General features: G+C 72.4%; 59 protein-coding genes (2 of these 59 running past the window's edge). 39 read left to right on the top strand and 20 right to left on the bottom strand.

Translation table 11 applies throughout. The features are described 5' to 3' along the window. The 8 genes from OG373_RS14940 to OG373_RS14905 form a co-directional block, all read left to right on the top strand. On the top strand, positions 1-601 hold the 3' portion of the coding sequence (locus OG373_RS14940) for an ABC transporter permease (RefSeq protein WP_397729241.1). Its footprint begins 323 nt before the window's first position; only the last 601 of its 924 coding nucleotides appear in the window; the start codon falls outside the window, past its left edge; the stop codon is at positions 599-601. Further along, positions 594-1,607, top strand: a complete 1,014-nt coding sequence (locus tag OG373_RS14935; protein WP_405438761.1) for an ABC transporter permease — start codon at positions 594-596, stop codon at positions 1,605-1,607. The genes OG373_RS14940 and OG373_RS14935 overlap by 8 nt, the downstream gene beginning before the upstream one ends. Before the next feature lie 12 nt (positions 1,608-1,619). Continuing rightward, a complete protein-coding gene (locus OG373_RS14930; RefSeq protein ID WP_405438759.1) occupies positions 1,620-2,603 on the top strand; it encodes an ABC transporter ATP-binding protein in 984 nt (327 codons plus the stop codon). After that, positions 2,596-3,681, top strand: a complete 1,086-nt coding sequence (locus OG373_RS14925) for an ABC transporter ATP-binding protein (protein ID WP_405438757.1) — start codon at positions 2,596-2,598, stop codon at positions 3,679-3,681. Before OG373_RS14930 ends, OG373_RS14925 begins: the two co-directional genes overlap by 8 nt. A 351-nt stretch (positions 3,682-4,032) precedes the next feature. Further along, the gene (locus OG373_RS14920; RefSeq protein WP_030012369.1) at positions 4,033-4,227 is read left to right on the top strand and encodes a hypothetical protein; all 195 of its coding nucleotides are present in this window, start codon (positions 4,033-4,035) and stop codon (positions 4,225-4,227) included. Positions 4,228-4,251: 24 nt separating this feature from the next. Then, on the top strand, positions 4,252-5,145 hold the full coding sequence (mshB, locus tag OG373_RS14915; RefSeq protein WP_405438756.1) for an N-acetyl-1-D-myo-inositol-2-amino-2-deoxy-alpha-D-glucopyranoside deacetylase: 894 nt from the start codon (positions 4,252-4,254) through the stop codon (positions 5,143-5,145). Continuing rightward, positions 5,142-5,525, top strand: coding sequence for a DUF6113 family protein (locus tag OG373_RS14910; protein ID WP_405438755.1), 384 nt, complete (start codon positions 5,142-5,144; stop codon positions 5,523-5,525). Before mshB ends, OG373_RS14910 begins: the two co-directional genes overlap by 4 nt. A 343-nt stretch (positions 5,526-5,868) precedes the next feature. After that, a complete protein-coding gene (locus tag OG373_RS14905; protein ID WP_405438753.1) occupies positions 5,869-7,725 on the top strand; it encodes a peptidoglycan binding domain-containing protein in 1,857 nt (618 codons plus the stop codon). Between the two features lie 291 nt (positions 7,726-8,016). Here the strand turns inward: OG373_RS14905 and OG373_RS14900 are convergent, their stop codons facing one another. Next, the gene (locus OG373_RS14900) at positions 8,017-8,811 is read right to left on the bottom strand and encodes a tetratricopeptide repeat protein (protein ID WP_405438752.1); all 795 of its coding nucleotides are present in this window, start codon (positions 8,809-8,811) and stop codon (positions 8,017-8,019) included. Then, a complete protein-coding gene (locus tag OG373_RS14895) occupies positions 8,808-9,794 on the bottom strand; it encodes a GNAT family N-acetyltransferase (protein WP_405438750.1) in 987 nt (328 codons plus the stop codon). The genes OG373_RS14900 and OG373_RS14895 overlap by 4 nt, the downstream gene beginning before the upstream one ends. A 117-nt stretch (positions 9,795-9,911) precedes the next feature. Between OG373_RS14895 and fdxA the strand changes: the two genes are divergently transcribed. After that, a complete protein-coding gene (fdxA, locus tag OG373_RS14890) occupies positions 9,912-10,241 on the top strand; it encodes a ferredoxin (protein WP_030011906.1) in 330 nt (109 codons plus the stop codon). A gap of 109 nt (positions 10,242-10,350) precedes the next feature. Further along, complete coding sequence (dapC, locus tag OG373_RS14885; RefSeq protein ID WP_405438748.1) at positions 10,351-11,445, top strand: succinyldiaminopimelate transaminase; 1,095 nt, start codon at positions 10,351-10,353, stop codon at positions 11,443-11,445. A gap of 78 nt (positions 11,446-11,523) precedes the next feature. Here dapC and OG373_RS14880 read toward each other — a convergent pair whose 3' ends face one another. Both OG373_RS14880 and OG373_RS14875 read right to left on the bottom strand, forming a co-directional pair. After that, positions 11,524-11,868, bottom strand: coding sequence for an ATP-binding protein (locus tag OG373_RS14880; protein ID WP_397729229.1), 345 nt, complete (start codon positions 11,866-11,868; stop codon positions 11,524-11,526). 252 nt (positions 11,869-12,120) lie between these two features. Continuing rightward, the gene (locus OG373_RS14875; RefSeq protein ID WP_405438746.1) at positions 12,121-13,101 is read right to left on the bottom strand and encodes a hypothetical protein; all 981 of its coding nucleotides are present in this window, start codon (positions 13,099-13,101) and stop codon (positions 12,121-12,123) included. An 87-nt stretch (positions 13,102-13,188) separates the two neighbouring features. Between OG373_RS14875 and dapE the strand changes: the two genes are divergently transcribed. Continuing rightward, positions 13,189-14,268 carry a succinyl-diaminopimelate desuccinylase gene (dapE, locus tag OG373_RS14870; protein WP_397729227.1) on the top strand — a complete coding sequence of 360 codons (1,080 nt, stop codon included), beginning with the start codon at positions 13,189-13,191 and terminating at the stop codon, positions 14,266-14,268. 64 nt (positions 14,269-14,332) lie between these two features. After that, positions 14,333-15,100 carry a TIGR00730 family Rossman fold protein gene (locus OG373_RS14865; protein WP_397729225.1) on the top strand — a complete coding sequence of 256 codons (768 nt, stop codon included), beginning with the start codon at positions 14,333-14,335 and terminating at the stop codon, positions 15,098-15,100. 370 nt (positions 15,101-15,470) lie between these two features. On the opposite strand, the gene folP is transcribed toward OG373_RS14865, so the two are convergent. Next, positions 15,471-16,331 carry a dihydropteroate synthase gene (gene folP / locus OG373_RS14860; RefSeq protein ID WP_405438744.1) on the bottom strand — a complete coding sequence of 287 codons (861 nt, stop codon included), beginning with the start codon at positions 16,329-16,331 and terminating at the stop codon, positions 15,471-15,473. A gap of 76 nt (positions 16,332-16,407) precedes the next feature. Between folP and OG373_RS14855 the strand changes: the two genes are divergently transcribed. Then, the gene (locus OG373_RS14855) at positions 16,408-16,764 is read left to right on the top strand and encodes a DivIVA domain-containing protein (protein ID WP_397729223.1); all 357 of its coding nucleotides are present in this window, start codon (positions 16,408-16,410) and stop codon (positions 16,762-16,764) included. Continuing rightward, complete coding sequence (locus OG373_RS14850) at positions 16,761-17,345, top strand: DNA-3-methyladenine glycosylase I (protein WP_405438742.1); 585 nt, start codon at positions 16,761-16,763, stop codon at positions 17,343-17,345. Before OG373_RS14855 ends, OG373_RS14850 begins: the two co-directional genes overlap by 4 nt. Before the next feature lie 24 nt (positions 17,346-17,369). On the opposite strand, the gene OG373_RS14845 is transcribed toward OG373_RS14850, so the two are convergent. Next, positions 17,370-18,173: an enoyl-CoA hydratase/isomerase family protein gene (locus tag OG373_RS14845; protein ID WP_405438741.1), complete on the bottom strand. Its 804-nt coding sequence runs from the start codon at positions 18,171-18,173 to the stop codon at positions 17,370-17,372. Between the two features lie 333 nt (positions 18,174-18,506). On the opposite strand from OG373_RS14845, the gene OG373_RS14840 reads away from it, so the two are divergent. Further along, entirely contained in the window at positions 18,507-18,674 is a 168-nt protein-coding gene (locus OG373_RS14840) for a DUF3117 domain-containing protein (RefSeq protein ID WP_003966491.1), read from the top strand. Between the two features lie 129 nt (positions 18,675-18,803). Further along, on the top strand, positions 18,804-19,421 hold the full coding sequence (locus OG373_RS14835) for a hypothetical protein (RefSeq protein WP_405438739.1): 618 nt from the start codon (positions 18,804-18,806) through the stop codon (positions 19,419-19,421). A gap of 48 nt (positions 19,422-19,469) precedes the next feature. Here OG373_RS14835 and OG373_RS14830 read toward each other — a convergent pair whose 3' ends face one another. After that, on the bottom strand, positions 19,470-20,132 hold the full coding sequence (locus tag OG373_RS14830) for an O-methyltransferase (RefSeq protein ID WP_030385883.1): 663 nt from the start codon (positions 20,130-20,132) through the stop codon (positions 19,470-19,472). Positions 20,133-20,310: 178 nt separating this feature from the next. Here OG373_RS14830 and sigE point away from each other — a divergent pair, with 178 nt between their 5' ends. From sigE to OG373_RS14805, 5 genes are all read left to right on the top strand, one after another. Then, positions 20,311-21,090, top strand: a complete 780-nt coding sequence (gene sigE / locus OG373_RS14825; protein WP_398670029.1) for an RNA polymerase sigma factor SigE — start codon at positions 20,311-20,313, stop codon at positions 21,088-21,090. Then, entirely contained in the window at positions 21,087-21,743 is a 657-nt protein-coding gene (locus tag OG373_RS14820; RefSeq protein ID WP_405438736.1) for a zf-HC2 domain-containing protein, read from the top strand. Before sigE ends, OG373_RS14820 begins: the two co-directional genes overlap by 4 nt. Positions 21,744-21,797: 54 nt before the next feature. Further along, the gene (locus tag OG373_RS14815; RefSeq protein WP_405438734.1) at positions 21,798-23,159 is read left to right on the top strand and encodes a S1C family serine protease; all 1,362 of its coding nucleotides are present in this window, start codon (positions 21,798-21,800) and stop codon (positions 23,157-23,159) included. 117 nt (positions 23,160-23,276) lie between these two features. Then, positions 23,277-23,735 carry a sec-independent translocase gene (locus OG373_RS14810; protein ID WP_405438733.1) on the top strand — a complete coding sequence of 153 codons (459 nt, stop codon included), beginning with the start codon at positions 23,277-23,279 and terminating at the stop codon, positions 23,733-23,735. A gap of 139 nt (positions 23,736-23,874) precedes the next feature. After that, positions 23,875-24,603 carry a hypothetical protein gene (locus tag OG373_RS14805; RefSeq protein WP_397729214.1) on the top strand — a complete coding sequence of 243 codons (729 nt, stop codon included), beginning with the start codon at positions 23,875-23,877 and terminating at the stop codon, positions 24,601-24,603. A 102-nt stretch (positions 24,604-24,705) separates the two neighbouring features. Here OG373_RS14805 and OG373_RS14800 read toward each other — a convergent pair whose 3' ends face one another. The 3 genes from OG373_RS14800 to OG373_RS14790 all read right to left on the bottom strand — a co-directional run bounded on the left by OG373_RS14800 (position 24,706) and on the right by OG373_RS14790 (position 27,863). After that, positions 24,706-25,866, bottom strand: a complete 1,161-nt coding sequence (locus tag OG373_RS14800; RefSeq protein ID WP_397729213.1) for an Mrp/NBP35 family ATP-binding protein — start codon at positions 25,864-25,866, stop codon at positions 24,706-24,708. Between the two features lie 43 nt (positions 25,867-25,909). Next, positions 25,910-26,485 (bottom strand): DUF1003 domain-containing protein, encoded by a 576-nt coding sequence (locus OG373_RS14795; protein WP_397729398.1) that lies wholly within the window; start codon positions 26,483-26,485, stop codon positions 25,910-25,912. Positions 26,486-26,591: 106 nt separating this feature from the next. Next, on the bottom strand, positions 26,592-27,863 hold the full coding sequence (locus tag OG373_RS14790) for a magnesium transporter MgtE N-terminal domain-containing protein (protein WP_405438732.1): 1,272 nt from the start codon (positions 27,861-27,863) through the stop codon (positions 26,592-26,594). A gap of 187 nt (positions 27,864-28,050) precedes the next feature. Here OG373_RS14790 and OG373_RS14785 point away from each other — a divergent pair, with 187 nt between their 5' ends. After that, positions 28,051-28,842, top strand: coding sequence for a hypothetical protein (locus OG373_RS14785; RefSeq protein WP_397729211.1), 792 nt, complete (start codon positions 28,051-28,053; stop codon positions 28,840-28,842). A gap of 12 nt (positions 28,843-28,854) precedes the next feature. Here the strand turns inward: OG373_RS14785 and OG373_RS14780 are convergent, their stop codons facing one another. After that, complete coding sequence (locus OG373_RS14780; protein WP_405438730.1) at positions 28,855-29,370, bottom strand: hypothetical protein; 516 nt, start codon at positions 29,368-29,370, stop codon at positions 28,855-28,857. A gap of 58 nt (positions 29,371-29,428) precedes the next feature. Beyond that, entirely contained in the window at positions 29,429-30,544 is a 1,116-nt protein-coding gene (locus OG373_RS14775; RefSeq protein WP_397729209.1) for a magnesium and cobalt transport protein CorA, read from the bottom strand. 390 nt (positions 30,545-30,934) lie between these two features. Between OG373_RS14775 and OG373_RS14770 the strand changes: the two genes are divergently transcribed. The 4 genes from OG373_RS14770 (at position 30,935) to OG373_RS14755 (ending at position 33,831) form a co-directional block, all read left to right on the top strand. After that, positions 30,935-31,519 (top strand): suppressor of fused domain protein, encoded by a 585-nt coding sequence (locus tag OG373_RS14770; RefSeq protein ID WP_405438728.1) that lies wholly within the window; start codon positions 30,935-30,937, stop codon positions 31,517-31,519. A 60-nt stretch (positions 31,520-31,579) separates the two neighbouring features. Then, the gene (locus OG373_RS14765) at positions 31,580-32,224 is read left to right on the top strand and encodes a DUF6758 family protein (protein ID WP_397729207.1); all 645 of its coding nucleotides are present in this window, start codon (positions 31,580-31,582) and stop codon (positions 32,222-32,224) included. 62 nt (positions 32,225-32,286) lie between these two features. Next, positions 32,287-33,150 carry a PHP domain-containing protein gene (locus OG373_RS14760; RefSeq protein ID WP_405438726.1) on the top strand — a complete coding sequence of 288 codons (864 nt, stop codon included), beginning with the start codon at positions 32,287-32,289 and terminating at the stop codon, positions 33,148-33,150. 75 nt (positions 33,151-33,225) lie between these two features. Beyond that, positions 33,226-33,831, top strand: coding sequence for a MarC family protein (locus OG373_RS14755; protein WP_397729205.1), 606 nt, complete (start codon positions 33,226-33,228; stop codon positions 33,829-33,831). Between the two features lie 73 nt (positions 33,832-33,904). On the opposite strand, the gene OG373_RS14750 is transcribed toward OG373_RS14755, so the two are convergent. From OG373_RS14750 to OG373_RS14740, 3 genes are all read right to left on the bottom strand, one after another. Then, entirely contained in the window at positions 33,905-34,057 is a 153-nt protein-coding gene (locus OG373_RS14750) for a hypothetical protein (RefSeq protein WP_167745535.1), read from the bottom strand. A 97-nt stretch (positions 34,058-34,154) separates the two neighbouring features. Then, on the bottom strand, positions 34,155-35,012 hold the full coding sequence (locus OG373_RS14745) for an alpha/beta fold hydrolase (RefSeq protein ID WP_405438724.1): 858 nt from the start codon (positions 35,010-35,012) through the stop codon (positions 34,155-34,157). A 107-nt stretch (positions 35,013-35,119) separates the two neighbouring features. Then, positions 35,120-37,066, bottom strand: coding sequence for a DEAD/DEAH box helicase (locus tag OG373_RS14740; protein WP_405438722.1), 1,947 nt, complete (start codon positions 37,064-37,066; stop codon positions 35,120-35,122). 471 nt (positions 37,067-37,537) lie between these two features. Here OG373_RS14740 and OG373_RS14735 point away from each other — a divergent pair, with 471 nt between their 5' ends. After that, a complete protein-coding gene (locus tag OG373_RS14735; protein ID WP_397729202.1) occupies positions 37,538-38,296 on the top strand; it encodes a ferritin-like fold-containing protein in 759 nt (252 codons plus the stop codon). Between the two features lie 119 nt (positions 38,297-38,415). On the opposite strand, the gene OG373_RS14730 is transcribed toward OG373_RS14735, so the two are convergent. The 4 genes from OG373_RS14730 to OG373_RS14715 all read right to left on the bottom strand — a co-directional run bounded on the left by OG373_RS14730 (position 38,416) and on the right by OG373_RS14715 (position 40,264). Further along, positions 38,416-38,718, bottom strand: coding sequence for a hypothetical protein (locus OG373_RS14730; protein ID WP_397729201.1), 303 nt, complete (start codon positions 38,716-38,718; stop codon positions 38,416-38,418). Positions 38,719-38,826: 108 nt separating this feature from the next. Next, positions 38,827-39,054, bottom strand: coding sequence for a DUF3107 domain-containing protein (locus OG373_RS14725; protein ID WP_030011334.1), 228 nt, complete (start codon positions 39,052-39,054; stop codon positions 38,827-38,829). A 161-nt stretch (positions 39,055-39,215) separates the two neighbouring features. Beyond that, positions 39,216-39,854, bottom strand: coding sequence for a TetR/AcrR family transcriptional regulator (locus OG373_RS14720; protein ID WP_030011335.1), 639 nt, complete (start codon positions 39,852-39,854; stop codon positions 39,216-39,218). A gap of 194 nt (positions 39,855-40,048) precedes the next feature. Then, positions 40,049-40,264, bottom strand: a complete 216-nt coding sequence (locus OG373_RS14715; RefSeq protein ID WP_052873867.1) for a hypothetical protein — start codon at positions 40,262-40,264, stop codon at positions 40,049-40,051. 148 nt (positions 40,265-40,412) lie between these two features. Here OG373_RS14715 and OG373_RS14710 point away from each other — a divergent pair, with 148 nt between their 5' ends. The 12 genes from OG373_RS14710 (at position 40,413) to moeZ (ending at position 54,905) form a co-directional block, all read left to right on the top strand. After that, a complete protein-coding gene (locus OG373_RS14710; protein ID WP_405438719.1) occupies positions 40,413-41,408 on the top strand; it encodes an alpha/beta fold hydrolase in 996 nt (331 codons plus the stop codon). 5 nt (positions 41,409-41,413) lie between these two features. Further along, the gene (locus OG373_RS14705) at positions 41,414-42,796 is read left to right on the top strand and encodes a DUF3152 domain-containing protein (protein ID WP_405438717.1); all 1,383 of its coding nucleotides are present in this window, start codon (positions 41,414-41,416) and stop codon (positions 42,794-42,796) included. An 81-nt stretch (positions 42,797-42,877) separates the two neighbouring features. Further along, positions 42,878-42,973 carry an Ms4533A family Cys-rich leader peptide gene (locus tag OG373_RS14700; protein ID WP_351301183.1) on the top strand — a complete coding sequence of 32 codons (96 nt, stop codon included), beginning with the start codon at positions 42,878-42,880 and terminating at the stop codon, positions 42,971-42,973. Positions 42,974-43,145: 172 nt separating this feature from the next. Next, complete coding sequence (locus OG373_RS14695; protein ID WP_405438715.1) at positions 43,146-44,906, top strand: ABC transporter substrate-binding protein; 1,761 nt, start codon at positions 43,146-43,148, stop codon at positions 44,904-44,906. A gap of 8 nt (positions 44,907-44,914) precedes the next feature. Further along, positions 44,915-45,901, top strand: a complete 987-nt coding sequence (locus tag OG373_RS14690) for an ABC transporter permease (RefSeq protein WP_405444058.1) — start codon at positions 44,915-44,917, stop codon at positions 45,899-45,901. Beyond that, positions 45,898-46,890, top strand: coding sequence for an ABC transporter permease (locus tag OG373_RS14685; protein WP_397729196.1), 993 nt, complete (start codon positions 45,898-45,900; stop codon positions 46,888-46,890). Before OG373_RS14690 ends, OG373_RS14685 begins: the two co-directional genes overlap by 4 nt. After that, complete coding sequence (locus OG373_RS14680) at positions 46,887-48,548, top strand: dipeptide ABC transporter ATP-binding protein (protein WP_405438713.1); 1,662 nt, start codon at positions 46,887-46,889, stop codon at positions 48,546-48,548. Before OG373_RS14685 ends, OG373_RS14680 begins: the two co-directional genes overlap by 4 nt. A 466-nt stretch (positions 48,549-49,014) precedes the next feature. Continuing rightward, positions 49,015-50,625, top strand: a complete 1,611-nt coding sequence (locus OG373_RS14675; protein ID WP_405438711.1) for a DUF3492 domain-containing protein — start codon at positions 49,015-49,017, stop codon at positions 50,623-50,625. Continuing rightward, a complete protein-coding gene (locus OG373_RS14670; RefSeq protein WP_405438709.1) occupies positions 50,622-51,752 on the top strand; it encodes a hypothetical protein in 1,131 nt (376 codons plus the stop codon). The genes OG373_RS14675 and OG373_RS14670 overlap by 4 nt, the downstream gene beginning before the upstream one ends. Positions 51,753-51,887: 135 nt before the next feature. Beyond that, positions 51,888-52,898: an NAD-dependent epimerase/dehydratase gene (locus OG373_RS14665; protein ID WP_397729192.1), complete on the top strand. Its 1,011-nt coding sequence runs from the start codon at positions 51,888-51,890 to the stop codon at positions 52,896-52,898. Beyond that, entirely contained in the window at positions 52,886-53,641 is a 756-nt protein-coding gene (locus tag OG373_RS14660) for a spherulation-specific family 4 protein (protein ID WP_405438707.1), read from the top strand. The genes OG373_RS14665 and OG373_RS14660 overlap by 13 nt, the downstream gene beginning before the upstream one ends. Before the next feature lie 85 nt (positions 53,642-53,726). Then, positions 53,727-54,905 (top strand): adenylyltransferase/sulfurtransferase MoeZ, encoded by a 1,179-nt coding sequence (gene moeZ, locus OG373_RS14655; protein ID WP_030011110.1) that lies wholly within the window; start codon positions 53,727-53,729, stop codon positions 54,903-54,905. Between the two features lie 85 nt (positions 54,906-54,990). On the opposite strand, the gene OG373_RS14650 is transcribed toward moeZ, so the two are convergent. After that, positions 54,991-56,044 carry the 3' portion of an alpha/beta hydrolase gene (locus OG373_RS14650; protein ID WP_405438705.1) on the bottom strand. It continues 542 nt past the right edge of the window, so 1,054 of the gene's 1,596 nt are visible here — the last part of the coding sequence; its start codon lies off the right edge, out of view; its stop codon occupies positions 54,991-54,993.

The following is a 56,044-nucleotide window of genomic DNA, read 5'->3' as shown; positions in this document are numbered from 1 at the left end:
GATCGTCATCGGCATCACCCTCGGCGTGATCAGCGGCCTGCGCCGCGGCAGGTCCGTCGACACCAGCGTGCTGGTGCTCACCCTCGTCGTCATCTCCGTGCCGACCTTCGTGACGGGCTATCTGCTCCAGTACCTCTTCGGCGTCAAATGGGGCTGGGTCCGGCCCACCGTCTCCCCGGACGCCCCTTTCGGCGAGCTGATCCTGCCCGGCATCGTGCTCGCGCTGGTCTCCCTCGCCTACGTCACCCGGCTCTCCCGCACGTCCATCGCCGAGAACGTCAAGGCGGACTACGTGCGCACCGCCGTCGCCAAGGGGCTGCCGCGCCGCCGGGTCGTCACCCGCCACCTGCTGCGCAACTCGCTCATCCCCGTCGTCACCTTCATCGGCACCGACATCGGCGCCCTGATGGGCGGCGCCATCGTCACCGAGCGGATCTTCAACATCCACGGCGTCGGCTACCAGCTCTACCAGGGCATCCTGCGCAACAACTCGCCCACCGTCGTCGGCTTCGTGACCATCCTCGTCATCGTCTTCCTGCTGGCGAACCTGCTCGTCGACCTGCTCTACGCGGTCCTGGACCCGAGGATCCGTTATGCCTGAGCACAACGAGCCCGCCTACGATCCGCTGCAACCAGGAGAGGGGGAGGCCATCGCCCCCACCGGCCAGGGCGGCCCCATGGATCTGGCGCTGGACGAGGCCGAGAGTCTGGAGAAGACCCTCGGCGACGACTCCACCGGGCCGGGCCCCGGGCCGCAGCACAAGCCCCGCTCCCTGTGGTCCGACGCCTGGCACCAGCTGCGCCGCAACCCCGTCTTCGTCATCTCCTCGCTGATGATCCTCTTCCTCGTGATCATCTCCATCTGGCCGCAGCTCATCGCGAGCGGCGACCCGCTCCAGTGCGACCTGTCCAAATCGCAGCAGGGCTCCTCGCCGGGCCACCCCTTCGGCTACGACACCCAGGGCTGCGACGTGTACACCCGTACCGTCTACGGGGCCCGCGCCTCCATCACCGTCGGCGTGTGCGCCACCCTCGGCGCCGCCTTCCTCGGCTCGCTGCTCGGCGGTCTCGCCGGGTTCTTCGGCGGCTGGGGCGACGCGCTGCTCTCCCGGGTCGCGGACATCTTCTTCGGCATCCCCGTCGTCCTCGGCGGCCTGGTCTTCCTGTCCGTGGTCACCAGCACCACCGTCTGGCCGGTGGTCGGCTTCATCGTGCTCCTCGGCTGGCCGCAGATCGCCCGCATCGGCCGCGGCTCCGTCATCACCGCCAAACAGAACGACTACGTCCAGGCCGCCCGGGCCCTCGGCGCCGGAAACAGCCGCATGATGCTCCGGCACGTGGCGCCCAACGCCATCGCCCCGGTCATCGTCGTCGCCACCATCGCGCTGGGCACGTACATCGCCCTGGAGGCCACCCTGTCCTTCCTCGGCGTCGGCCTGCGCCCGCCCACCGTCTCCTGGGGCATCGACATCTCCAACGCGGCCCCGCAGATCCGCAACGCCCCCCACATGCTGCTCTGGCCGGCGGGCGCGCTGAGCCTGACCGTGCTCGCGTTCATCATGCTCGGCGACGCGGTGCGCGACGCCCTCGATCCCAAGCTGCGCTGAGGAGCCCCGCACATGCTGCTCGAAGTCCGCGATCTGCACGTGGAATTCAAGACGCGCGACGGAGTCGCCAGGGCCGTCAACGGCGTCAACTACTCGGTGGCCGAGGGCGAGACGCTCGCGGTGCTCGGCGAGTCCGGCTCCGGCAAGTCGGTGACCGCCCAGGCCGTGATGGGCATCCTCGACATGCCGCCGGGCCGGATCGCGGGCGGCGAGATCCTGTTCAAGGGCAAGGACCTCCTGAAGATGAAGGAGGAGGAGCGGCGCAGGATCCGCGGCGCCGAGATGGCGATGATCTTCCAGGACGCGCTGTCCTCCCTCAACCCGGTGCTGAGCGTGGGCGCGCAGCTCGGGGAGATGTACGAGGTCCACCGCGGGATGTCCCGCAAGGAGGCCAGGGGCAAGGCCGTCGAGCTGATGGACCGGGTGAAGATCCCGGCGGCCAAGGAGCGGGTGGGGGACTACCCGCACCAGTTCTCGGGCGGTATGCGCCAGCGCATCATGATCGCGATGGCGCTGGCCCTGGAACCCTCGCTGATCATCGCGGACGAGCCGACGACCGCCCTGGACGTCACCGTGCAGGCCCAGGTGATGGACCTGCTGGCCGAGCTCCAGCGCGAACTCAACATGGGCCTCATCCTGATCACCCACGACCTGGGCGTGGTCGCGGACGTGGCGGACAAGATCGCGGTCATGTACGCGGGCCGGATCGTCGAGGCGGCCCCCGTCCACGAGATCTACAAGGCGCCCGCGCACCCGTACACGCGCGGCCTGCTCGACTCGATCCCGCGCCTGGACCAGAAGGGCCAGGAGCTGTACGCCATCAAGGGCCTGCCGCCGAACCTGCTGGTCATCCCGCCCGGCTGCGCCTTCAATCCGCGCTGTCCGATGGCCCAGGCGGTCTGCCGCACCGACGTCCCGCCGCTGTACCGGGTGACCGAGTCCCCGGTGGAGCGGACCAGCGCCTGCCACTTCTGGAAGGAGTGCCTCCATGGCTGAGTCCCTTCTGGAAGTGAAGGACCTGGTCAAGCACTACCCGCTGACCCGGGGCATCGTCTTCCGCAAGCAGGTCGGCGCCGTCAAGGCCGTCGACGGGGTCTCCTTCGACCTGCGCGCCGGCGAGACGCTGGGCATCGTCGGCGAGTCCGGGTGCGGCAAGTCGACCGTGGCCAAGATGCTCGTCAACCTGGAGCGGCCCACGGCCGGTGCGATCTCCTACAAGGGCGAGGACATCACCAAGCTGTCGGGTCGCGCGCTGAAGGCCGTGCGCCGCAACATCCAGATGGTCTTCCAGGACCCGTACACGTCGCTGAACCCGCGTATGACGGTCGGCGACATCATCGGGGAGCCCTACGAGATCCACCCCGAGGTGGCTCCCAAGGGCTCGCGCCGGCGACGCGTCCAGGAGCTGCTGGACGTCGTCGGCCTCAATCCGGAGTACATCAACCGGTACCCGCACCAGTTCTCCGGCGGTCAGCGCCAGCGCATCGGCATCGCCCGGGGCCTCGCCCTGCAGCCCGAGATCATCGTCGCCGACGAGCCCGTCTCGGCGCTCGACGTCTCCGTCCAGGCGCAGGTCATCAATCTGCTGGACCGGCTCCAGAGCGAATTCGACCTGTCCTACGTCTTCATCGCGCACGACCTCTCGATCGTCCGTCACATCTCCGACCGCGTCGGCGTCATGTACCTGGGCCGGATCGTCGAGATCGGCACCGACAGCCAGATCTACGACCACCCGACCCACCCGTACACCCAGGCGCTGCTCTCGGCCGTCCCGGTTCCGGACCCGGAGGCCCGCGCCCACCGGGAACGGATCATCCTCACCGGCGACGTGCCCTCCCCGGCCAATCCGCCGTCGGGCTGCCCCTTCCGCACCCGCTGCTGGAAGGCCGAGCCCCGCTGCACGGCGGAGGTCCCGCTGCTCGCGGTCCCGCAGGTCTTCCCCTCGGGCCCGGCGGCGCACCCGTCCGCCTGCCACTTCGCGGCGGAGAAGCAGGTGGTCCCGCCGTCGGAGCCGCCGCCCGCGCCGCCACCCCTGCCCACCTCGCCGCCCGCGGATCCGCTGACGAAGGAATAGCCTCCGGGGGATCATTTCCGGCCACCGCTGTGCGTCCGGCGGGGGAGCGCCCGCCGTGCCCACAACTCGGTTAACGCGGGGGCAACTTGACCGTTTCTGCCCCGAGATCTGGGGCGTGCAACCTGAATGCCGTGCGGCCGTGCGGGTGCCGACAGCCGGCCGGGGAGGCGTACAGCCTCGCCGGCCGGCCTCCCCGTGACCCCACTCATGCGCGGCATGCGCCCCTCGTGCTGCCGGATTTCGATCGATGCGCTGGCACGGATAGTTATGATCCGTAGCGCACGGTGGGTATGACTCCTGCCGAGCACGAATACGCGTACCGATGTCCGCTCGACGTGGAGGTGAAACGCCGTGGCACTCTCGATCTCCGCCGTGGTGCTGCTGGCGATCATCGTCTTCCTGCTGGTCCGAAGGGCGGGCCTGAAGGCGGGACATGCGGTGGTCTGCGTACTGCTCGGCTTCTACCTGGCGAGTTCCACCATCGCCCCGACCCTCAGCCAGCTCACCTCGAACGTGGCGAGCATGATCAGTGGCCTCAAGTTCTAGGCCTCGCCTCGTAGGCTGGGCCCCATGAACGGTCTTCCTGCCCGTCGTCTGCTCCTCGTGCACGCGCACCCCGACGACGAGTCGATCAACAACGGCGTCACCATGGCCAAGTACGCGGCCGAGGGTGCCCACGTCGCGCTGGTGACCTGCACCCTCGGCGAGGAGGGTGAGGTCATCCCGCCCGGCCTCGCCCATCTGGCGGCCGACCGCGACGACACCCTCGGCGCCCACCGCGTCGGCGAGCTCGCCGCGGCCATGGCCGAACTGGGGGTCCACGACCACCGGTTCCTCGGCGGCCCCGGCCGCTTCCGCGACTCCGGGATGATGGGCGCCCCGCAGAACCACCGCCCCGAGGCCTTCTGGTCCGCAGACGTGGACGAGGCCGCCGCGTACCTCGTGGAGGTGATCCGGGAGCTGCGCCCGCAGGTGCTCGTCACCTACGACCCGGACGGCGGATACGGGCACCCCGACCACATCCAGGCCCACCGGGTCGCCATGCGCGCCGCCGAACTGGCCGCGGAGGCCGCCTTCCGGCGCGACCTCGGGGCGCCCCACGCGGTCGGGAAGATCTATTGGAACCGCGTCCCGCGCTCGGTGGTCGAGGAGGGCTTCGCCCGGCTGCGCTCCGTCGGCGAGGTGCCCTTCCCCGGGGTGGGCTCGCCCGAGGACGTGCCGGGGGTCGTCGCCGACGAGCGGATCACCACCGAGATCGACGCCAAGGACACCTTCGTGGCGGCGAAGGCGGCCGCCATGCGGGCCCACGCCACCCAGATCGCCGTGGACGGGCCCTTCTTCGCCCTCTCCAACGACCTGGCGCAGCCGCTCTTCACCCGCGAGTACTACGAACTGGTCGAGGGCATGGCGGGCGTCCCGGCGGGCGAGCGCGAGCACGACCTCTTCGCGGGGGTGCAGGCATGAGCGGCGCGGTGACGGCCGGACGCATCGCCGGCTGCCTGGCCCTGCTCGTCCTGGGCACGCTGACCGGCGCGGCCGGCTGGCTGGTGGTGGACCTGTGGTTCCCCGGCGGTCTGCTGCTCGCCCTGCTGGCGGTCCTCGGGCTGTTCCTCGGGGGGCGGATCGCCCTCGGGACCGGCTTCGGCGTGGGCGGCGCCGCGGCCGGCTGGTTCCTCTCGTACGTGATGCTCAGCATTCCGCGCCCCGAGGGAGACTTCCTCCTCAGTTCGTCCGGAATCGGCATGTACGTCTACCTTTTGGGTGGAACCGTTCTCGCTGTGATGTGTGCCACGATGCGCGGCCCGCTGGATCGGCCGGTTTCGGCCGCGCGGCCTGCCAAGTGACGTGGTGTCGGACCTCGTAGGGGCATCCGCCGGGGGAAGCGTGCAGGGGCTCGCCGGGCGGTTCAGAGGGGTTTGGCGGGGGCTATGAGGAACCCCTGATTCCCGGCAGTCAGTTGCGTGCGGGCGACGGCCAGTATGGTGGACGGGCCGCCGAGCTGCCCGCGCACGGTATGACGGGCGGCGGAGCCAACCGGGAGAACCTGCCTTGAGTCGTGAAACCGACAGTTCGTCCTCCGGGCCCAAGGGGCACGGTGGAGCCGCCTACCCCTCGGGGACACCGCCGTATGGAACCGGCCAGTACCCGTCCACGGACGCTGCGGCGACCGCTCCGGAGGAGAACTCTGTGACCTCGAAGCCGTCCACGCCCGATTCCGACGGGCCCAAGACCGAGACCACCCTGACGACCCGGATCCGGATCAACATCCCCGGTTCGCGGCCGATCCCGCCGGTGGTCGTGCGCAAGGCGATGGGCACCAACTCGGGCCCGGCCGGTGACGGGACGCAGGCCGCCCCCGAGTCGAAGGCCGCTCCGGCGGCCGGGCCGCCGCTCGCGCAGCGGCGGGGGCCGCAGCCGACCCGCATCGAGGCCGCGCCGGAGCCGGAGCGTGCCCAGCCGTCGGCGCCCGCCCCGGCCGGGGCCGAGGAGCCGGCCAGCAACTGGTTCGCCCCGCGCAAGCCGGCCGCCCAGACACCGGCCCCCGCCGCGGCCCCGATGCCTGCCGCCCAGCGGCCGTTGCCCACCCGGACGCCGTCCCCGACGCCGACCCCGACGCCCACCCCGCCGCCGGCCGGGCCCGGCGCGGGCTACGCCGCGCCGCCGCGCACCCAGGCCCCGCCGGTGCCCGCGCCGGACGCCGCCTTCGCGCCGCCGCGCAACTCGCCGCCGCCGGTGACGGACTACGGCCAGGGCTTCGCCCAGGCCCCCGCGCCCGCCCCCACGGCCCCGCGGCCCGGCGGCCCGGGCGTCGGCGCGACCCAGGGCTTCCCCGCGTACGGGAACGACATGGTCGACTCCGGCCCCGTCACCGAGGCCTTCCCGGCCTACGGCGGCGGCCCCGCCGGACCCACCGGCGGCCCCGGCTTCGGGACCGGCCCCGGCGGCGGCCCGGCCGGCGCGCCCGGTTTCGACGAGGCTCCGCAGTGGCCCGGCCCCGACCTGGACGGCCCGCTGCCCACCCCGGTACCGGCGCCCGCGCCGGCCTCCTCTCGCTCCGGGTCCGCGCAGCGGAAGGCCACTGCCAAGGCCGCCAAGCCCGCAAAGAAGGGCCGCTCCAAGCTGGTCCTGCTCGGCGGCGCCCTCTTCGGCCTCGTCGGCGTGGCCTACGGCGCCGGGCTGCTCCTGAACCACTCCGACGTCCCCAAGGGCACCACCGTGCTCGGCGTCGACATCAGCGGCAGCCGTGACGAGGCCGTCTCCAAGCTCCAGACGGCCTTCGGCACCCGCGCCGGCGCCCCGATCCGGCTCAGCGTGGGCGGCAAGCCGGTCGAGCTGAAGCCCGACAAGGCCGGCCTGACCCTGGACGCCCAGACCACCGTCCGCAACGCGGCCGGCAGCGACTACAACCCGATCACGGTCATCGGCTCGCTCCTCGGCAACGAGCGCGTCGCCGAACCCGTGATGCCGACCGACGAGGAGAAGCTCCAGGTCGCGCTCCAGGAGCTCGCGGGCACGGCCGGATCGGTCACCGAGGCCACGATCAAGTTCGACACCGGGAAGGCCGTCGCCGTCCCCGGCGCCCCCGGCACCACGCTGGACGTGGACGCCTCCGTCCAGCTGGTGGTCAAGGCCTTCAAGGACCAGGTCGCCACCGGCAAGGCGGCCGTGGCCGAACTGCCGACCACCACCAAGCCGCCGTCCGTCGGCCAGGCCGAACTGGACCGGGCCATGAAGGAGTTCGCCGAGCCCGCGATGTCCGCCAACGCCGTCGTCAAGGTGGGCCCCAAGTCCATCGCGTTCGGCAGCAAGTCCCTGCCGAAGTTCCTCAGCATGTCGCCCGTGGACGGCCGCATGACGGAGAAGTTCGACCTGGAGGCGCTGAAGGCGACCTACGGGAACACCTTCGACGGGATCCTGATCACCCGCGGCACCGGTGACAAGACGGCCGTCACCCCGCAGGACATCGCCGGCGCCCTCGGCAAGGCGCTGCGCGGCAAGACCACGGCCGAGCGCACCGTGGTCGTCGACACCAACCCCAGCTAGGCCGTCTCTTCCGGATCTTGCCGGGTCCGCGACGCCCGGTGCCGCACCTCGCCGCACTGCCGGGGCAACCGAGTACGTCCAGTACACGGCAGCCCCGGCAGCACGCCGAGGCACGGCACCGGACGACGCGGACCTGACCGACAAGATCCGAAAGAGACGACCTGGCCGTCCCAGGCCGTCTCGGACCGGCCAGTGCCCCCGCCCGGATCCGGGCGGGGCACTGTCACGTCCGCCGCACGACGCCGGTCATCCGGTACGCACGAGGCCGGAGCGGCCCCGGCGGAGCCCCGGTCAGTTCAGCAGGGCGCGGGCGGAGGCGGCCTCCGCGTGGATGCGGGCCGCCGCGTCGGCGTCCACCGCGGACACCACCCCGGCGTACGCGTCCAGCTCGGCCGCCCCCTCCCGGAAGGAACCCCGTTCCACCAGCAGCCGCGCCCGCTCGTACCGCAGCGCCGCCGGATGCGAGGGCAGCAGCAGCGACAGCTCCACCGCCCACAGAGCCACCCCCGACTGCTCGGGGCGGGCCGCGGCCCACGCCCGGATGTTGGCCAGGATCCGCAGCACGATGTCCAGCGTCCGGGCCGGCTCGCGCGGCCCCGACGCCAGCTCCGCCGGCCCGGTGCCCAGGGAGGCGCCGCCCGCGAACGGGTCCACCACCACGCCCTCCTCCGGGTCGCCGAAGCCCACCACGAAGTGCCCCGGCAGCCCCAGCCCGTACACCGGCGCCCCGGCCCGGCGGGCCACCTCCAGCCACACCACCGACAGCAGGATCGGCAGCCCGCGCCGCCGCCTCAGTACCTCGTGCAGCAGCGAGGACGACAGCCGGTCGTAGTCCGCCGGGGTGCCGTGGAACCCGAGGCGCCCGCCCAGCAGTTCCGTCACCGCGTTCGCCCACGCCCGCCCGCCGCGCAGCCCGTACGGCAGCATCCCGGCCAGCCGGTCCAGTTCGATCTGCGCCCAGTCCATGGCCCGCTCGTCCAGCTCCGGATCGCCCTCGGCGGCCAGCAGCAGGCACAGCAGCGCCAGGTCGGGCCGCTCGGCGCGGGCCTCGGCCGCGAACTGCTCCCGCCGGGCCGCCGGACTCACGCCGCCGCCCGGTAGTGGTGGTACGTGTGGTGCGTGGCGAAGCCCAGCCCGTCGTACAGCGCCAGCGCCCCCGGATTGTCCGTCTCGACCTGGAGCCACGCCGCCGACGCGCCCTCCTCCAGCGCCCGCCGGGCCAGCGCGGCCATCACCGCCGTCGCCAGGCCCTCCCGGCGGTGCGCGGGATCGACCGTCACCGCCGCGAAGCCGGCCCACCGGCCGTCCACCACGCACCGTCCGACGGCCCGGCCGCCGGGCAGCGCCGCGAACCACACCGACGGCCCCTCCACCAGCATCCGCCGGGCCAGGTCCGGGTCGCTCACCTTCCCGTAGCGCCCGAGCCAGTCCTCGTCCGGGGCACGGGTCAGACGTACGGCCTCGGCCGCGGGCGCGTCCACGTCGCCCACCGGCGCCAGCGCGCCGATCCGTACCTCCGCCGACACCTCGGACACCCAGCCGCGCCGCTCCAGCTCCGCAGCGAGCATCTCCTGGGTGCCGGCGGCCCCCGTCGCGACCTGCACATAGGCCGGAAGGGATCGTTCCGCATACCAGGCGGTCACTCGAGCGAGTGCATCGTCCAGCGGTATGCCCGGGTCGCCGACCGGCAGGACGGAGTTGGCCCGCCGGGTGAAACCGGCGGCCGCCCGCAGCGTCCACCCGCCCAGCTGCTCGCTCTCCAGCGGCTGCCAGGCCCGCGCCGCGACCCTCGACAGCTCCTCGAAGGAGGCCGCGGGACCCCGCCGCCGGGCCGGCGCCGGAGGCACGATCTTGCCCGCCACCAGCGAGGATTCCGCGATACGGACGGACTGTCCGTTCTTCTTTGTGATCAGCAGCACACCCTGGTCCCAGGATGTGAGAACCCCGACCGTGTCCGTGAACTCGGGTGATCCGCTCAGTCCGGCCTCCACCCGTCGTACAGAGACTCGTTTACCCACGTCAGCCGGGGTGATTCGGACCTCCAGCAGCCCTCCGGCAGTGATTTCCACAGCTCTGTCCGCCCCTCCTGTTCGGATCGTGCCCGGGAACGGAGATACTAGGTGCGGGCATCGACGACGCCGCGCTCCCGCGCGATATGGAAAGCCCTACCGAGGAGGAACGAGAGCGTGACCTACGTCATCGCGGAGCCTTGTGTCGACGTCAAGGACAAGGCATGCATCGAAGAGTGCCCCGTCGACTGCATCTACGAGGGCCAGCGGTCCTTGTACATCCACCCGGACGAGTGCGTCGACTGTGGCGCGTGTGAGCCGGTCTGCCCGGTCGAGGCCATCTTCTACGAGGACGACACTCCGGAAGAGTGGAAGGACTACTACAAGGCGAACGTCGAGTTCTTCGACGAGCTCGGTTCGCCCGGTGGTGCCTCCAAGCTGGGCCTGATCGAGCGCGACCACCCCTTCGTCGCGGCGCTGCCCGCCGGTATCAACGGCGAGCACTGACCCTTACGTCAGACGCGCCCCTCGGTCCCGTACGGCCTTCCCGCCGCACGGGACCGACGTGTTTTCCGGCACCCGTACACACCAGCACTCAGAGAGAGCAGAGACCACCGTGGCCGCAGTATCCGACCGTCTTCCCGCCTTCCCCTGGGACAAGCTGGAGCCGTACAAGGCCACGGCGGCGGCCCACGCGGACGGCATCGTCGACCTGTCGGTCGGCACGCCCGTGGACCCGGTCCCGCAGCTGATCCGGCGCGCCCTGATCGAGGCGGCCGACTCCCCGGGCTACCCGACGGTGTGGGGCACGGTCGCCCTGCGCGACGCGATCACCGGCTGGGTGCGCGGACGCCTCGGGGCGAGCGCCGCCGAGCACCGCAACGTCCTGCCGGTCGTCGGATCCAAGGAGCTGGTGGCCTGGCTGCCGACCCAGCTGGGCCTGGGCGCCGGCGACAAGGTCGCCTACCCCCGGCTCGCCTACCCGACGTACGAGGTCGGCGCGCGGCTGTGCGGCGCCGAGGCCGTCGTCTACGACGACCCGACCCGGCTCGACCCGGCCGGCGTGAAGCTGCTGTGGCTCAACTCCCCGTCCAACCCCACGGGCAAGGTCCTCGCCAAGGAGGAGCTCGTCCGGATCGTGGCCTGGGCGCGCGAGCACGGGATCCTGCTCTTCAGCGACGAGTGCTACCTGGAGCTGGGCTGGGAGGCCGAGCCCGTCTCCGTACTCCACGACGACGTGTGCGGAGGCTCGTACGAGGGCATCGTCGCGGTCCACTCCCTCTCCAAGCGCTCCAACCTGGCCGGCTACCGGGCCGCCTTCGTCGCCGGTGACGCGGACGTGCTGGGTGAGCTGCTGGAGATCCGCAAGCACGGCGGCATGATGACCCCCGCCCCGGTGCAGGCGGCCACCGTCGCAGCGCTCGGCGACGACGCCCACGTCGAGGAGCAGCGCGAGCGCTACGCGGCCCGCCGCGCGGCCCTGCGCGCGGCCCTGGAGGCACACGGCTTCCGGGTCGAGCACAGCGAGGCCAGCCTCTACCTCTGGGTCACCCGCGACGAGCCCTGCTGGGACACCGTCGCCCACCTCGCGGGCCTGGGCATCCTGGTCGCGCCGGGCGACTTCTACGGCGAGGCGGGCGCGCGGTTCGTGCGGGTGGCCTTCACCGCCACCGACGAGCGCGTGGAGGCGGCGGTCAAGCGCCTCGGCTGACCGGCCGGCCCGTGCGGCGCAAACGCCCGAGGGGGCCGGGAGTTCGCACTCCCGGCCCCCTCGGCGCTTACTGCGGCGTCAGCCGACCGGCGGCAGGCCACCGGGCAGTCCCGCCGGCAGGACACCGGACGTCGGCAGCGAGGAGACCGGCAGCTCCTGCGCCGCGGGCAGCCCGCCGAGCAGGCCCTGCGCGGTGCCGGCCACGTCGGCCGCGGGGGCCGGCAGGGTCTTGGTGGCGCCACCCACGGCGTCCGTGGCCGCGTCCGTGGTCGCGGCGCCGTCCGCGGCGGTGAGCTGGCCCAGCTGCGGCACGGACTCCAGACCGGCGGCACTGGCCGCGCCGGCCGCACCGACCACGGGCGCTGCCCCGGCTGCGATCAGCAGCGCGGCACGGGCGATCCGACGGGTCAGGGGGAGAGACATGTTGCTCCTAAGCGGTAGCGGCTGAGTACGCCCTGCTAACCGCTTCCGGGGCGGGTGGAGTTGCGGTGCCGGTGGGTAAAGGATCGGTAACGCATCGTTTAATCGGCTTCCGCGAAAAGCGCACTGGATGCGCGCCGACCTGGGGTTCCGTCCGAATCCGGGATCGGTGACCCGCTACACGGATCCCCCCGCAGGGGTGATCACTCGCACGTGAGGCCGGGCGCCCCCGGCGCGTGCCCCGGGCGGAGCGGATCAGCGGGCCATGAAGATCCGTACCTCGCCCGGCCGCGCGCCGTACGGATCCTCCTCGCCGTTCTTGGCCCCCGCCCCGTCCATGTCCTGCCACCGTCCCCGGTCCTGCCCGCCGATCCAGCCGTGCCGGTCGTACGACACCCGGGAGATGCCCATCGCCTTCGCGTTGGCCACCGCCCAGTGGGCCATGGCCCGGCTGCGGCGGACCACGGCCTCATCGCCGCCCTTCTTCTCCACCAGGGTGACCTCGGCCTCCGGGGCCGCCTGGCCCCCGCCGCTGTTCCGGCCGGCCTGGCCGCCCTGCGGGGGGAGCGTGTGCATCCCGTCCTTGCCGAAGATCCGGATCAGGTCGGCCCGTACCCGCTCCGGGTCGCCCGGCCCCGCCGGCGCGGGCCCGCCGCAGTTCAGGGTGCCGCCGCCGGCGAAGGCCGCCGTCAGCACCGTCGCGTCCGGCTCGTGCTTCGCGTACGCCTGCGGGAACCCGCTGCGCTGCACCTTCTGCGCGGCCACCGTCAGCGGAAGCCGCGAGTACCCCTCCACGTCCACGAGGTGGTCGTAGAAGATTCCGGCCGAATAGACCGGGTCCGTGATCTGCTCCGGGGTGCCCCAGCCCATCGAGGGCCGCTGCTGGAACAGGCCCAGCGAGTCCCGGTCGCCGTGGTCGAGGTTGCGCAGCGCGGACTCCTGCATGGCGGTCGCCAGCGCGATGGTCACGGCCCGGTCCGGCAGGCCCTTGGCGACGCCGACGGCCGCTATCGTCGCCGCGTTCGCCGCCTGCTCCGGAGACATTTCGTATGATTCGGAGGTTCCGTCCTCACCGACCGGATCCGCGCTGGCCACGCAGAACGGGGCACCGCCACCACCGTTCGAATCACGCTGCACGGCGAAGTAGCCGGCCACCGCAAGGAGAACGAACAGGCCGACGGCCGCCCGGAGCAGCCGGCGGCGGCGACGAGGACGGGGTTCACGGGTCTCGGACACGCGGCCCACCGTACTTGAGCCATATGACGCGTCCACCGGCCGGACGTACGAGGCTTTGCCGCAGCCCGGGGCGTTAGGGTCAGGTCCATGTCCGAATCCGAGCTGGACCTCACCCAGGACGCCGCCGAGCTGACCGCCCGGCTCGTCGACATTCCGTCCGTGAGCGGCGACGAGAAGGTACTCGCCGACCTCGTGGAACACGCGTTGCGCGGCTTGGCGCACCTCACCGTGGACCGCTTCGGCAACAACGTCGTCGCCCGCACGAACCTCGGCCGCGGCGAGCGCGTCGTACTCGCCGGCCACCTCGACACCGTGCCGATCGCCGACAACGTCCCCTCCCGCCTCGACGAGAACGACGTGCTGTGGGGCTGCGGCACCACCGACATGAAGTCCGGTGTCGCCGTGCAGCTGCGCATCGCCGCGACCGTGCCCGAGCCGAACCGGGACCTCACCTTCGTCTTCTACGACCAGGAGGAGGTAGCCGCCGACCTCAACGGCCTCGGCAAGGTCGCAGGCGCCCACCCCGACTGGCTGACGGGCGACTTCGCGGTCCTGCTGGAACCCTCGAACGCCGAGGTCGAGGGCGGCTGCCAGGGCACCCTGCGTGTGCTGCTGCGCACCGCCGGCGAGCGCGCCCACTCCGCCCGCAGCTGGATGGGCTCCAACGCCATCCACTCGGCGAGCCCGATCCTGGCCAAGCTCGCCGCGTACGAGCCGCGCAAGCCGGTCATCGACGGCCTGGAGTACCACGAGGGCCTCAACGCGGTGCGCATCGAGGGCGGCGTCGCCAACAACGTCATCCCCGACGCGTGCACGGTGACGGTCAACTTCCGCTACGCCCCCGACCGCACCGAGGCCGAGGCCCTGGCCCACGTACGGGAGGTGTTCGCGGACTGCGACATCGCCGAGTTCGTGGTCGACGACTCCTCGGGCGGCGCCCTCCCGGGCCTGTCCCACCCGGCGGCCGCGGCCTTCATGGAGGCGGTCGGCGGCCGGGCGATGCCCAAGTTCGGCTGGACGGACGTCTCCCGCTTCAGCGCCCTCGGCGTTCCGGCGGTCAACTACGGCCCGGGCGACGCCCTGCTGGCGCACAAGGTCGACGAACGCGTCGAGACGAAGGCGATCCTGCACTGCGAGGAACGACTTCGCGCCTGGCTGACCTCCTGAATTCCGCTTCTCGTCACCTTTGTGCGCCTACCCTGATCCAACGATCAGCAGGAGGGAGCACAGCATGGGCAACCACGGCAGTCCCGAGGGTTCCGCTCGTCGTCGGCCCGAGGAGCAGCAGCTCGGGCCGGTGCTGAGGAGGCGCAGTCAGGTGCAGGCGGGCAGTACGACGGACCAGCGGCTGCTGGATTCCGCCGGGCCCTCCGAGTGGGTGCACACCGATCCCTGGCGGGTCCTGCGCATCCAGTCGGAGTTCATCGAGGGCTTCGGCACGCTCGCCGAGCTGCCGCCCGCGATCAGCGTGTTCGGCTCGGCCCGCACACCTGAGGGCTCGCCCGAGTACGACGCGGGCGTACGGATCGGCAGCGCGCTGGTCGACGCCGGCTTCGCCGTGATCACCGGTGGCGGTCCGGGAGCCATGGAGGCGGCCAACCGGGGTGCCCGCGAGGCGAACGGCATCTCGGTCGGTCTCGGCATCGAGCTCCCCTTCGAGCAGGGGCTCAACCAGCACGTCGATCTCGGGCTGAACTTCCGGTACTTCTTCGTCCGCAAGACGATGTTCGTGAAGTACAGCCAGGGCTTCGTGGTCCTGCCGGGCGGCCTGGGCACCCTGGACGAGCTGTTCGAGGCGCTGACCCTGGTGCAGACCCAGAAGATCACCCGCTTCCCGATCGTGCTGTTCGGCACGGAGTACTGGAGCGGCCTGATCGACTGGCTCAAGGGCACGGTCATCGCCCAGGGCAAGGCCTCGGAGAAGGACCTCTACCTGTTCCACGTCACGGACGACGTGGACGAGGCGATCGCGCTGGTGACGAAGGAAGTCGGCAAGTAGCACCCCCGGCCCGGGCCGTATCCGGCCCGGGCCCCGACCCGGCACCGGAAGGCCCCCGGCCGCCCCGGCCTCGGGCCAGGCCGCGGCGGGCGACCGCCGGGGGCCGGTGGCCCTGGATCGAGCGGACCATGCCTCCTTCTCGACGCCGCGCTCGCGCGGTGCGGCGCCGGGGCGCCTCACCGGCTTCGGGCGGCTGCGCCGGCCTCCGGCCGTCGGGGCTTCAGGCCAGGCCGCGGCGGGCGACCGCCGGGGGTCGGTGGCCCTGGATCGAGCGGACCATGCCTCCTTCTCGACGCCGCGCTCGCGCGGTGCGGCGCCGGGGCGCCTCACCGGCTTCGGGCGGCTGCGCCGGCCTCCGGCCGTCGGGGCTTCAGGCCAGGCCGCGGCGGGCGACCGCCGGGGGCCGGTGGCCCTGGATCGAGCGGACCATGTCCAGGATCTGCCGGGTCTCCTCGACTTCGTGGACGCGGTAGACCTGCGCGCCGAGCCAGGCCGAGACCGCCGTCGTGGCCAGGGTGCCCAGCAGGCGCTCCTTGACCGGCTTGTCGAGGGTCTCCCCGACGAAGTCCTTGTTGGACAGGGAGACCAGCACCGGCCACCCCGTCGCCGTCATCTCGTCCAGGCGGCGCGTGGCCTCCAGCGAGTGCCGGGTGTTCTTCCCGAAGTCGTGACCGGGGTCGATCATGATGGCGTCCCGGCGGACGCCCAGCGCCGCCGCCCGCTCCGCCAGCCCGACCGTCACGCGCAGGACGTCCTCCACGACGTCCTCGTACGCGATCCGGTGCGGCCGGGTGCGCGGTTCGACACCGCCCGCGTGGGTGCAGACCAGGCCCGCGCCGTAGCGGGCGGCGACCTCCGCCAGCTTCGGGTCCACGCCGCCCCAGGCGTCGTTGAGGACATCGGCGCCCGCCTCGCACACCGCCTCGCCGACCTCGTGCCGCCAGGTGTCCACACTGATCACGACGTCCGGGTGGCGGCGCCGGACCTCGGCCACGAAACCGACCGTGCGCCGCGCCTCCTCGGCCGCGTCCACGTGCTCGCCCGGGCCCGCCTTGACCCCGCCGATGTCGATGATCGCGGCACCCTCGGCGATCGCTTGTTCGACCCGGTCCAGCGCCGGCTCGTCGCGGAACGTCGCGCCCTGGTCGTAGAAGGAGTCCGGCGTCCGGTTCACGATGGCCATGATCACCGGCTCGTGGGTGTCGAACTCGCGCCTGCCCAGTCGCAGCATCCTGCTCTTTCCTCCTTCGGCGACCCTTGCGCCTCGCCAGCGACCTTAACCTGGTGGCCGGAGTCTCTCAGGGGAGTTGATCGTGTTCTTCTTCTTGATGATCGCGCTGGTCGTGGTCGTGGCAGCGGTCACCCTGGCGGTGATCGGCGGCGGCTCGGAGGCCGTCCTGCCGGAAGCGGAGCCGGACCGGGTGGCGGACGGGCTGCCGGAGACCCGGCCCGTGGTGCGGGCGGACATCGACGCGCTGCGACTGCCGGTCGCCCCGCGCGGGTACCGGATGGCCGAGGTGGACGACGTACTGGAACGGCTCGCGGCCGAACTGGCCGAGCGGGACGCGCGGATCGCGCAGCTGACGGCCGCGGCGGCGCCCGCGGACGCCGCCCCGGCGGACGCGCCCGGACACGTCGACCTCAGCAAGGGCGGTGAGCGGTGAGCGGTCCGGTGGCCGGCACGGACGGACTGCTGCGCTGCCCGTGGGGGCTGTCCACCCCGGACTACGTCGCCTACCACGACACCGAGTGGGGCCGGCCGGTCCACGGCGACGACGCCCTGTACGAGCGGCTGTGCCTGGAGGCCTTCCAGTCGGGGCTGTCGTGGCTGACGATCCTTCGGCGCCGCGAGGGGTTCCGCAAGGCCTTCCGCGACTTCTCGATCGCGGCGGTCGCGGAGTTCGACGACCGCGACGCCGAGCGGCTGCTGTCCGACGAGGGGATCATCCGCAACCGGGCCAAGATCGAGGCGACGCTGGCCAACGCGAAGGTCCTCGCCGGATGGGAGCAGGGGGAGCTGGACACCCTGATCTGGTCCCACGCCCCCGAGGAGCCGGGAGCTGCCCCGCCGACGGTCACCGAGGTCCCGGCGGTCACGCCGGAGTCCACGGCCCTCGCCAAGGCCCTGAAGAAGGCCGGCGTCCGCTTCGTCGGCCCCACGACGGCCTACGCCCTGATGCAGGCCTGCGGGCTGGTCAACGACCACCTGGCCGGCTGCGCCTTCCGCGACCCGGCCACGGCCTAGCCGGGCCGGGTCGCGGCGCGCGGTTCAGCGGCCGAGGTACTTCGGCGGCTGCTTCGCCAGGAAGGCCTGGACGGCGATGGCGTGGTCCTCGGAGGCCCCCGCACGGGTCTGGAGGGCGTCCTCGTGGGCCAGGGACTCGGAGAGCGAGTGGGAGGCCCCGTAGGCCAGGGACTCCTTCAGCGCGGCGTACGCGACCGTCGGGCCGGCGGCCAGGGTGCGGGCCACGGCCTCCGCCTCGGCGTGCAGGGACTCCGAGGGCACCAGACGGTTGACGATGCCGAGCTCGTACGCCTCCTGCGCCTTGATCGAACGCGGGAAGAGCAGCAGGTCCGAGGCGCGGGAGGCGCCGATCAGCCGGGGCAGGGTCCACGAGACCCCGGAGTCGGCGGTCAGCGCCACGCCGGCGAACGAGGTGTTGAAGGAGGCGGTGTCGGCGACGACCCGGAAGTCCGCCGCCAGCGCGAAGCCGAAGCCCGCTCCGGCCGCCACGCCGTTCACCCCGGCCACCACGGGCTTCGGCATCTCGGTGAGCGCCCGCACGATCGGGTTGTAGTGGTCGGCGACCGTGCTCATGGTCAGCGAGGAACCGGTCTCGCGGTCCGAGGCGAGGTTCCCGATGTGCTCCTTGAGGTCCTGGCCCACGCAGAAGGCCCGGTCGCCGGCCGCGGTGAGCAGGACGGCCCGTACCGCGTCGTCCGCGGCCGCCGCCCGGACCGCGTCGCGCAGGGCGACCTTGGCCTCGGTGTTCATCGCGTTCATCGCGTCCGGGCGGTTGATCGTGATGGTGGCGAGTCCGTCGGTCACTTCGTAGAGCACGCTGTCGGCCATGGCAGGGGGTCCCCCTTCGTCGCGGGCTTGGCTACCGGTCGGTACTGTCCGGTACAAAGGTCAGCATGGCGGACCGGACGTGGCACGCACATGTGATGTGCGTCAAAGAAAGCGCACGCCGCTTCCCGGGTGCGGCGGCGAAGTATCGCAGGCGGATCCCCGAAATGAGTGGTTTTGGCCGAGCGCGTTGCGCAAGCGTTCCCGGGCGATGTTGGTCATCGGGTCCTGACATGCGGGATAATGGCTGGGAAGCAATGTGTTCGATGCCGGGTACTAGGCGCCTGAATGGGGCCGTCGGCTGACGATGAGCTGGTTTCAGGAAGGGGAACGAGCATGGCGGCCATGAAGCCGCGGACGGGCGACGGCCCGCTCGAGGTCACCAAGGAGGGGCGGGGCATCGTCATGCGCGTACCGCTCGAGGGCGGCGGTCGGCTTGTCGTCGAGCTGACCCCTGATGAGGCGGACGCCCTGGGTGACGCCCTGAAGAAGGTCGTCGGCTGACCCCCCGGGGACACTGACAGCACTTCCACCTTCTGCGTTTCTGCATTCTCTGCGCTGCCCCGACCGCGATCCGCGGCCGGGGCAGCGTTGTGTCGTCCTCCCCGGACCCGAGCATTCCGGAGCCGTGCCGTGACCTTCGCCCCGCCCGCGCCGCCCGCCTTCGCCGACTGCACGCCCCGCCAGAAGGCCGCCCGGATCCTCTCCGACGTACTGGCCCCGGCGAACCTGGTGGTCGCGCTGCTGCTGCTCGTCGGATGGCACAGCACCAGATCCTGGGCCGGCCTCGGCTGGGGTCTGTTCGCCGCCCTGTTCTGCGGGGTGGTCCCGATCGGGATCATCGCCCTGGGCGTCCGCCGGGGCGCGCTCACCGACCAGCACATACGGGTGCGGCGCCAGCGGGTCGTCCCGATGGCCCTGAGCCTGGTCTCCGTCGTTGCCGGGATCGCCCTCCTGCACGTCCTGGGCGCCCCCCGGGAGGTGTTCGCGCTCGTCGTCGCGATGCTGGTGGGCCTCGTGTCCTCGCTGCTGGTCACGGTCGTCTGGCAGATATCGATCCACATGTCGGTGGCCGGCGGCACCGTGATGATCCTGATGCTGGTCCTCGGGGCCCCGGCGCTCCCCGCGGCCCTGGTCGCCGCCGCCGTGGGCTGGTCCCGGCTGGCGCTGAAGGCGCACACCCCGGCCCAGCTCCTCGCCGGCACCGCGCTCGGCGGCACGGCCGCCCTCACCTACGCCCTCCTGAGCTGATCCCGAGCCGATGACGGGACCCGCGGGCGGTCCCGGGTGCTCAGCGCGTCAGCGGCGCACGGCGCACAGCAGGCCGTCGCCCACCGGGAGCAGCGCGGCCTCCAGGGCGGGGCTCTCGCGGACGCTGCGCAGCAGCTCGCGGACGCGCAGCACCTCCACCGGCTGGGCCGCGGAGTCGACCGTACGGCCGTCGGAGAAGACCCCCTCGAAGCACACCAGTCCGCCGGGGCGCAGCAGCCGCAACGATTCGGCGAGGTAGTCGAGGGACTCGGAGGGGTCCCCGTCGCAGAAGACGAGGTCGTACCCGCCGTCGGCGAGCCGGGGCAGTACGTCCAGGGCGCGGCCCGGGATGAAGCGGGCGCGGTTGCCCGCGAAGCCGGCGGCGCGGAAGGCCTGGCGGGCGAAGGCCTGCCGGTCCGCCTCGGGATCCACGGTGGTCAGCACCCCGTCGGGGCGCATTCCGTGCAGGAGGTGGATGCCGGAGACGCCGGTTCCGGTGCCGATCTCGGCGACCGCCTTGGCGTCCGCGGTGGCGGCCAGCAGGCGCAGCGCGGCCCCGGTCCCGGGGGAGACGGACCTCAGGCCCGCTTCCCTGGACCGGTCACGGGCCCATCGCAGAGCGTCGTCCTCGGCGACAAACGCGTCGGCGAACGCCCAGCTCGTCTGCCGGTTGCCGGTAATGACCCTCTCCTGTCCCCATAGTTGGCGCAACGGTGACTGTATCCGTTGACGTCGGGAACCCGCAGATGGGACCGGGCGTTGTGCAGGGTGGAAGCGGGATCAGAAGGGACGCCGCCGGGCAGATCGACGGCGGGGACCGCTCCCGGGCCTAAGTCTCGCGTAAAGATACTGCAAAAACGCTTATCCGGAGCTGACAGAGGGGGTGGCTATGGTAGGGACTCCGCTGGACACCACCAGAGCCGATAGGGGAGGTGCGGCTGCGCCTGTGGATCGTGGGGGCGTATTGAGACGCCTCTTCTGGTCGGCCGGTGAGCCGAAATCCGTGACCTACATTGCTGACCGCTTCCACACCGCAGACACCGCAACCACCGCGAGCTTTGCCGCCGATGCGGGCTCCCAGGCGTGGACCCCTCCTTCGTGGGAGGAAATCGTCAGCACGCACAGCGCGCGGGTCTACCGCCTTGCCTACCGTCTGACAGGCAACCAGCACGACGCCGAGGACCTGACCCAGGAGGTCTTCGTCCGCGTCTTCCGCTCGCTGTCCACGTACACCCCGGGCACGTTCGAGGGCTGGCTGCACCGCATCACCACGAACCTCTTCCTGGACATGGTCCGCCGCAAGCAGCGGATCCGCTTCGACGCGCTCGGCGACGACGCCGCCGACCGGCTGCCGAGCCGTGAGCCGTCCCCCCAGCAGGTGCTGCACGACACGCACTTCGACGCGGACGTGCAGCAGGCGCTGGACACCCTCGCCCCCGAGTTCCGCGCCGCCGTGGTGCTGTGCGACATCGAGGGCCTGTCGTACGAGGAGATCGCCGCGACGCTCGGCGTGAAGCTCGGCACCGTGCGCAGCCGTATCCACCGGGGCCGGTCCCACCTGCGCAAGGCGCTCAAGCACCGGTCCCCCGAGGCCCGCGCCGAGCAGCGCGCGCTGGCCGGGGTGGCGATGGGTGCCCCCGGTGCCGGGGGAGAGGGCGGAGCCGAGTGAGCGAAGTCAGTCCGTCCCCCGCCGAACAGCACCTGGGCGACCGGCTCGCCGCACTCGTCGACGGTGAGCTGAAGCACGACGCCCGCGAGCGGGTCCTGGCCCACCTGGCGACCTGCGCCAAGTGCAAGGCCGAGGCCGATGCCCAGCGCCGTCTGAAGACCATGTTCGTCGAGAGCGCGCCGCCGCCGCTGTCCGCCGGGCTGCTGGCGCGGCTGCAGGGACTGCCGGGTGGCGGTCTCGACGACCCGTCCGGCCCCGCCGGTCCGACCGGCACCGCCACCGGCGACCCGTTCGACGCGTTCGCGTACGGGCTGCCGGTCGCCGCCCGTCCGCAGCAGCAGGAGGGTTTCCGTATCCACGAGGTGGGCCGTCCGCGCCGCCGGTTCGCCTTCGTGGCCGCCGGAGCCGTCTCGCTGGCCGCCCTCGCGCTCGGTGGCGCACTGCCGCTGGAGGCGGATCCGAACCTCCGTGGGGACTCACCGGCCCCGGCCTCCCGGCCCGGTCCCGCCCTGCCCGTGACCGATGCGGGCGCCCGTGACCGCCTGCCCACCCCGGCGGCGGTCCCGAGCCTCATGTCGGCCGTCGCGACCCCGCTGCCACCGCTCCAGCCCTCCCCGCAGATCCCGGCCCGTCCGGTCTCCCTGCTGCGCTGACGCGGGACCTGATTGAATCTGCGGCACATGCGCATAGGTACGCGGGGAGCGCCCATGGCCGACAGGCAGCAGACCGATCCGGCTCCGCAGTGGTGGAGCCGGCCCGAGGGGACGGCCGACGACGGCCGCCGCGAAGGCGTTCCCGCGCCGCGGCCCGAAGCAGGGGACGAGCCTGGCGCCGGGAGCGGCGTACCGGTCGAGGACGTGGCCCCTGCCCCGGACGCGGTCCCTGCCCCGGACGCGGGGGAGGCGGCCCGCCCCGTGCGGTACGACCCGTGGGCCGTGGAGCCCCTGCAGGTCGTGGACCGGGGCCGGGAGCCGCGCGGGATCCGGCTGTGGCAGGTGGTGGCCCTCGGCGTCGGGACGGCGCTGTTCGCCGGCGGGATCGGCGGCTACCTCGGTGTGCTCGCCGAGCGGCAGAGCAGCACCCGGCTGGAGTTGCCCCAGGCGGCCGCCGCCGACAAGGGCCGGGCCCCCGAGAGCGTCGCCGGGATCGCCTCCACCGCCCTGCCCGGGGTGGTGACCCTGCACGTGCGGGGCGAGAAGGGCAGCGGTACGGGTACCGGCTTCGTACTCGACCAGCAGGGCCACATCCTGACCAACAACCACGTGGTCGCCGACTCCAAGGAGATAGCGGTCACCTTCAGCACCGGCGAGAGCGTCACCGCCGAGCTGGTCGGCCGCGACTCCGGCTACGACCTGGCCGTGGTCAAGGTCAGCGGGGTGCGCGGGCTCCAGCCGCTGAGCCTGGGGAACTCCGAGAACGTGAAGGTCGGCGACCCGGTGGTGGCCATCGGCGCGCCCTTCGACCTCTCCAACACGGTCACCGCGGGCATCATCAGCGCAACCGGCCGGCCCGTCACGGCGGGCGGCGACAAGGGCGACGGCAGCGACATCAGCTACGTCGACGCGCTGCAGACGGACGCCCCCATCAACCCGGGGAACTCCGGCGGTCCCCTCCTCGACTCCAAGGCCCACGTGGTCGGCATCAACAGCGCGATCCGCGGGGCCGACAAGGACGACCCCACCCGGCAGGGCGGCTCCATCGGCCTCGGCTTCGCCATCCCCATCAACCAGGGCAAGCGCGTCGCCGAGGAGCTCATCCGCACCGGCCGCGCCACGCACCCCGTCATCGGGGTCACCCTCGACATGGACTACACGGGCGACGGAGCCCGGGTCGGGGACAAGGGCGAGGACGGCAAGCCGTCCGTCGTCGCCGGCGGACCGGGCGCGCGCGCCGGGATCAGGGCCGGGGACGTGATCACCAAGGTCGACGGCCAGCGGGTACGCGGCGGTGACGAGCTGATCATCAAGATCCGGGCCCACCGCCCGGGCGACCCGCTGACCCTCACCGTGCTCCGCGACGGCCGCGAAAGCACGCTGAAAGTGGTCCTCGGATCGGCGAACGGCTCATGATCATGCGATGACGGCCGGGTGAAACCGCGGCGGAGGTGGTACGCAGGTATGGGCCCGCGGACAACGGCGGGTACCGTGTGTCGGGGCCCGAAGTGATAGAGAGCGAGGAGCGGCAAGGTGTTCAACGACATAGGCGCACTCGAACTTGTCACGATCGTGGTGCTCGGCATTCTCGTCTTCGGACCGGACAAGCTACCCAAGGTCATTCAGGACGTCACGGGCTTCATCCGGAAGGTCCGCGCGTTCTCGGACAGCGCGAAGCACGACATCCGCTCCGAACTCGGCCCGGAATTCAAGGATTTCGAGTTCGAGGACCTCAATCCGAAGACCTTCATCCGCAAGCAGCTGACCGAGAACGAGGACCTCAAGGAGATCCGCAGCAGCTTCGATCTCCGCAAGGAACTCAACGACGTCTCCGACGCCGTCAAGAGCTCGGCGTCCGAGAGCGATGCGGTCGCCCCGGCCTCCCCGGCGGCGGCCGCCGCCACGCCCGCCGTGACCGGCCCGGACCTGCTGAAGAAGCCCGCCGCACCCGCCGTGGACCAGCGCTCGCGCTTCGACGCCGACGCCACCTGACGCGCGGCCTGCCCGGCGATCCGCGGTCGGATGGCTATCCTCCATCTGTCCGGATCGCAGGACGCCCGAGGGAGGGGGTCCCCCCAGCACAGCGAGGGGGAGGGCCGTTCCGGACCCCACGGAACGAGAGGCCGCCCAGATGGAGACGACGAGCAGCAGCCGGGTAGGGACGCAGACCGCGGAGGCCCTCGCCACCGCCGCACCCGCCCAGGAGCCGGATACCGGCCCACACAGTCATACGCAGCCACAGGAGGCCGCCGCGCCCGTGCCGGCGGCCCGCCGGACGGCCGAAGGGTTCCTGGCCGCCGACTTCCCCTGGTACGGGCTGGACGGGGCCTTCACCGGCCCCCGCTGGCTCATGCAGGTGGCCGTCGCCGCCGACGGCACGGTGGAGCACGGCTCCACCGGCCACGGGGACGAGCCCTCCGCCCGGGGCGAGATCGCCACCGGCGAGAAGGAGCGCTTCGCGGTGGTCATCACCGTGGCGAGCAACCCGCTGCGCCGCAGCGGAGACGGCACCGGCGTGCTGGAGGCCACCTCGGTCGCCTCGGCGGCCTGGCTGGCCGGCTCCGGGCTGCTGGCGTACAGCTGGCCGGGCCAGATGGACCACTCACTGCGCGACGACTGGCTGGACCAGCAGACCGAGGCCGCCTGGGAGCTGGCGGACGACCTGGCCGGTGAGGACTGGTCCACGCTGTCGCTGCCGGTGGACGGGGAGCCGACGCCGTTCCACTACCGCGAGTCGGAGTTCGGGTGGGTGCTGGCCGGGTCCACCGGCAGCGGTGTCCACCTGGGTGCGTACGGCCGCGGCATGAGCGCGTACGGGCTCGGCTTCGCCGCGATCGCGGACCTCGGTTCGTACGAGTGACCAGTGACGAGTGACCCGTAGCGAGTAGCGCGCGGCGACGGGACCGGTACGCGCAAGGGCGCCGCTCGGCGAGCGGCGCCCTTGCGCGTGGTGCGGGTCCGGTCAGAACTTGTTGCGCGGGGTGATGCCCAGGGACATGCCCGACAGGCCGCGCGCACGGCCGCCCAGCTTGCCCGCGATCGCGCGCAGGGCCGCGCCGGCCGGGGAGTCCGGGTCGGACAGGACCACGGGCTTGCCCTCGTCGCCGCCCTCGCGCAGCCGGACGTCGATCGGGATCGAGCCCAGCACGGGCACCGACGCGCCGACCGTCTTGGTCAGGCCGTCGGCGACCTTCTGGCCGCCTCCCGAGCCGAAGACGTCGACCATCTCGTCGCAGTGCGGGCACGGCAGGCCCGACATGTTCTCGACGACGCCGACGATCTTCTGGTGGGTCTGCACGGCGATGGAGCCGGCCCGCTCCGCGACCTCGGCCGCGGCCTGCTGCGGGGTGGTGACGACGAGGATCTCAGCGTTCGGCACGAGCTGGGCCACGGAGATCGCGATGTCACCGGTGCCCGGCGGGAGGTCGAGCAGCAGCACGTCCAGGTCGCCCCAGAACACGTCGGCCAGGAACTGCTGGAGCGCGCGGTGCAGCATGGGCCCGCGCCACACCACGGGTGCGTTGCCCGGGGTGAACATGCCGATGGAGATGACCTTCACGCCGTGCGCCGACGGCGGCATGATCATGTTCTCGACCTGGGTCGGGCGCCCGTCCACACCCAGCATGCGGGGCACGCTGTGGCCGTAGATGTCCGCGTCGACCACGCCGACCTTCAGGCCGTCCGCCGCCATCGCCGCGGCCAGGTTCACCGTGACGGAGGACTTGCCGACGCCGCCCTTGCCGGACGCGACCGCGTACACACGGGTCAGCGAGCCCGGCTTGGCGAAGGGCACCTCGCGCTCGGCGGTGCCGCCGCGCAGCGTGGCCGCCAGGTCCTTGCGCTGCTCGTCGCTCATCACGTCCAGGGTGACGGCGACGGAGGTGACGCCGGCGACCTTCTCGACGGCCTCGGTGACGTTCTTCGTGATGGTCTCGCGCATGGGGCAGCCCGACACCGTGAGGTAGACCGTGACGGCGACCGCGCCGCCCTCGCCGATCTCCACCGATTTGACCATGCCGAGCTCGGTGATCGGCCGGTGGATCTCGGGGTCGTTCACCGTCGCCAGTGCGTCCAGGATCGCGTCCTGCTCAGGCACGGCGGCGGAGCTTGTGTCGGTAGCCATGTACCCGATGGTACGGCTCGGTAGCAGGCCGCAGGTAAGCCTCTCAGCGGTCGCCTTCGTCACGTTCGGCGGGGAATAGACGCCGCTCGTCCATCTCCTTGATCAGGTCCTGGAACTCGGACCTGATCCAGTCGCGCGTGGCGACCTCGCCCAGGCCCATCCGCAGGGCGGCGATCTCCCGGGTCAGGTACTCCGTGTCGGCGATGGACCGCTCGTTCTGCTTGCGGTCCTGCTCGTGGGTGACCCGGTCGCGGTCGTCCTGCCGGTTCTGCGCGAGCAGGATCAGCGGGGCCGCGTAGGAAGCCTGGAGCGACAGCATCAGCGTCAGGAAGATGAACGGGTACGGGTCGAACCGCAGGCCGTCCGGCGCGAAGATGTTCCACAGCACCCAGACGATGATGACCAGGGTCATCCAGACGATGAACCGGCCGGTGCCCAGGAACCGCGCCACCCGCTCCGACAGCCGCCCGAACGCCTCCGGGTCGTACTCGGGCAGCAGCGAGCGGCGCGGTGCGCGCGGCAGGTCCAGGCGCACCCGCGAGCGCGTCAGCGCGCTCGATCCGGTGCCCGACGACTTCCCCGCGCGCTCGGCGGAACGTTCCGCCGCCTCCGCCGCCAGCCCGTGCTCGCGCGCCTGTGCCCGCGCCTGTTCGCGCCGCTCCCGGATCTGCTCGCGGCGACGTTCGCGCGCCTGCTCGCCGCGCCCCCGGTCGAAGCGTCCTCGCTCAGCGGCCACCGACGGCCTCCTCGGAATGGAAGTCCGTCTCCCGCCAGTCGTCCGGCAGCAGGTGGTCCAGCACGTCGTCCACGGTCACCGCGCCCAGCAGCGAGCCGCTCTCGTCGACCACCGGCACCGCCACCATGTTGTAGGCGGCGAGGTGCGTGGTCACCGCGGGCAGCGAGGCGTTCGGCCGCAGCGGCGGCAGGTCCGTGTCGACGATGGAGCTGACCAGCGTGAACGGGGGGTCCCGCAGCAACCGCTGGAAGTGGACCGTGCCCAGGTACTTGCCCGTCGGCGTCTCGTCCGGCGGCCGGCACACGTACACCTGCGCCGCCAGCGCGGGCGACAGGTCCGCCTGCCGTACGCGGGCCAGCGCGTCCGCGACCGTCGCGTCCGGCCGCAGCACGATCGGCTCCGTGGTCATCAGACCGCCGGCGGTGTTCTCCTCGTAGGACAGCAGGCGGCGCACATCGGCCGCGTCGTCGGGCTGCATCAGCGTCAGCAGCCGCTCCTTGTCGTCCTCCGGCAGCTCGGACAGCAGGTCGGCCGCGTCGTCGGGGTCCATCGCCTCCAGGACGTCGGCGGCGCGCTCCTCCTTCAGCTTGCCGAGGATCTCCACCTGCTCGTCCTCGGGCAGCTCCTCCAGCACGTCCGCGAGCCGGTCGTCGTCGAGGGCGTTGGCCACCTCGGCGCGCCGCTTCGGCGTCAGGTGGTGCAGCACGTTCGCGACGTCGGCCGGGCGCATCTGCTCGAAGGTGGCGACCAGGTTCTCGGCGCCCTGGCCGTGCTCCTCCAGCGAGAAGCCCGTCACCGCCGACCACTCCACCGTCAGGGTCTCGCCGCGGCGGCGCAGCGCCCCCGACTTGCCCTTCCGTACGAAGATCCGGTCGATCTCCCAGTCCCTGCGGGCCGGCAGCTGCTGGATGGCCACGTCCAGGACGGTGACCTCCTCGCTGCTCGCGACCAGCGTCACCCGCCGGTCCAGCAGCTCGCCCAGGACCAGGCGTTCGGTGGGGCGCTGCTCGAAGCGCCGCATGTTGACGACACCGGTGGTGATGACCTGACCGGACTCCACGCCGGTGACCCGGGTCATCGGAAGGAAGATCCGCCGCCGGCTGACGACCTCGACCACCAGGCCCAGCAGCCGCGGCGGACGGCCGCCGACCCGGAGCATCGCCACGAGGTCGCGGACCCGGCCGACCTGGTCGCCGTTGGGGTCGAAGACGGGCACACCCGACAGATGCGAAACGAAGATCCGCGGGGCGCCTGCAACCATCCGAGCGCCTCCTAGTGCGTCGATCAAGAGTCGTGCCGCCCCTCAGGCTAGCCCGTGCCGCGGCCAAGCGTCCTGGTGGGGCGGTCCGCCCGGGGGCCGGTGCACACAGGGGCGCGGTCGCGGGGCGAAGCCTACGGCCGGGTACGCTGCCTGCTGCTCGCAGACGACCGACGAGAGGCACCTACCCGTGACCGCCTACTTCCCTGCCGCGCGGCTTCGCCGGGCCGCCTTCATCGGTGCGCTGTGCGCAGGCCTCGCCGTCACCGGTACGGGCTGCGGGGACGATCCCGACGAGGGCACGAACGGCGTCGGCAAACTCTCCGCCGACAAGATCGAGGCGAAGGCGAAGGCGGCCGCGACGGAGGCCGACTCGGTGCACCTGTCCGGCACCCTGGTCAGCGGCGGCAAGTCCTTCACGCTCGACATGCGGCTGAAGGCGGACGGCGGCTCCGGCGAGGTGAAGTCGAAGGACGACACCTTCCAGCTGCTGCGTGTGGGGGAGCAGCTGTACCTGAAGGCGAGCGCGGCGTTCTGGGGCCAGTCCGACTCGGCCGGCAAGCTCGGCGACAAGTACGTGAAGGTGCCCGAGGGCGACCCCTCGTACAAGCAGTTCCGCGGCTTCACCGACATGGACGTGCTGCTGGACGGGCTGCTCGGGCTGGAGGGCAAGCTCTCCAAGGGCTCGTACACCAAGGTCGGGCACACCCGCGCGGTCCAGGTCACCGCGAACGAGGGCAAGGGCGGCAAGCTCTCGGTCTCGCTGGAGGGGACCCCGTACCCGTTGATGATGGAGCGGGCGGGCGGCGCCGGCCGGGTGGAACTCGCGGAGTGGGGCAAAACCTTCCCGCTGGAGGCGCCGGCGCAGGACCAGACGGTCGACTACGGGTCCCAGCTGCCGACGACCAAGGACCAGGGCGGCGACTCCGCTCCCGCCCCCTCCAAGGGCTCCGGCCAGGGCGCGAACCCGACCAAGCCGTAGGGGGTCGGGCACTCAGCCCCGGGCGGCCTTCTTCCGCTTCAGCAGCAGCTTCGGCAGGCCCGTCGGCATGGCCCGGCGGGTCGTCGCCGGGGACGGCAGCGGGGAGGCGACCAGGGAGCCGTCGGGCAGCCGGTCCCGGACCGACTCCGGTTCCAGCCGCAGCAGCCGGCACTCCCGCGCCCACCGCTCGGTCATGTTCTCCGAGTCGGGCGCGTTCAGCCGCTTGCCCTTGAGCTCGGCGACAGCCGCCGCCCACTCCTCGCTGCGGGGCGCGATCTCCCGTACCGTCGCCGTCCAGGCCACCAGCCGGCCGCCCTTGTCCTTGCTCCGTACGGTCACCTCGGCGGTCGCACCGTCCGCCAGCCCCGGGAACGGCTGCTCGCCGGGCCCGTCGCCCAGCACATGGGCCGCGCCCTCCACCCAGGCGTGCCACAGGGCGCGGTCGGCCCCGCCGCCGCGCACCCAGATCAGGCCGGACTTCTTGGTGGCCTCCTCGACGAGGGCCAGATCGAGCGTGCTGAGAGTCATGCCGACAGCGTAGGGGGTCGCTGCCCGCGCGCGAGCGGGCGTCCGGGACGGGCCCGGGTCAGAGCCACCCGTTGCGGCGCAGCGCGCGGTGGATGGTGAAGCAGGAGGCGGCGATCGCGGCCATCACCATCGGATAGCCGTAGCGCCAGTGGAGTTCGGGCATGTGCTCGAAGTTCATGCCGTACACCCCGCAGATCATCGTCGGCACGGCGATGATCGCCGCCCAGGAGGTGATCTTGCGCATGTCCTCGTTCTGGGCGACCGTCGCCTGCGCGAGGTTGGCCTGGAGGATCGAGTTCAGCAGTTCGTCGAAGCCGACCACCTGCTCGTGCACCCGCGCCAGGTGGTCGGCGACGTCCCGGAAGTACTTCTGGATGTCCGGGTCCACCAGCCGCATCGGCCGCTCGCTCAGCAGCTCCATCGGCCGCAGCAGCGGCGAGACCGCCCGCTTGAACTCCAGGACCTCGCGCTTGAGCTGGTAGATGCGGCCCGCGTCGCCGCCGCGCGCACTGCCCTTGGCGGGCGCCGCGAACACCTCGCTCTCCACCTCGTCGATGTCGTCCTGCACTGCCGAGGCGACCGCGATGTAGCCGTCGACGACGTGGTCGGCGAGGGAGTGCAGGACCGCCGAGGGGCCCTTCGCGAGGAGGTCCGGGTCGTCCTGGAGGCGGTGGCGCAGCCCCTTGAGGGACCCCTGCCCGCCGTGCCGGACGGTGATGACGAAGTCGGGGCCGGTGAAGCACATCACCTCGCCGGTCTCCACCACCTCGCTGGTGGCGGTCAGTTCGGCGTGGTCGACGTAGTGGATCGTCTTGAAGACGGTGAAGAGGGTGTCGTCGTAGCGCTCCAGCTTCGGCCGCTGGTGCGCGTGCACCGCGTCCTCCACGGCCAGCGGGTGCAGCCCGAAGGTGGCGGCGATGCCCGCGAACTCGGCCTCGGTCGGCTCGTGCAGGCCGATCCAGGCGAATCCGCCGTCCTCGCGGACCCGGCGGATCGCCTCACGGGGCGTCAGACACGCCGGACCCAGCACCCGCCGCCCGCCCCGGTAGACGGCGCAGTCGACCACCGCGCTGCTCGCCGACGGGTCGCGTGTGGTGTCGTATCCGGGCTGTACGGGGGTGGCCCTGCGCAGGGACGGACGAACGGCCGCACGCAGGTAGGGCAGCATCGACATGGCAGGCTCCTTCTCGCGCACGGCTGCGGACCGTACGGGTGGGAGACCCTCCACCGCGGGCGGGCAGGCCCAGGCGGGGGGAGGGAACAGGACGGGAGGACAACGTTCTGCCGTCGCTCTTCTACTGATCAGCGGATCAGGGGGATCGAGCGGATCAAAGGGGGCGGGATGCGCCCGTCACAGAAGTGGAAGAGCGATTGGTACTGCACGATCGACTTCGATCCACCGCAGCCCCACCTCCTCCGGCCGGTCCCCCGTGAGGGACGTCCTGTATCCGGGGCGCTGAGACACCGCTTCTGCGTGCGGCCCCGAACAGCTGTCAACACTATCAGCCGACGGATGGTCAAGACCCGCCCTTTACCCGGCTGATACGAGTTCTATGCTCGCTTCATGGCAGAAATTCTGGCTCTTGTGGAGGCCCGGCTGCGGACGGCGTTCGGTGAACCCGATGCACGAGCCGCCGTCACCTTCCTGGGCACCGACCGCATCGAGGTACTCCGTTTCGCCGAGGGCGACCTCGTGCGGTACGCGACCCTGGGCATGTCCGCGCATCCGATGACCGATCCGACCGCCGTGGTCACCGACCCCGTACGGGGCCCGCGCGCCGAGTTGGTGCTGACCGTACGGGCCGGGTCGGCGGCCACCGACAAACTCCTGCGGCCGCTCGCGGTGCTGGCCGCGTCCCCCCAGGTCGAGGGCCTGGTCGTGGCCCCCGGCGCCTCGCTGGACGTGGGTGAGCCGCTCTGGGACGGGGCCCCCTTCAGCTCGGTGCTCGTGGCGGAACCGGGCGGTCTGGTCGAGGACCTGGAGCTGGAGGAGCCCATGGACCCGGTGCACTTCCTGCCCCTGCTGCCGATGACGGCGAACGAGGCGGCCTGGAAGCGCGTGCACGGGGCCGCCGCCCTCCAGGAGCGCTGGCTCGCGCGCGGGACGGACCTGAGAGACCCTTTGCGTACCGCTGTCGCACTGGACTGACAGCCCGGACGGGTGAGCGTGCCTTGACGGGGGGCCGGGCGGGGAGGAGCGTGGCTTCCTATGAGGGGTGAACCAAGTTGCCCGAAGTGCGGCGGCCGGGTCAGGGCGCCCGGACTCTTTTCCGACTCCTGGCAGTGCGTGGCGCACGGCGCCGTCCATCCCCTGCAACCCGTCATCCCGCCGAGCGTCGAAGGCCTGAGCGTGGTGGCGCACCGGGCCCGGGTGCCCGTGTGGATGCCGTGGCCGCTGCCGGTGGGGTGGCTGTTCACGGGGGTCGCGTCCGCCGGTGACGACCGCAGCGGTGGCCGGGCGACGGCGGTGGCCTGTTCCGGCCCCGGCCCGCTGGGCGGCATCGGCGAGCTGCTGCTGATCGCGGAGGAACTGGGCGTGGGCCTCGGCGCGCGCTACGCGGGCATCGACGGCCCCGACCCCGGCTCGTCCATCGACGTGTCGGCGCCGCCCCACACCAAGGTGGTCGCCGCCGGCCGGCCGACACCGCTGTGGCACGTGAACGGCGGCCCCGACGACCGGGCAGTCTTCGCCGGTGAGGCGCGCGGCCTGTGGCTATGGGCGATCGTCTGGCCGGAACAGTCCGGCCTGCTGATGTACGACGAGCTCGTCCTCACCGACCTGCGCGACGCGGGCGCCGAGGTCGAGCTCCTTCCGTGCGGGGCCCTGAGCCCGCGCATCCTGGGCCCTGCCTGAGGGACCCCTTCGCCCGGTTATCCTGGAGTGTCCCCCGTTCGTGCGACCCATGGAGCCAGGCTGTGCGCATCGACCTGCACACCCACTCCACGGCCTCCGACGGTACGGACACCCCCGCCGAGCTGGTGCGCAATGCCGCCGATGCCGGGCTGGACGTGGTGGCGCTGACCGACCACGACACCGTGCGCGGACACGGCGAGGCCCTCGCGGCCCTGCCCGCCGGGCTGACGCTGGTGACCGGGGCCGAGCTCTCCTGCCGTCTCGACGGGGTCGGCGTGCACATGCTCGCGTACCTCTTCGACCCCGAGGAGCCCGAGTTCGCCCGCGAGCGGGAGCTCGTCCGCGACGACCGCACCCCGCGCGCCCGGACCATGGTCGGCAAGCTCCGGGGCCTCGGCGTCGACGTCACCTGGGAGCAGGTGGCCCGGATCGCCGGTGACGGCTCGGTCGGGCGGCCGCACATCGCCACCGCCCTCGTCGAACTGGGCGTCGTACGCACCGTCTCGGACGCCTTCACGCCGGACTGGCTGGCCGACGGCGGCCGCGCGTACGCCGAGAAGCACGAGCTCGACCCCTTCGAGGCCGTACGCCTGGTCAAGGCGGCCGGTGGCGTCACCGTCCTTGCCCACCCCGCCGCCGTCAAGCGCGGCCGCTGCGTGTCCGAGTCGGCGCTGGCCGACCTGGCCGGCGCCGGTCTGGACGGCATCGAGGTGGACCACATGGACCACGACACCGATACCCGCGCGCGGCTGCGCGGCCTGGCGGCCGAGCTCGGCCTGCTGACCACCGGGTCCAGCGACTACCACGGCAGCCGCAAGACCTGCCGCCTCGGAGAGTTCACGACCGACCCCGAGATCTACGGCGAGATCACGCGCCGGGCCACCGGGGCCTTCCCGGTGCCGGGTGCCGGCGGACGCGAGCGCTGATCGGCCGGATCGGCCCGCTCCACCCGTCCCCCCTTCTTTTCTTCGCGACACCCCTCTCTCCTGCAAGGCATCCCTGTGTTTGATTTCGCCGTCTTCGGATCCCTTTTTCTTACGCTTTTTGTGATTATGGACCCCCCGGGGATCACGCCGATCTTCCTCGCCCTGACCTCCGGCCGCCCCGTCAAGGTGCAGCGCCGCATGGCCTGGCAGGCCGTTTGCGTGGCCTTCGGTGTCATCGCCGTCTTCGGTCTCTGCGGCCAGCAGATCCTGGACTACCTGCACGTCTCCGTCCCGGCGCTGATGATCGCCGGTGGCCTGCTGCTCCTGCTCATCGCGCTGGACCTGCTCACCGGCAAGACCGACGAGCCGAAGCAGACCAAGGACGTGAACGTCGCCCTGGTGCCACTGGGCATGCCGCTGCTGGCCGGGCCCGGTGCGATCGTGTCCGTCATCCTGGCCGTGCAGAAGGCGGACGGCGCCGCCGGACAGGTCTCGGTCTGGGCCGCGATCGCCGCCATGCACGTCGTGCTGTGGATCACGATGCGCTACTCGCTCGTGATCATCCGGGTCATCAAGGACGGCGGCGTCGTCCTCGTCACCCGGCTCGCGGGCATGATGCTCTCGGCCATCGCCGTCCAGCAGATCATCAACGGCGTGCTCCAGGTCGTCCGGGGCGGCTGAGGTCCCGACCGCTCATGCGAACGCCCCCGCACCGGGATCGGTGCGGGGGCGCGAACGTTTTTCGTGCGGTGCGTCAGCAGGACGCACTCTCGGCCGGTCGGATCAGGATGCGCTGGCCGACGGCTGCGGCCTGCTGCACGATCCGGTTGACGGAGGCCGCGTCGACGACGGTGCTGTCCACGGCGGACCCGTCGACGTCGTCCAGGCGCAGAATCTCGAAGCGCATGGGGCTTCTCCCTTCGTCAGTGTTTCTCCTTGCACTGGGTCAACGAAGTGTAGGCCGCAATCATTCCCTACGCTAAGGAAATTTTTTGACTACCTAACTACACGCTCGTGCAGGAGTCCCAGAACGAGGCCAGCGCACGGGCCGTCGTGGCCGGATCCTCGGCGTTCGGGGAGTGGTCCGTCCCCGGCACGATCACCCGCCGCGCCCCCAGCCGCCGTGCCGTCTCGTCCAGCAGCGGTACCGGCCAGGCCTGGTCCGTGGCCCCGGACAGCACCAGCTTCGGCAGGTCGACCCGGCTCAGCTCCGCGATCCGGTCGGGCTCGCAGATCAGCGTCCGGCCGGTGGCGATCAGCTGCTCGGGGACGGTGGCCAGCCACCGCTCGCGCAGGAAGTGCGCGAGCTCGGGGGAGTCCGCCGCCGCGTCCTCGGGATCGTGGGCCCGCATCGCCGCCCAGATCCCGGGCATGTCGTCGCCCATCGCCTCCAGCGCGGCCACCAGCAGCTTCGTCCGGGCCTGCTGCTCCTCGGAGATCGCGGCCGGCCCGCTGCTCATCAGGGTCAGCGAGGCGAACGGCGAGGGATCGCGCAGCACGGCGGCGCGCGAGATCAGCCCGCCCAGCGAGTGGCCGACCAGGTGCACGCGGTCCCCGCCCAGCGCGCGGACCTGCGCGAGGACGTCCCGCGCCAGCTCCTCCAGAGCGTACGGGGCCTCCTCGCGCGGGCCCGGGGTCTGGTACTGGCCGCGGCCGTCCACGGCGACGACCCGGTACCCGGCGGCGGCCAGCGGCTCCAGGAGACCGATGAAGTCCTCCTTGCTGCCCGTGAAGCCGGGGACCAGCAGGGCGGTGCCCCGGACGGGCTCACCGGCTTCGTGCACGGCGAAGGGGCCGCGGTCGGTGTCGAGGAGGTACGCGCGGGCGGCGGCGGGCGGGGTCAGGCGCGGCGGCTTGCTCATGGCCCGAGGTTACCGGCCCGTACGGAGCAGGGCACGGCCCGGGCAGGCCGATGGCCCCGGCCCCCTGGGAAGGGGACCGGGGCCATCGGCTCGGTACTGCGTGAGGCCTACGCCTCGGGCGCGGCGGCCGCGACCTTGCGGGTGCGGGTCCGCTTCGGCTTGACCGGCGCCTCCTCGGCCACGGTGGCGGCCTCGGCGACCGCAGCGGCCTCCGGGGCGGCCGCTGCGACCTTGCGGGTGCGGGTCCGCTTCGGCTTGACCGCAGCCTCCTCCGCGACCGCGACGGCCTCGGCGACGACCGGAGCGGCCTCCGCGACCTTGCGGGTGCGGGTGCGCTTCGGCTTGACCGGAGCCTCCTCGACCGCGACCTCGGCGACCGGGGCCACCGCTACGGGCGCGACGGTCGGGGCGGCCTTGCGGGTGGGCGTGCGCCGGGCCCTGACGGGCTCGACCAGCGGCGGCATCTGGAAGTCCGGCTCCGGGGCGGTCTCGACGACCTTGCGGGTACGGACGCGCTTCGGCCTGGCCGGAGCCTCCTCGGCCACCGGGGCGGCCTCGGTGACCGCGGCCGGAGCCTCGGCGACCGGCGCGGCCACGGGGGTCTGCGTCGGCACCGCAGCCACGCGGGTGCGGCGGCGGCGCGGACGGCGCGGCTCGTCGACGGCCGGGGCCGCGGGGGCCTCGGGAGCCTGGACCGGGGTCACCGCGGCGGTGGCCTCGGCGGCCTCGGCGCCCTCGGCGAGCTCCGCCCCGCCCCGCGTACGGCGGCGCTGGCGCGGCGTACGGGTACGGGCCGGACGCTCCTCGGTCACCACGGCGGCAGCCGCCGGACCGGAGCGGCCGCCACGGCCACCGCGGCCGCCGGTCTCGCCCAGGTCCTCCAGGTTCTCGGCCTTCAGGCCGGCCCGCGTGCGCTCGGCGCGCGGCAGGATGCCCTTGGTGCCGGCCGGGATGTTCATCTGCTCGAACAGGTGCGGCGACGTGGAGTACGTCTCGACCGGGTCGTGGAAGTCCAGCTCCAGCGCCTTGTTGATCAGCTGCCAGCGCGGGATGTCGTCCCAGTCGACCAGGGTGACGGCGATGCCCTTGTTGCCCGCGCGGCCGGTGCGGCCCACCCGGTGCAGGAAGGTCTTCTCGTCCTCCGGCGTCTGGTAGTTGATGACGTGGGTCACACCCTCGACATCGATACCGCGCGCGGCGACGTCCGTGCACACCAGCACGTCGACCTTGCCGTTGCGGAACGCGCGCAGCGCCTGCTCGCGCGCACCCTGGCCCAGGTCGCCGTGGACGGCGCCCGAGGCGAAGCCGCGCTTCTCCAGCTGCTCGGCGATGTCGGCCGCCGTGCGCTTGGTACGGCAGAAGATCATGGCCAGGCCGCGGCCCTCGGCCTGCAGGATGCGGGAGACGAGCTCCGGCTTGTCCATGTTGTGCGCACGGAAGACGTGCTGCGTGGTGTTGGCGACGGTCGCGCCCTCGCCGTCCTCGGAGACGGCGCGGATGTGGGTCGGCTGCGTCATGTAGCGGCGGGCCAGGCCGATGACCGCACCCGGCATGGTCGCCGAGAACAGCATCGTCTGACGCTTCGCGGGCAGGTAGGCCATGATCTTCTCGACGTCGGGCAGGAAGCCCAGGTCGAGCATCTCGTCGGCCTCGTCCAGGACGAGGGCCTTGACGTGCGAGAGGTCGAGCTTCTTCTGCCCGGCCAGGTCGAGCAGGCGGCCCGGGGTGCCGACGATGATGTCGACGCCCTTCTTGAGCGCCTCGACCTGGGGCTCGTACGCGCGGCCGCCGTATATGGCGAGGACGCGGACGTTGCGGACCTTGCCCGCGGTCAGGAGGTCGTTGGTGACCTGGGTGCACAGCTCGCGGGTCGGAACCACCACGAGGGCCTGCGGGGCGTCGGTCAGCTGCGCGGGGGTGGCGCGGCCGGCCTCGACGTCCGCCGGGACGACGACCCGCTCCAGCAGGGGAAGGCCGAAACCGAGCGTCTTGCCGGTGCCGGTCTTGGCCTGGCCGATGACGTCCGTGCCGGAGAGGGCGACGGGGAGGGTCATCTCCTGGATCGGGAAGGGGGACACAATGCCGACGGCCTCAAGGGCTTCGGCCGTCTCGGGAAAGACCCCGAGGTCTCGGAACGTAGTCAGGGTGCTGCCTCTTCTGTGAGACGCGGCGCGAGGCGGCGAGGGGGGTCGTACCGTGCTGTGCTTGCAGTACTGCTACGTACGAAGCTGCGCGGGACCACTAGCCTTCGCTCAGGCGCATCTGCCGCTGAGGGGGCCCCTCGTGGGAGGCGGTACGCATGAACGCACGCACCACACCGAGGGCGGTCGGTTGGAGCCGATCGGGCCACCGACCGGGCATCCTTATTCGGATGGCCCGCCGAAAATTCGGCAGGCGCATTACCACTGTACCCCGGAATCGCGCAGGTGTGTCGGGTGAATTCACCGGGTAGGCGCGTTTGGCTGGACAGGCAAGGATCCGGCGTGGTGCCTTGGAGGCCCATTCGGCGGGCTATTGTGCGGAGCATGTCGACCGTAGAAAACGCCTCGCCCGCCGACGACAGCGACCCCACCGAAGCCGTGGGTATCGCCTCCCAGGACTGGGCCGCCGCCTCTGCCTCGCCGCAGTACCGGGCCGCCGTCGTGGACCTGCTCGGGGCGCTCGCGTACGGAGAGCTCGCGGCCTTCGAGCGCCTCGCGGAGGACGCGAAGCTCGCGCCCACCCTGGACGACAAGGCCGAGCTCGCCGCGATGGCCTCCGCCGAGTTCCACCACTTCGAGCGGCTGCGGGACCGGCTCGCGGCGATCGAGGTCGAGCCCACCGCCGCCATGGAGCCCTTCGCGAAGGGCGTGGACGACTTCCACCGCCAGACCGCGCCGTCGGACTGGCTGGAGGGCCTGGTCAAGGCCTACGTCGGTGACTCCATCGCCAGTGACTTCTACCGCGAGGTCGCCTCGCACCTGGACAACGACACCCGCGCGCTCGTGCTCGGGGTGCTCGACGACACCGGCCACGGCAACTTCGCCGTCGAGAAGGTGCGCGCCGCGATCGAGGCGGACCCGCGCTGCGGCGGCCGGCTCGCGCTGTGGGCCCGCCGGCTGATGGGCGAGGCCCTCTCGCAGGCCCAGCGCGTGGTCGCCGAGCGCGACGCGCTCTCGACCATGCTGGTCGGCGGCGTCGACGGGATGGCGGCGGGCTTCGACCTGGCGGCCGTCGGCGAGATGTTCACCCGGATCACCAAGGCGCACACCAAGCGGATGGCGGCCCTCGGCCTCGCCGCCTGACCGTACGGTCCCTGCGGCTCCGTACCGCTCGATACGTCGGCCCCGGCGCGCTGTGTGCGCGCCGGGGCCGACGTACGTGGTTCGGGGGCAGGACCAGGGGGCAGCTTCAGGGATCCGGGTCAGCCCCGTGACGGGAGCGAAAACGGAGTCCTGTGGGACTGCCTGCGGGGCCCTGCGGCCGGACGGAGCAGCAGCGACAGCACCACGGCCGACACCAGCACTCCGCCGATGAGGGTCGCGGTCAGGGTGTTGTGCCCGGGGCCCAGCGCGAAGTGCGTGAGATACGCCCCGAACAGCGCTCCCAGCACCCCGCTGACCAGCACCACTCTGGGGGAAGGCAACCGGCTCGCGAGCACTCGGGCGGCCGTCGCGGACAGGGCGAGGCCCAACAGAGCGGAGCCGAGCACTTCCAGCAGCAGCATCAGGTCTCTCCCATACGTCGGGCAAACCGGGTCACTGCGGTCCTACCCGAAGCGGAAGAAGCAGAAACGGCCCGGTGGGATCAACCACCGGGCCGTTTCCTACAGTTCTCAGAGCGCGCCGAAGCCGACCTTGCGCACGCTCGGCTCGCCCAGGTCGACATACGACAGGCGGTCGGACGGCACCAGGACCTTGCGGCCCTTGTTGTCGGTGAGGCTCAGCAGCGGCGCGGTGCCGGACAGCGCGGCGGTGACGATGCTCTCCAGCTCCTCGGCGCTCAGGTCGCTCTCCAGCACGATCTCCCGGGGTGCGTGCTGCACGCCGATCTTGACCTCCACGGCTTTGTCCCTCCGACGATCCGTTCGCGCGATCAGCCGCGCCGTACGCGGTCCACATTAGCCCGGAGAGGGGACGCGGACCGCGCAGAGCGGACACGCTCGCAGCGAACAGCCGCCGCAGCGGCCGACGGAGGCCGCCGGCGCCGCCGCGACCCGGTCCGTCAGGACTCGGTGCCGTGCAGCGGGAAACCGGCGATGCCGCGCCAGGCCAGCGAGGTCAGGAGACCGACCGCCGTCTCGCGGGCGACCGGGCTCTCGCTGGAGAGCCAGTACCGCGCCACGACCTGCGAGACCCCGCCCAGGCCCACGGCCAGCAACATCGACTCGTCCTTGGACAGGCCGGTGTCCTCGGCGATGACGTCGGAGATGGCCTCAGCGCACTGGAGGGAGACCCGGTCGACGCGCTCGCGCACCGCCGGCTCGTTCGTCAGGTCGGACTCGAAGACCAGCCGGAAGGCGCCGCCCTCCTCCTCCACGTACGCGAAGTAGGCGTCCATGGTGGCCGCCACACGCAGCTTGTTGTCCGTCGTCGACGCGAGGGCGGTGCGCACTGCCAGCAGCAGGGCCTCGCAGTGCTGGTCCAGCAGCGCCAGGTACAGGTCGAGCTTGCCGGGGAAGTGCTGGTACAGCACCGGCTTGCTCACGCCGGCCCGCTCGGCGATGTCGTCCATCGCCGCGGCGTGGTACCCCTGCGCGACGAAGACCTCCTGGGCCGCGCCCAGGAGCTGGTTGCGCCGGGCTCGGCGCGGCAGTCGCGTGCCCCGCGGACGCGCTGCCTCGGTCTGCTCGATGGCTGTCACGCCGCCTCCCACTTTCTCTAAGAACACAGTGCGCTCTGCGCCGCGCGGCCATCGTACTTTTCGGTAACCGAATCTGGAGGGTTCAAGCCGAGTTTTCTCGCGGTACGGACGGCCCGGAGGCGCTGGTCAGCGGTTTGATCAGCACTTTGGTCGGTGCTCGGTCGGCGCTGGGTCGATGCTCGGTCGACCGGGGGTCAGCGGTAGTCGTCCTCGTCCAGCGGCACCACCCGAGCCTGCTCGGCGGCATCGCCGTCCGTGGCCTCGCCCGCAGCGCCGGCCGTGATCGGGTCGTCCTCGTCCGGCCGGAGTTCGGCCAGCTGCTCCGCCACATCCGCCTCGGGCGCCTCAGGATCGAGGGTTTCCGGAAACTGCTCCCGGAAGGTGTCCGGCTCCGCAGGGTCGACAGTCATGCCGCTCCCCTCGCTTCCTTGTGCTCACTTACGAGCCTAGGAGGATCGCCGATCCACCGCTATACGGATCCGCGCTTCTTCCTGTCGGCCTGTTTTTGTGATGGCGAACACAAGAAGTGGAGCGTGATCGTCTCGTAACATTGCCCGCATGTCTTCGACCGAGCTGCCGGGCGTACGCTCCACCGCCGAGCCGTCGTCCCTGGCGGGCGCCGTTCGGGTGGCCGAGGGTGAGCAGGTGCGGACCGTGGCCCTGCCCGGGCTCGAGCTGGCCGTCCGGGACCGGCCACCCCTGCGTCCGGGGCTGCCGCCCGCCCTCTTCGTGCACGGACTCGGCGGTTCCTCGCAGAACTGGTCGGACCTCATGGCGCAGCTGGCCCACACCGTCGACGGCGAGGCCCTGGACCTGCCCGGCTTCGGCTGGTCCCCGCCACCCGCCGACCGGGACTACTCCGTCACCGCCTTCGCCCGCGTCGTCATCCGGCACCTCGACGCCGCCGGGCGCGGCCCGGTCCACCTGTTCGGGAACTCCCTCGGCGGAGCCGTCTCGACCCGGGTCGCGGCCGTCCGGCCCGACCTCGTGCGCACCCTGACCCTGGTCTCGCCCGCCCTGCCCGAGCTGCGCGTGCAGAGGTCGGCCGTGCCGACCGCGCTGCTCGCCGTGCCCGGCGTTGCCGCGCTCTTCAGCCGGATGATGCAGGGGATCGGGGCCGAGCAGCGCACCCGGGGGGTGACGCAGCTCTGCTACGGAGACCCCTCCCGGGTGACGCCCGAGGGATTCCGCAACGCCGTGGAGGAGATGGAGCGGCGGATGGCCCTGCCGTACTTCTGGGAGGCGATGACCCGCTCCTCCCGCGGCATCGTCGACGCCTACACCCTCGGTGGCCAGCACGGACTGTGGCGGCAGGCACAGCGGGTTCTCGCACCCTCCCTGCTGGTCTACGGTGGCCGGGACCAGCTGGTCTCGTACCGTATGGCGCACAGGGCGGCCGCCGCCTTCCGCGGCTCGCGGCTGCTGTGTCTGCCCGAGGCCGGACACGTGGCGATGATGGAGTACCCCGGGGTGGTGGCCGCCGCCTTCCGGGAGCTGCTGAACGACACCGGAACGGGCGAGCGTGACCGATATACCGAAAACGGCAGAGGCTGAGGACCGTGGGACGACATAGTCGCAAGGCCCCTGCTCCGGCACCCGCCCCGGCCCCGGCGCCCGTCCGGCCGCAGCCCGAGCCCGCCCCGCTGCCGTACGAGGAGCCGCCCGCCGCGTACTGGCCCGAGCCGACCGTCACCCACCACGGGTACGTGTCCCCGGACCGGCCCGTCACCGCAGCGCGCACCGGGGGACACCCCCAGCAGTACGAGTCCGGCGGCGCCTGGGGGGCCCGCCCCGACTCCCAGTACGGCGACTGGCACGGGGTACGGCGCCCGCCCGGCGCCACCACCGCCTCGGCGTCGGCCGCGGCGGCTCCCGCCGCCCTGTTGGACTGCGACACCCCGGCCTTCGGCACGCCCGCGGTGGGCTTCCCGCAGGTCGTCCTGACACCGCCGGGCGTCCCCGCGCCCACGCCCGTACCGGCGCACGACTTCGACCTCGACCCCGTCACCTCCACCGGTGCGAACCCGCGCGTCCCCGGGCCGCGGGGGCCCGTCGATCCGATGGCGCCCGCGGACGCGGGCGGCCCGGACGAGGAGCCGCCGGCCCGCGGCCTGAAGGTCCGTACGTACACCGGCATGGCCGCCGCGGCCGTCACCACCGTCATCGCCGTCGTCGTCGCGGGCCAGGTGCTCATGGACGCGGACGGCGGTCGGGCCGGCGCACAGGCCTCCGCCGGCGACAGCCGCGCCGACGAGGGCGCCTCCCGCTCGGACGGCCGCTCGATGCCGCCGCAGGCCGCCGCGCCCGCGGCGCCGTCCGCCCACGCGCCCGCGCCGGAGCTGACGTACGAGCAGAAGATGGCCCAGCAGCTGCCGCTCGACGCGAAGCTCGCGGGCCCCGGGACCTTCGACACCGTGCCCGGGGTGGCCAAGGCGCCCGGCAAGGGCAAGCTCGTGCGCTACCGGGTCGACGTCGAGCAGGGCCTGGACCTGGACCCGCAGCTCTTCGCCGAGGCCGTCCACCGCACCCTCAACGACCCGCGCAGCTGGTCCCACAACGGCGAGCGGACCTTCGAGCGGGTGCCGGGAGGCGAGGCCGATTTCGTGATAACCCTGGCCAGCCCCGGGACCACCGGGGTCTGGTGCGCCAAGTCCGATCTGGACACCACCGTCGAAAACGTCTCCTGCGACTCCGCGAACACCGAGCGGGTGATGATCAACGCGTTCCGCTGGGCGCAGGGCTCCGCCACCTACGGGCCGGAGCAGATGTTCGCCTACCGGCAGATGCTCATCAACCACGAGGTCGGACACCGGCTCGGACACGCCCACGTGAACTGCCGGACGCCGGGCGCGCTCGCGCCGATCATGCAGCAGCAGACCAAGTCCCTGAACGTCAACGGCATCGAGTGCAAGGCCAACCCGTGGGTGTTCCCCGGGAATTGATGCCGTGCGCGCGGCCCCGCCCGTCGGCCGGGCGGGGATCCGCGTTGACAATCCGTCCGATCATCGGCCATCGTTCTCCGCATGTCGCAGCACCACACCATGACCGCGAGCGCCGCCATTGAGCTGGCGCTGCTTGGTGTGACCGCGCACAGCGTGGCCGACATCCTCTGTCGCTGACGCCCGCCCGCAAGCGCCGCGACCCCTCTTCGAGTTCCTTCGCCGCGCCCGGGTGTACGTATGCCCGCAGGCGCGGCTTCCTCATGTTCCGGTGCCCATCGGTACCGCTGCCGACCGCTGCCCCTCGCGTGGCCCTTCCGCCCTTCCTTCACGCCGAGAGGTCTTCACACCCATGTCTTCCGCCGGACCCGACCGTCATCTCATAGCGCGCCGCGTGGCCGCCGTCACCGTCAGCCTCGTCCTGGCCGGGGGCGCCGTGGCCTGCGGCCCCGAGGACGCTGCGGACAAGACCGGTTCGGGCGACAAGCCGGGCGCCGCCGGGGGCGCGCCGCAGCGGGGCGGCACCCTGACCGTCCTCAACTCCGAGCCGCAGAGCGACTTCGACCCGGCCCGGCTCTACACCTCGGGCGGCGGAAACGTTCCCTCGCTGGTCTTCCGTACCCTGACCACCCGCAACCGCGAGGACGGCGCGGCCGGCACCAAGGTCGTGCCCGACCTGGCCACCGACATCGGAAAGCCCAACGCCGACGCCACCGAGTGGACGTACACGCTCAAGGACGGGCTGAAGTACGAGGACGGCTCCCCGATCACCAGCGCCGACATCAAGTACGGCATCGAGCGGTCCTTCGCCGCCGAGCTGTCGGGCGGCGCCCCCTATCTGCGGGACTGGCTGGTCGGCGGGGACGCGTACGAGGGCCCGTACAAGGACGGCGGCAAGGGACTCGACTCGATCGTCGTGCCCGACCCGAAGACGATCGTCTTCAAACTCCACAAGCCCGAGGGCGAGTTCCCCTTTGTCGCCACGCAGACGCAGTTCGCTCCCGTCCCCAAGGCCAAGGACACCGGGGTCAAGTACGAGGAACACCCCGTCTCCTCCGGCCCGTACAAGGTCGTCAAGAACGACAACGACGGCGAGCACCTCACCCTGGAGCGCAACGAGCACTGGGACGTGAAGACCGACGAGGAGCGCAAGGCCTACCCGGACAGGATCGACGTCCGCTCCGGTCTGGACGCCGCCGTCATCAACCAGCGCCTGACCACCAGCTCCGGCCCCGACGCCGCCGCCATCACCACCGACACCAACCTGGGCCCGGCCGAGCTCGCCCAGATCGGCGACTCCGCCGACAAGAGCGAGCTCGCCGGACGCGTCGGCACCGGCCACTTCGGCTACATCAACTACCTGGCCTTCAACCCGAAGGTGGCCCCCTTCGACAACCCGAAGGTACGCCAGGCCATCTCCTACGCGATCAACCGCACCAGCGTGATCAACGCTGCCGGCGGATCCGCGCTGGCCGAACCGGCCACCACCTTCCTGCCCGAGCGCGAGGCCTTCGGCTTCAGCCCGTACGACCACTTCCCGGCGGGCAGGACGGGGGACCCGGCCAAGGCCAAGGAGCTGCTCAAGGAGGCCGGCTTCCCCGACGGCCTCTCCATCACCCTGACCCACTCCACCGCGCAGAACCGCCAGACCAGCCCCGAGGTCGCCACGGCCGTGCAGCAGGCGCTGGCCGCCGCCGGGATCACCGTCAAGCTGGAGGGCCTGGAGAACAACGCCTTCAACGAGAAGCGCTGGGACGTCAAGAACACCCCCGGTTTCTTCCTCTCCCGCTGGGGCGCCGACTGGCCCTCCGGTGCCCCCTTCCTCGCGCCGATCTTCGACGGCCGGCAGATCGTGACCAACGGCTCCAACTACAACCACGCCCAGCTCGACGACCCGGCCGTGAACGCCGAGATCGACGAGATCGCCAAGCTGACCGACCTCGCGGCGGCCGGCAAGCGCTGGGGCGCACTCGACAAGAAGATCGGCGAGCAGGCCCTGGACGTGCCGCTCTTCCACCCGGTCTACAAGCGGCTCGTCGGCAAGGACATCAAGAACGTCGTGATCAGCGACTGGACCGGCGTGCTCGACATCTCGCAGGTCTCCGTCAAGTGAGCGTCGCCCTGAAGCAGTCGGCACCGCATCAGCCGGCGCCCGCGCCCGGGGTCCTCGCCCCGGGCGCGGGCGCCGCGCGCCAGGTCTGGCGGCGCGTGCGCCGACGCCCGGCGGCCCTCGCGGCCGGCGGGGTGCTGGCCCTGCTCGTCCTGCTCGCCCTCGCCGCTCCCCTGCTCGCCCAGCTCACCGGCCAGGACCCGAACGCGTACCACGACGACCTCGTCGACTCCGCGCGCGGCGGGGTCCCGCTCGGCTCCTTCGGCGGGATCTCCGCCGACCACTGGCTCGGCGTCGAGCCGGGCACCGGCCGTGACCTGCTGACCCGGCTCCTGTACGGCGCGCGGATCTCCCTGCTCGTCGCGCTGGGCGCCGTCGTCGTCCAGACGCTCGTCGGGGTGGGCATCGGACTCGCCGCCGCGCTCGGCGGCCGGTTCGCGGGCCAGCTCATCGGCCGGTTCACCGACGTCATGATCGCGCTGCCGATGCTGGTCATCGGCATCGCCCTCACCGCCGTCGTCCCGCCCGACTTCCCGCGGCCGCTGCTGCTGATCCTGCTCATCGGACTGTTCGACTGGGGCGGCACCGCCCGGATGGTCCGCGCCCAGGCCCTCGCCCTGCAGGGCCTCGACTTCGTGGACGCCGCCCGGCTCTCGGGGCGGGGCAGGCTGGGCATCGCCCGCCGCGAGCTGCTGCCCTCGCTGGCCGCGCCCGTCATCACCATCGCCGCGATCAAGGTGCCCACCGCCATCGTGGCCGAGGCCTCGCTGTCCTTCCTCGGCGTCGGCGTCAAGCCGCCCACGCCCTCCTGGGGGCAGATGCTCTCCAGCGCGCAGACCTGGTTCCGCGCCGACCCGACCTACGTCCTGCTCCCCGCCGGGCTGCTCTTCGTCACCGTGCTCGCCTTCACCGTCCTCGGTGACGCCGTCCGCACGGCCCTCGACCCGCGCGAAGGCTCCCGCCTGCGGGTCGGCACCAGAAAGGAGCGCACCGCGTGACGCGCTTCGTGCTCAAACGGACCGGCGGGGCACTGCTCGTGCTGCTCACCCTGTCCGTCATCGTCTACGCCCTCTTCTACCTCGCCCCCGGCGACCCCGCCCGCCTCGCCTGCGGAGAGCGCTGCAACCCGGCGCAGATCGCCCAGGTCCGTGAACAGCTCGGCCTGAACGACTCCGCCCTGACCCAGTACCTGCACTTCCTCCAGGGGCTGCTGGTGGGCCGGGACTACTCGGGCGGAGCCGGGCTGGTCCTGCACTGCGACGCGCCCTGCCTGGGATTCTCGTACCAGAACGACCAGCAGGTCACCGCCCTGATCCTGGACCGGCTGCCCGCCACCCTGTCGCTGGCGCTGGGCGCGCTGGTGATCTGGCTGGTGGTCGGCGTCGGCACCGGACTGCTGTCCGCGCTGCGCCGCGGCGGCATCACCGAGCGGGCCCTGACCGTCCTCACCCTCGCCGGGACCGGCACCCCCGTCTTCATCCTCGGGCTGCTGCTGCTCATGACCGTCTGCGCCTACCTCCAGTGGCTGCCGTTCCCGACGTACGTGCCGCTGACCGAGGACCCCGAGCAGTGGGCCTGGAACCTGCTCCTGCCGTGGGTGACGCTCGGCCTCTTCGAGAGCGCCAAGTACGCCCGTCTCACGCGCAGTTCGACCCTGGAGACGCTCGCCGAGGACCACATCCGGACCTTCCGCGCCTACGGGGTGGGGGAACGGGCCGTCGTCACCCGGCACGCCGTGCGCGGCGCCGTCGCCCCCGTGATCGCGCTCAGCGCCGTGGACTTCGGCACGATGATCGGCGGCGCCGTACTGACGGAGTCGCTGTTCGGGATCCCCGGCCTCGGCAAGACCCTCATCGACGGGGTACGGCTCGTGGACCTGCCCGTCGTGGTGGGCGTCGTCCTCGCCATCGGCACGGCCGTGGTCCTCGCGGGCGCGATCGCCGACCTGTTGTACGCCGCCGCGGACCGAAGGGTGACCCTCGCATGACGCCATCGCTGGTGGAGGTCACCGACCTCGTCGTCGACTTCCCGGTCGGCGGCGCGGGGGAGTACGTACGGGCCGTCGACGAGGTCTCCTTCACCCTGGAGGCCGGCCGGGCCCTGGGGCTCGTGGGCGAGTCCGGCAGCGGCAAGTCCACCGTGGCCACGGCCCTGCTGGGACTGCACCGCGGCACGGGCGCCCGCCTCGGCGGCACCGTCCGGGTGGGCGGCACCGACGTGGCCGCCGCGTCGGCGGCCGAACTGCGCCGGCTGCGCGGGGGGACCGCCGCCATGGTCTTCCAGGACCCGCTGAGCTCCCTCGACCCGTACTACGCCATCGGCGACCAGATCGCCGAGGTCCACCGGATCCACGCCGACGTCTCCCGGCGGGCCGCCCGCGCGCGGGCCGTCGAGGTGCTCGACCGGGTGGGCATCCCCGACGCGGTACGCCGCTCCCGCGCGCGGCCGCACGAGTTCAGCGGCGGCATGCGGCAGCGGGCCCTCATCGCCATGGCACTGGCCTGCGAGCCGCAGCTGCTGATCGCCGACGAGCCGACCACCGCGCTGGACGTCACCGTCCAGGCCCAGATCCTCGACCTGCTGCACGGGCTGCGCGAGGAGCGCGGGCTCGGGCTGCTGCTGGTCACCCACGACGTGGGCGTGGCGGCGGAGAGCGTGGACGAGGTGCTGGTCATGCGGGGTGGCCACGCCGTCGAGCGGGGGGAGGTGGCCTCCGTGCTGGCCGCACCGGTGGAGCCGTACACGCGTGCCCTGCTGGCGGCGGTGCCGAGGCTGGACGGGCCGCGCCGCTCCCGGGGCGCCGCCCCGGACCCCGCGCCCCGAATGCCGGCGGGCCCGGACGGCGGGCCGGAAGTGCCGCCCGTCGTCGAGGCGTTCGGGCTGCGCCGGGAGTTCGGACGGGGGCGGCGGAAGGTCGCCGCCGTGGCCGGGGTGTCCCTCGCCGTGCACGCCGGGGAGACCCTCGGGATCGTCGGCGAGAGCGGCTCCGGCAAGAGCACCCTCGGACGGATGCTGGTCGGACTGCTGGAGCCCGGCTCCGGGCAGGTCCGCCGGGACGGCGTCCCGGTCACCGGCATCGCGAGCGGCGTGCAGATGGTGTTCCAGGACCCGGTGTCCTCCCTCAATCCGCGCCGGTCCGTGGGCGAGTCCATCGCCGACCCGCTGCGCGCCGCCGGGGAACGGGACGCGGCAGCCGTGCGCGCCCGGGTGGAGGAACTGCTGCTGCGCGTCGGGCTGGAGGCCGAGCACTACGACCGGTACCCGCACGAGTTCAGCGGCGGCCAGCGCCAGCGGGTGGGCATCGCGCGGGCGCTCGCGCCCCGGCCCCGGCTGATCGTCTGCGACGAGCCGGTCTCCGCCCTGGACGTGACCACCCAGGCGCAGGTCACCGCCCTGCTGGCGGAGCTGCAGCGGGAGCTCGGCATCGCGCTCGTCTTCATCGCGCACGACCTGGCGGTGGTCCGTCAGGTCAGCGACCGGGTGGCCGTCATGCGGGCCGGCGAGATCGTCGAGGAGGGGCCGGTGGACGAGGTCTACGACCGCCCGGCCCACGCCTACACCCGGCAGCTGCTGGCCGCCGTACCAGCACTCGATCCCGGGCTGGCCGCGGGCCGCCGCAGGTCGCGGCAGGAGGTCTTCGCCTAGTGCTGTGACCGGAAAGGTCCACCGGGTCGCGACGCCCGGCACGGCACCTCGCCGCGTTGTCGGACCACGGAAGTACGTCCAGTACGGCCCGCGGCCCTCCGCCTTGCGACGCACCGCACCGGACGCCGCGACCCGGCAAACCTTTCCGGTCACAGCACTAGGTCGTCTCTTTCGGACCTTGCCGGGCGTCGCGGGCCCGGCAAGATCCGGAAGAGACGGCCTAGTCCTCCCCCGGTCTCCCCAGGTCCTCCCCAGGTCCTCCCCAGGTCCTCTCGGACCGGTTCCGGGGCTGTACTTCTAGCGTGCTCGAACGCGAACCGTACGGGAAAGTTACGACTCTTCACCCCTTCCGGTGGCGCGACGGACAACCGTCCGTCGCGCCTTCGGCATATCCGCTTGAGTTCTCCCGCGGCGGGTCGCCTGACCGAACGGCGACCGCCTGAACGGGAGATCGGGGGTGCCACTCGTGCGGATCGGACTGGTCACGGAAGGTGGTTATCCGTATGCGACGGGAGAGGCCAGGCTGTGGTGCGACCGGCTCGTGCGCGGGCTCCCGCAGCACGAGTTCGAGATCTACGCACTGAGCCGCAGCGCCGAGCAGGAACGCGTCCGGATGTCACTGCCCGACCACGTCACCCGGGTCCGGACGGCCCCCCTGTGGGCCCCCGCCGACGACGGGCGGAGCTACTCCCGGCGCGAGCGCCGGCGGTTCGTGGACTGCTTCAGGGAGCTGGTTCAGGGGATCTGCGCCGGGCAGCCGCAGCCCTTCGCCGCCGGGCTGTACGGGCTCGCCGGACTCGCCCGCGAACAGGGCGGGATGTACGCGGCGCTGCGCTCCGAGTCCGCGGTGCGTGCCCTGGAGTCCGCCTGCCGGGCCCCCGGCGCCGCGCGCACCGTGGCGACCGCCCAGGTGAGCGACCTGCTGGAGTTCGTGGACGAACTGGAAGTCATGCTGCGGCCGTTGTCCCTCGACTGGTACGAGGAGCCGGGCGGCCTCGGCGAGTCCGACATCTGCCACGCGGCCGCGGGCGGCGTGGCGGCGATCCCCGGACTCCTGGCCAAACGCTTCTTCGGAGTCCCCCTGCTGGTCACCGAGTACGGGGTCCAGCTCCGGGCCCACTACCTGGCCCGGCTCGGCACCGGTGGCGAGCCGGGGACCCGCCCCGCCGTACGGGCCCTGCTCGCCGCCTTCCACCTGCGGCTGGCCACCGAGATCTACGCCCGCGCCGACTTCCTGACACCCGGCAACGCCCACGCCCGGCGCTGGCAGGAGCGGTGCGGGGCGACCCGGGAGCGACTGCGGACCGTCTACCCGGGCATGGAGGCGGACCGATTCGCCACCGTCGGCGAGGCCCCGGACTGCGGGGACCCCGACACCCTGGTGTGGGTCGGCCGGATAGAGCCCGCCAAGGACCTCATCGCCCTGCTGCACGCCTTCGCGGAGATCCGCCGGGCGGCCCCCGGCACCCGGCTGCGGATCTTCGCCACCGCCGTGGCCCCCGGCTACCTCGCCGACTGCCGGTCCCTGGCCGCCCAGCTCTTCCCCGACGAGGCCGCCGACTCGGTCACCGTCGGGGAGAACCCGGTCACCTTCGAGGAGATCGGCGGACCCGAGGCCCCCACCTCCGCCGAGGCCTACGGCGCCGGGCGCGTCGTCGTGCTGTCCTCCGTGATCGAGGGATTCCCCGTCACGCTCGCCGAGGCGATGCTCTGCGGGCGCGCCACCGTCTCCACCGACGTGGGCGCGGTGTACGAGGTCATCGGGGGCACCGGGCTCGTCGTCCCGCCGCGCAACCCCCGGGCACTCGCCGAGGCCTGCCTGTCTCTCCTGCAGGACCCCGAACGGGCGCAGCGGCTCGGCGCCGCCGCCCGGGCGCGGGCCCTGGAGCTGTTCACGGTCGAGCAGAACGTCGCCGCCTTCCAGGACATCTACCTGCGTCTGCTGGCCAAGGGCTCCGCCCGGCCCGACAGCGAGATCCCCTTCGCCCGGCCCCCGGAGGCCCGGGTGCCCGGCCACTGGACCAGCCCGACGTGGGCCGAGCCCCTGCCGGACTCGCCCTCGGAGGCCGCCGTATGACCACCGTCGACCCCGAGATCGCGCCCCCGCCGCCTCCAGCCCCGCTGAGTTCAGCCTCGCCGGCGTTCGAGGCGCGGGGGTCCGGGGGCAGCGTCCCCGGCAACGGCGCCGCGCCGGACCGTGCGCCAGAGGGCGGGATCACACCTGCGGCGCCGCTGCCAGGGCTCCGCCCCGGACCCCGCGCCTCAAACGCCGGCGAGGGTGGAGGTGCCACCGGCGAGGCCGGAGGTGCCCCCGGCGCGGCTGGAGGGGCTCCCGGCGCGGCGGCGAGGCCGGCTCGGCGCCGGGCCGCCGGGGATCCCGTCAAGGCCCTGCTGCACCGTCACCGGGAGCTGTGCGAGCGGGCCGTGGACCCGCTGGAGATCGCCGCCGGGCTGGAGGCCCACGGCATCACCGACCGCACCGCCGCGCGGTTCCGCCACCGGGACGTCTTCTCGCTCGCCGAGGAGCTGTACGCGCGCAGCCCCCACGAGGCGGTCTGCGCCGCCGCGCCCGCGCTGGTCCCGACGGGGCCCGCAGCCTTCCGGCGATTCGGCTGCGCGCTGCTGCCCGCCGCCCTCGCCTGCGCCGCGGCCGCCGCCGGGCAGGCGTGGGCCGGAGCCGCCGCGGTGGTCGCCGTCGCCGCCGCCCTGGTGTGGCCCGGGCGGTCCGCCGGGGGCCGGTTCCCCTACGTGGCACACCTGCTGGCCGCGGCCGTCGCCGGCTGGGCCGTGCACCGGCACGGAACCGGCCTCGCGGTCGGCCTCGCGCTGGCCGTCGCCCCCGGGCACCTGGCCGCCGCGGCCTTCGCCGCCGGGGCCCGGGCCCGGCTCCACACGAGCCGCGCCCTGGAGGACTTCGCGGACCGGGCCCGTCCGCTGCTGCTGGCGGCCGTCGCCCTGTTCACCGGGGCCGCCGCCGCGGCCGCCGTACTCGCCGGGACACCGCTCCCGGCGGCCGTTCCGCTCGCCCTGCTGTTCTTCCTGACCCGGCTCCTGCTCCGGCACGGAGCCCACCGCGCGCCCGTCGGCGCCGCCCTCGTCCTCGCCCTGGTCCCCGTACCGGCGGCGGTCCCGGCCGCCGCGGCAGGACTCCTCGTACACGCCGTTCTCGCCCTGTCCCGCGCGTCCGCGCATGCGCGGACCTGACGTCCCCGGGACGTCCCCAGATCTTCGGAGCCGACGCCGAGGCGCTTTACCCGTACCCCGCCCCACCCGACCGTCCACCCGTCCGCAAGGAGAAACAGACATGACCGGCCAGCCAACCAACCAAGGGGTCACGCGATGAGGGTGCTGCTGATCGGAGCCAACGGATACCTCGGCCGCTACGTCGCCGACCGGCTGCTCGCCGACCCCGCCGTCCAGCTCACCGCGCTCGGCCGCGGCGACGACGCCGACGTCCGGTTCGACCTCGCCACCGGCAGCCCCGGCGCGCTCACCCGCTTCCTCGACGCCGTCCACCCGGGCGTCGTCATCAACTGCGCCGGAGCCACCCGGGGCGGGGCCCGGGAACTCACCCGGCACAACACGGTCGCCGTCGCGACCATCTGCGAGTCGCTGCGCCGCAGCGGCTGCGGGGCCCGGCTGGTGCAGCTCGGCTGCGCCGCCGAGTACGGGCCCAGTCAGCCCGGATCGTCCACGGCCGAGGACGCCGTGCCGAGACCCGGTGGGCCGTACGGGGTGAGCAAACTCGCCGCCACCGAGCTGGTCCTGGGCTCCGGACTGGACGCCGTCGTCCTGCGGATCTTCTCGCCCGTCGGTCCCGGCACCCCCGCCGGATCCCCGCTCGGCCGGCTCGCCGAGGCGATGCGCCGCGCGATGCAGGCGGGCGACGGCGAGCTGAAGCTCAGCGGGCTCGGCGTACAGCGAGACTTCGTCGACGTACGGGACGTGGCGCGCGCCGTGCACGCCGCCTCCCTGTCCGCGGCCCAGGGCGTGGTCAACATCGGCACCGGCCGCGCGGTCCGGCTGCGCGACGCGGCCGCCGTCCTGGCCCGGGTCGCCGGGTACGGCGGCGCCCTGCACGAGCTGGACGTCCCGCACGGCGGACCCCAGCAGGCGCACGGGCACCCCGGCCGCCCGGCCGGACTCGCCTCCATCGGTTCGCCCCGCTCCGAGGCCACCGCCGAGCAGATCGCCGCCGCGGCCCCCCAGCCGTACCCCTACCCGGACGGCTGCGGGGCCTGGCAGCAGGCGGATGTCCGTACCGCCCGGGACCGGCTCGGCTGGCGGCCCCGGATCAACCTGGAGGAGTCCCTCGCGGACATCTGGATGGAGGCGGCGTGCCGTATCTGACGACCCCGCCGGGTGCATTGAGCGCCGCCGCGACCGAGGCCGGCCGCCTCGGTCTCGGCATCCCCGGCTACGCGCACCCGCTGCTCGCCCCCGTCGAGTGGGCCGAGCTGACCCGCCCCGGCACCCCGCTGCACTGGGCCGTGCTCAACGTGGCGAACGGACCGGGCGGGCGGCCCGACCCGCACTGCACGGAAGCGGCCGCGAAGCTGCGGCGCGCGGGCGGCACGGTCCTCGGCCATCTCGCGATGCGGGACGGATCGCGGTCCTTCGGGGAGTTGATCTCCGACGCCCACCGCTTCCGCGACTGGTACGGGGTCGGCGGCTTCTACCTCGCCGGGGCCCCGGCCGGCCGGGCGGAGCTGGCCTCGGTCTGCCGGGTCGTCGACACCCTGCGCAGCCTGGGCGGGGACCTGCGGATCGTGCTCGGGCACGGCACGCACCCCTACGAGGGCTATGCGGAAGTCGCCGACCAGCTCGTCACCTTCTCCGGGTCCTGGGCCGACTACCGCTGGTCGCAGGTGGCGGAATGGACGGCGGACCACCCGGCCGAGCGGTTCTGCCACCTGGTCCACGGGGTGCCGCGCACACATCTGGAGGAGGCGATGCGGGTCGCCCGCTGGCAGGGAGCGGGCACGATCTGGTTCACCGACCGGCGCGGTGTGCGCGGCAGCGACCCGTGGGCCTCCATGCCCGCGTACTGGGACGAAATCGTCTCACGCATCGGGACAGGTGTCTTGGAATGAAGACGGGCGTGGCAGTGTTACGGGGAGAACAATCATTCAGTTCGCTCCCTGCACCTGCGGGGATGCTCCCACCTCCGGAGTGCCCGTGTCGCTGCCACCGCTGGTCGAGCCAGCAGCTGAGCTCACCGTTGACGAGGTCCGCCGGTATTCGCGGCACCTGATCATCCCGGACGTCGGGATGGACGGCCAGAAGCGCCTGAAGAACGCCAAGGTGCTGGCCGTGGGCGCCGGCGGTCTCGGCTCGCCCGCCCTCATGTACCTCGCCGCGGCCGGCGTCGGCACGCTGGGCATCGTGGAGTTCGACGAGGTCGACGAGTCGAACCTGCAGCGCCAGATCATCCACAGTCAGGCGGACATCGGCCGTTCCAAGGCCGAGTCGGCCCGCGACAGCGTGCTGGGCATCAACCCGTACGTGAACGTGGTCCTTCACGAAGAGCGGCTCGAGGCCGAGAACGTGATGGAGATCTTCAGCCAGTACGACCTCATCGTCGACGGCACGGACAACTTCGCCACCCGCTACCTGGTCAACGACGCCTGCGTGCTGCTGAACAAGCCGTACGTATGGGGTTCGATCTACCGATTCGACGGCCAGGCCTCGGTCTTCTGGTCCGAGCACGGCCCGTGCTACCGCTGCCTCTACCCGGAGCCCCCGCCGCCGGGCATGGTCCCGAGCTGCGCCGAGGGCGGCGTACTGGGCGTGCTCTGCGCGTCCATCGGGTCCATCCAGGTCACCGAGGCCATCAAGGTCCTCACGGGTGTCGGCGAGCCGCTGGTCGGCCGCCTGATGATCTACGACGCCCTGGAGATGCAGTACCGCCAGGTCAAGGTCCGCAAGGACCCCGACTGCGCGGTCTGCGGTCCGAACGCGACCGTCACCGAGCTCATCGACTACGAGGCCTTCTGCGGCGTCGTGTCGGAGGAGGCCCAGGAGGCGGCCGCCGGTTCGACGATCACTCCCAAGCAGCTCAAGGAGTGGATCGACACCGACGAGCCCATCGAGATCATCGACGTCCGCGAGATCAACGAGTACGAGATCGTCTCGATCCCCGGCGCGAAGCTGATCCCCAAGGGCGAGTTCCTGATGGGCACCGCCCTCCAGGACCTGCCGCAGGACAAGCGCATCGTCCTGCACTGCAAGACGGGTGTCCGCAGTGCGGAAGTCCTCGCGGTCCTGAAGTCCGCGGGCTTCGCGGACGCGGTGCACGTCGGCGGCGGCGTGATCGGCTGGGTCCACCAGATCGAGCCCGAGAAGCCGGTCTACTAGACCAGGCCCACCGGCAGCAGCCCGAAGGGGCCGTACCTCGCTCGCGAGGTACGGCCCCTTCGGCGTGCGGTCCTGCGGGGCCGGGTCAGGCGGCCGGCGGCGGTTCCGACGCCCCGGGCGGCGCCGTCGGGTCGGCCGCCGCGGTGCACACGGTGCCCTCGGCCGGGGTCTTCCCGTCCAGCAGGTACGTGTCGACCGCCTTCTGCACGCACGGGTCGCCGCTGTTGTACGCGCCGTGTCCCTCGCCCTTGTAGGTCAACTCCACGCCCACGCCGGGGCCGAGCCGCTCCACCATCTTGCGGGCGCCCTCGTAAGGGGTCGCCGGGTCACCGGTGTTGCCGATCACCAGGATCGGGTCGGAGCCCGGTGCGGAGACGTCGGGGGTTTCCCAGGTGCCGGCGACCGGCCAGCCGGTGCAGGACATCATGGCCCAGCCGAGGAGGTCCCCGAACACCGGCGAGGCGGCGCGGAACGTCGCCAGCTTCGCCTTCGTCTGCTCCAGGGTGTAGCGCTCCTTGTCGTCCACGCAGTTGATGGCGGTGTTCGCAGCGCCGATGTTGCTGTAACGCCCCTGCTGGTCACGGCCGTTGAGCGCGTCCGACAGGGCCATCAGCAGCTGCCCCTGACCGCCCTCCGCCTCGTCGAGTCCCTGTTCCAGCAGCGGCCACAACTCCTTGGAGTACAGGGCCTGCGCGATGCCGTTGGTCGCCTGGGTCTCGGTGAGCATCCGCCCCCCGATGCCCGGGATGGGTTTGACGGCCAGCGCCTTCTGCAGCTTGATGATGTTGTCCTCGATCTCCTTGGGCGTGCTGCCCTGGAGCCGGCACTCGTCGCCTCGGTCCACGCAGTCCTGGGCGAAGTTGCCGAGCGCGAGCTGGAAGCCCTTGGCCTGGCCCAGGGCGCTCTCCTCGGCGGTCTTGGTCGGGTCCACGACGGCGTCGAAGACGGCCCGGCCGACGTTCTTCGGGAACAGGTGGGCGTAGACCCCGCCGAGTTCGGTGCCGTAGGAGATGCCGAAGTAGTTCAGCTTCTCGTCGCCGAGGGCCTGGCGGAGGCGGTCCAGGTCGCGGGCGGCGTTCTCGGTTCCGACGTGGGGGAGCAGCTTGGCGGAGTTCTTCTCGCAGGCCGCCTGGTACTGC

Source organism: Streptomyces avidinii, assembly GCF_045161815.1.
GTDB lineage: Bacteria > Actinomycetota > Actinomycetes > Streptomycetales > Streptomycetaceae > Streptomyces > Streptomyces avidinii.
This window is presented reverse-complemented; position numbering and strand designations above follow the sequence as displayed.

Bases quoted from the DNA above. Each gene is read 5' to 3' on its own strand.
- OG373_RS14935 (WP_405438761.1), top strand. From the start codon at position 594: ATGCCTGAGCACAACGAGCCCGCCTACGATCCGCTGCAACCAGGAGAG.
- OG373_RS14930 (WP_405438759.1), top strand. From the start codon at position 1,620: ATGCTGCTCGAAGTCCGCGATCTGCACGTGGAATTCAAGACGCGCGAC.
- OG373_RS14925 (WP_405438757.1), top strand. From the start codon at position 2,596: ATGGCTGAGTCCCTTCTGGAAGTGAAGGACCTGGTCAAGCACTACCCG.
- mshB (WP_405438756.1), top strand. From the start codon at position 4,252: ATGAACGGTCTTCCTGCCCGTCGTCTGCTCCTCGTGCACGCGCACCCC.
- OG373_RS14910 (WP_405438755.1), top strand. From the start codon at position 5,142: ATGAGCGGCGCGGTGACGGCCGGACGCATCGCCGGCTGCCTGGCCCTG.
- OG373_RS14880 (WP_397729229.1), bottom strand. From the start codon at position 11,868: ATGTCTCTCCCCCTGACCCGTCGGATCGCCCGTGCCGCGCTGCTGATC.
- dapE (WP_397729227.1), top strand. From the start codon at position 13,189: ATGTCCGAATCCGAGCTGGACCTCACCCAGGACGCCGCCGAGCTGACC.
- OG373_RS14865 (WP_397729225.1), top strand. From the start codon at position 14,333: ATGGGCAACCACGGCAGTCCCGAGGGTTCCGCTCGTCGTCGGCCCGAG.
- folP (WP_405438744.1), bottom strand. From the start codon at position 16,331: ATGCTGCGACTGGGCAGGCGCGAGTTCGACACCCACGAGCCGGTGATC.
- OG373_RS14845 (WP_405438741.1), bottom strand. From the start codon at position 18,173: ATGGCCGACAGCGTGCTCTACGAAGTGACCGACGGACTCGCCACCATC.
- OG373_RS14840 (WP_003966491.1), top strand. From the start codon at position 18,507: ATGGCGGCCATGAAGCCGCGGACGGGCGACGGCCCGCTCGAGGTCACC.
- sigE (WP_398670029.1), top strand. From the start codon at position 20,311: ATGGTAGGGACTCCGCTGGACACCACCAGAGCCGATAGGGGAGGTGCG.
- OG373_RS14815 (WP_405438734.1), top strand. From the start codon at position 21,798: ATGGCCGACAGGCAGCAGACCGATCCGGCTCCGCAGTGGTGGAGCCGG.
- OG373_RS14805 (WP_397729214.1), top strand. From the start codon at position 23,875: ATGGAGACGACGAGCAGCAGCCGGGTAGGGACGCAGACCGCGGAGGCC.
- OG373_RS14800 (WP_397729213.1), bottom strand. From the start codon at position 25,866: ATGGCTACCGACACAAGCTCCGCCGCCGTGCCTGAGCAGGACGCGATC.
- OG373_RS14790 (WP_405438732.1), bottom strand. From the start codon at position 27,863: ATGGTTGCAGGCGCCCCGCGGATCTTCGTTTCGCATCTGTCGGGTGTG.
- OG373_RS14780 (WP_405438730.1), bottom strand. From the start codon at position 29,370: ATGACTCTCAGCACGCTCGATCTGGCCCTCGTCGAGGAGGCCACCAAG.
- OG373_RS14775 (WP_397729209.1), bottom strand. From the start codon at position 30,544: ATGTCGATGCTGCCCTACCTGCGTGCGGCCGTTCGTCCGTCCCTGCGC.
- OG373_RS14770 (WP_405438728.1), top strand. From the start codon at position 30,935: ATGGCAGAAATTCTGGCTCTTGTGGAGGCCCGGCTGCGGACGGCGTTC.
- OG373_RS14765 (WP_397729207.1), top strand. From the start codon at position 31,580: ATGAGGGGTGAACCAAGTTGCCCGAAGTGCGGCGGCCGGGTCAGGGCG.
- OG373_RS14750 (WP_167745535.1), bottom strand. From the start codon at position 34,057: ATGCGCTTCGAGATTCTGCGCCTGGACGACGTCGACGGGTCCGCCGTG.
- OG373_RS14745 (WP_405438724.1), bottom strand. From the start codon at position 35,012: ATGAGCAAGCCGCCGCGCCTGACCCCGCCCGCCGCCGCCCGCGCGTAC.
- OG373_RS14740 (WP_405438722.1), bottom strand. From the start codon at position 37,066: ATGACCCTCCCCGTCGCCCTCTCCGGCACGGACGTCATCGGCCAGGCC.
- OG373_RS14735 (WP_397729202.1), top strand. From the start codon at position 37,538: ATGTCGACCGTAGAAAACGCCTCGCCCGCCGACGACAGCGACCCCACC.
- OG373_RS14730 (WP_397729201.1), bottom strand. From the start codon at position 38,718: ATGCTGCTGCTGGAAGTGCTCGGCTCCGCTCTGTTGGGCCTCGCCCTG.
- OG373_RS14715 (WP_052873867.1), bottom strand. From the start codon at position 40,264: ATGACTGTCGACCCTGCGGAGCCGGACACCTTCCGGGAGCAGTTTCCG.
- OG373_RS14710 (WP_405438719.1), top strand. From the start codon at position 40,413: ATGTCTTCGACCGAGCTGCCGGGCGTACGCTCCACCGCCGAGCCGTCG.
- OG373_RS14700 (WP_351301183.1), top strand. From the start codon at position 42,878: ATGTCGCAGCACCACACCATGACCGCGAGCGCCGCCATTGAGCTGGCG.
- OG373_RS14695 (WP_405438715.1), top strand. From the start codon at position 43,146: ATGTCTTCCGCCGGACCCGACCGTCATCTCATAGCGCGCCGCGTGGCC.
- OG373_RS14680 (WP_405438713.1), top strand. From the start codon at position 46,887: ATGACGCCATCGCTGGTGGAGGTCACCGACCTCGTCGTCGACTTCCCG.
- OG373_RS14670 (WP_405438709.1), top strand. From the start codon at position 50,622: ATGACCACCGTCGACCCCGAGATCGCGCCCCCGCCGCCTCCAGCCCCG.
- OG373_RS14665 (WP_397729192.1), top strand. From the start codon at position 51,888: ATGAGGGTGCTGCTGATCGGAGCCAACGGATACCTCGGCCGCTACGTC.